This window comes from Cognatundibacterium curvum, from assembly GCF_014284235.1.
In the GTDB taxonomy this organism is placed as follows: Bacteria; Pseudomonadota; Gammaproteobacteria; order Burkholderiales; family Burkholderiaceae_D; genus Undibacterium; species Undibacterium curvum.
This window is the reverse complement of the sequence record NZ_JACOGD010000010.1, coordinates 57,672-113,926: the sequence shown is the minus strand read 5'-3', so window position 1 is coordinate 113,926 and position 56,255 is coordinate 57,672. Positions and strand designations below refer to the sequence as shown.

General features: G+C 53.6%; 60 protein-coding genes and 1 pseudogene (2 of these 61 cut by a window edge). 10 read left to right on the top strand and 51 right to left on the bottom strand.

Features of this window, described 5'->3' with window-relative positions:
- From H8K43_RS17205 to H8K43_RS17160, 10 genes and pseudogenes are all read right to left on the bottom strand, one after another.
- A pseudogene (locus H8K43_RS17205) lies at positions 1-139 on the bottom strand (VOC family protein) (it extends 323 nt beyond the left edge of the window).
- Positions 140-146: 7 nt separating this feature from the next.
- Positions 147-479: a nuclear transport factor 2 family protein gene (locus H8K43_RS17200; protein WP_186904991.1), complete on the bottom strand. Its 333-nt coding sequence runs from the start codon at positions 477-479 to the stop codon at positions 147-149.
- A 1-nt stretch (position 480) separates the two neighbouring features.
- Positions 481-903: a GNAT family N-acetyltransferase gene (locus tag H8K43_RS17195; RefSeq protein ID WP_186904990.1), complete on the bottom strand. Its 423-nt coding sequence runs from the start codon at positions 901-903 to the stop codon at positions 481-483.
- Between the two features lie 24 nt (positions 904-927).
- The gene (locus tag H8K43_RS17190; protein ID WP_186904989.1) at positions 928-1,677 is read right to left on the bottom strand and encodes a hypothetical protein; all 750 of its coding nucleotides are present in this window, start codon (positions 1,675-1,677) and stop codon (positions 928-930) included.
- A gap of 69 nt (positions 1,678-1,746) precedes the next feature.
- On the bottom strand, positions 1,747-2,970 hold the full coding sequence (locus H8K43_RS17185) for an ABC transporter permease (RefSeq protein WP_230404071.1): 1,224 nt from the start codon (positions 2,968-2,970) through the stop codon (positions 1,747-1,749).
- Positions 2,967-3,710 (bottom strand): ABC transporter ATP-binding protein, encoded by a 744-nt coding sequence (locus H8K43_RS17180; protein WP_186904988.1) that lies wholly within the window; start codon positions 3,708-3,710, stop codon positions 2,967-2,969. Before H8K43_RS17180 ends, H8K43_RS17185 begins: the two co-directional genes overlap by 4 nt.
- Positions 3,710-4,942: an efflux RND transporter periplasmic adaptor subunit gene (locus H8K43_RS17175; protein ID WP_186904987.1), complete on the bottom strand. Its 1,233-nt coding sequence runs from the start codon at positions 4,940-4,942 to the stop codon at positions 3,710-3,712. The genes H8K43_RS17180 and H8K43_RS17175 overlap by 1 nt, the downstream gene beginning before the upstream one ends.
- A gap of 80 nt (positions 4,943-5,022) precedes the next feature.
- Positions 5,023-6,567 (bottom strand): hypothetical protein, encoded by a 1,545-nt coding sequence (locus H8K43_RS17170; protein WP_186904986.1) that lies wholly within the window; start codon positions 6,565-6,567, stop codon positions 5,023-5,025.
- Complete coding sequence (locus H8K43_RS17165; RefSeq protein ID WP_186904985.1) at positions 6,564-7,316, bottom strand: ABC transporter ATP-binding protein; 753 nt, start codon at positions 7,314-7,316, stop codon at positions 6,564-6,566. The genes H8K43_RS17170 and H8K43_RS17165 overlap by 4 nt, the downstream gene beginning before the upstream one ends.
- A gap of 49 nt (positions 7,317-7,365) precedes the next feature.
- Positions 7,366-7,758: a VOC family protein gene (locus H8K43_RS17160; RefSeq protein ID WP_186904984.1), complete on the bottom strand. Its 393-nt coding sequence runs from the start codon at positions 7,756-7,758 to the stop codon at positions 7,366-7,368.
- Positions 7,759-8,156: 398 nt separating this feature from the next.
- On the opposite strand from H8K43_RS17160, the gene gshA reads away from it, so the two are divergent.
- Positions 8,157-9,749: a glutamate--cysteine ligase gene (gene gshA, locus H8K43_RS17155; protein WP_186904983.1), complete on the top strand. Its 1,593-nt coding sequence runs from the start codon at positions 8,157-8,159 to the stop codon at positions 9,747-9,749.
- Between the two features lie 111 nt (positions 9,750-9,860).
- On the opposite strand, the gene H8K43_RS17150 is transcribed toward gshA, so the two are convergent.
- The 4 genes from H8K43_RS17150 to H8K43_RS17135 all read right to left on the bottom strand — a co-directional run bounded on the left by H8K43_RS17150 (position 9,861) and on the right by H8K43_RS17135 (position 13,513).
- Positions 9,861-11,048, bottom strand: a complete 1,188-nt coding sequence (locus H8K43_RS17150; protein WP_186904982.1) for a serine hydrolase domain-containing protein — start codon at positions 11,046-11,048, stop codon at positions 9,861-9,863.
- A 284-nt stretch (positions 11,049-11,332) separates the two neighbouring features.
- Positions 11,333-12,130 (bottom strand): TIGR00266 family protein, encoded by a 798-nt coding sequence (locus H8K43_RS17145; RefSeq protein ID WP_186904981.1) that lies wholly within the window; start codon positions 12,128-12,130, stop codon positions 11,333-11,335.
- Between the two features lie 204 nt (positions 12,131-12,334).
- On the bottom strand, positions 12,335-12,889 hold the full coding sequence (locus H8K43_RS17140; protein WP_186904980.1) for a GNAT family N-acetyltransferase: 555 nt from the start codon (positions 12,887-12,889) through the stop codon (positions 12,335-12,337).
- Positions 12,890-12,949: 60 nt separating this feature from the next.
- Positions 12,950-13,513 carry a helix-turn-helix domain-containing protein gene (locus tag H8K43_RS17135; RefSeq protein ID WP_186904979.1) on the bottom strand — a complete coding sequence of 188 codons (564 nt, stop codon included), beginning with the start codon at positions 13,511-13,513 and terminating at the stop codon, positions 12,950-12,952.
- 151 nt (positions 13,514-13,664) lie between these two features.
- On the opposite strand from H8K43_RS17135, the gene H8K43_RS17130 reads away from it, so the two are divergent.
- Positions 13,665-14,723, top strand: coding sequence for a retroviral-like aspartic protease family protein (locus H8K43_RS17130; RefSeq protein WP_186904978.1), 1,059 nt, complete (start codon positions 13,665-13,667; stop codon positions 14,721-14,723).
- A gap of 62 nt (positions 14,724-14,785) precedes the next feature.
- Here H8K43_RS17130 and H8K43_RS17125 read toward each other — a convergent pair whose 3' ends face one another.
- The 4 genes from H8K43_RS17125 to H8K43_RS17110 are packed head-to-tail and all read right to left on the bottom strand — an operon-like array spanning position 14,786 to position 19,088.
- The gene (locus tag H8K43_RS17125; RefSeq protein WP_186904977.1) at positions 14,786-16,147 is read right to left on the bottom strand and encodes a hypothetical protein; all 1,362 of its coding nucleotides are present in this window, start codon (positions 16,145-16,147) and stop codon (positions 14,786-14,788) included.
- A gap of 1 nt (position 16,148) precedes the next feature.
- Positions 16,149-16,910 (bottom strand): outer membrane lipoprotein-sorting protein, encoded by a 762-nt coding sequence (locus H8K43_RS17120; RefSeq protein ID WP_186905017.1) that lies wholly within the window; start codon positions 16,908-16,910, stop codon positions 16,149-16,151.
- A gap of 55 nt (positions 16,911-16,965) precedes the next feature.
- Positions 16,966-18,396 carry an ABC transporter permease gene (locus H8K43_RS17115; protein WP_186904976.1) on the bottom strand — a complete coding sequence of 477 codons (1,431 nt, stop codon included), beginning with the start codon at positions 18,394-18,396 and terminating at the stop codon, positions 16,966-16,968.
- Positions 18,393-19,088 (bottom strand): ABC transporter ATP-binding protein, encoded by a 696-nt coding sequence (locus tag H8K43_RS17110; protein ID WP_162019201.1) that lies wholly within the window; start codon positions 19,086-19,088, stop codon positions 18,393-18,395. The genes H8K43_RS17115 and H8K43_RS17110 overlap by 4 nt, the downstream gene beginning before the upstream one ends.
- Before the next feature lie 322 nt (positions 19,089-19,410).
- On the opposite strand from H8K43_RS17110, the gene H8K43_RS17105 reads away from it, so the two are divergent.
- Together H8K43_RS17105 and H8K43_RS17100 are read left to right on the top strand one after the other, a co-directional pair.
- Positions 19,411-20,421 (top strand): M14 family zinc carboxypeptidase, encoded by a 1,011-nt coding sequence (locus H8K43_RS17105; RefSeq protein WP_162019202.1) that lies wholly within the window; start codon positions 19,411-19,413, stop codon positions 20,419-20,421.
- 16 nt (positions 20,422-20,437) lie between these two features.
- The gene (locus tag H8K43_RS17100) at positions 20,438-21,226 is read left to right on the top strand and encodes an alpha/beta fold hydrolase (RefSeq protein ID WP_186904975.1); all 789 of its coding nucleotides are present in this window, start codon (positions 20,438-20,440) and stop codon (positions 21,224-21,226) included.
- 22 nt (positions 21,227-21,248) lie between these two features.
- Here the strand turns inward: H8K43_RS17100 and H8K43_RS17095 are convergent, their stop codons facing one another.
- The 25 genes from H8K43_RS17095 to H8K43_RS16975 all read right to left on the bottom strand — a co-directional run bounded on the left by H8K43_RS17095 (position 21,249) and on the right by H8K43_RS16975 (position 46,797).
- Positions 21,249-22,160 carry a hydroxymethylglutaryl-CoA lyase gene (locus H8K43_RS17095; protein ID WP_186904974.1) on the bottom strand — a complete coding sequence of 304 codons (912 nt, stop codon included), beginning with the start codon at positions 22,158-22,160 and terminating at the stop codon, positions 21,249-21,251.
- 23 nt (positions 22,161-22,183) lie between these two features.
- Positions 22,184-22,930, bottom strand: a complete 747-nt coding sequence (locus H8K43_RS17090; RefSeq protein WP_186904973.1) for a pyridoxine 5'-phosphate synthase — start codon at positions 22,928-22,930, stop codon at positions 22,184-22,186.
- A gap of 303 nt (positions 22,931-23,233) precedes the next feature.
- On the bottom strand, positions 23,234-25,228 hold the full coding sequence (locus H8K43_RS17085; RefSeq protein ID WP_186904972.1) for an acetyl-CoA carboxylase biotin carboxylase subunit: 1,995 nt from the start codon (positions 25,226-25,228) through the stop codon (positions 23,234-23,236).
- Positions 25,229-25,255: 27 nt separating this feature from the next.
- A complete protein-coding gene (locus tag H8K43_RS17080; RefSeq protein ID WP_186904971.1) occupies positions 25,256-26,047 on the bottom strand; it encodes a hypothetical protein in 792 nt (263 codons plus the stop codon).
- A gap of 59 nt (positions 26,048-26,106) precedes the next feature.
- Positions 26,107-27,135, bottom strand: a complete 1,029-nt coding sequence (gene bioB / locus H8K43_RS17075) for a biotin synthase BioB (protein WP_162019208.1) — start codon at positions 27,133-27,135, stop codon at positions 26,107-26,109.
- Entirely contained in the window at positions 27,122-27,844 is a 723-nt protein-coding gene (bioD, locus tag H8K43_RS17070; protein WP_186904970.1) for a dethiobiotin synthase, read from the bottom strand. The genes bioB and bioD overlap by 14 nt, the downstream gene beginning before the upstream one ends.
- Positions 27,844-29,127 carry an 8-amino-7-oxononanoate synthase gene (gene bioF / locus H8K43_RS17065; RefSeq protein ID WP_186904969.1) on the bottom strand — a complete coding sequence of 428 codons (1,284 nt, stop codon included), beginning with the start codon at positions 29,125-29,127 and terminating at the stop codon, positions 27,844-27,846. Before bioF ends, bioD begins: the two co-directional genes overlap by 1 nt.
- Positions 29,120-30,460 carry an adenosylmethionine--8-amino-7-oxononanoate transaminase gene (bioA, locus tag H8K43_RS17060; protein WP_186904968.1) on the bottom strand — a complete coding sequence of 447 codons (1,341 nt, stop codon included), beginning with the start codon at positions 30,458-30,460 and terminating at the stop codon, positions 29,120-29,122. Before bioA ends, bioF begins: the two co-directional genes overlap by 8 nt.
- 178 nt (positions 30,461-30,638) lie before the next feature.
- Complete coding sequence (locus H8K43_RS17055; protein ID WP_186904967.1) at positions 30,639-31,418, bottom strand: enoyl-CoA hydratase/isomerase family protein; 780 nt, start codon at positions 31,416-31,418, stop codon at positions 30,639-30,641.
- Between the two features lie 104 nt (positions 31,419-31,522).
- On the bottom strand, positions 31,523-32,704 hold the full coding sequence (locus tag H8K43_RS17050; protein ID WP_186904966.1) for a dienelactone hydrolase family protein: 1,182 nt from the start codon (positions 32,702-32,704) through the stop codon (positions 31,523-31,525).
- 5 nt (positions 32,705-32,709) lie between these two features.
- Positions 32,710-32,916, bottom strand: a complete 207-nt coding sequence (locus tag H8K43_RS17045; RefSeq protein ID WP_186904965.1) for a hypothetical protein — start codon at positions 32,914-32,916, stop codon at positions 32,710-32,712.
- A 78-nt stretch (positions 32,917-32,994) separates the two neighbouring features.
- Positions 32,995-33,744: a hypothetical protein gene (locus tag H8K43_RS17040; RefSeq protein WP_186904964.1), complete on the bottom strand. Its 750-nt coding sequence runs from the start codon at positions 33,742-33,744 to the stop codon at positions 32,995-32,997.
- A 105-nt stretch (positions 33,745-33,849) separates the two neighbouring features.
- Complete coding sequence (locus tag H8K43_RS17035; RefSeq protein ID WP_186904963.1) at positions 33,850-34,743, bottom strand: alpha/beta hydrolase family protein; 894 nt, start codon at positions 34,741-34,743, stop codon at positions 33,850-33,852.
- Between the two features lie 4 nt (positions 34,744-34,747).
- Positions 34,748-36,370, bottom strand: coding sequence for a carboxyl transferase domain-containing protein (locus H8K43_RS17030; protein ID WP_186904962.1), 1,623 nt, complete (start codon positions 36,368-36,370; stop codon positions 34,748-34,750).
- 78 nt (positions 36,371-36,448) lie between these two features.
- Positions 36,449-36,841, bottom strand: a complete 393-nt coding sequence (locus H8K43_RS17025; RefSeq protein ID WP_186904961.1) for a YchJ family protein — start codon at positions 36,839-36,841, stop codon at positions 36,449-36,451.
- Positions 36,838-37,242 (bottom strand): rhodanese-like domain-containing protein, encoded by a 405-nt coding sequence (locus tag H8K43_RS17020; RefSeq protein ID WP_162019218.1) that lies wholly within the window; start codon positions 37,240-37,242, stop codon positions 36,838-36,840. The genes H8K43_RS17025 and H8K43_RS17020 overlap by 4 nt, the downstream gene beginning before the upstream one ends.
- Before the next feature lie 148 nt (positions 37,243-37,390).
- Complete coding sequence (locus H8K43_RS17015) at positions 37,391-37,996, bottom strand: 2-hydroxychromene-2-carboxylate isomerase (RefSeq protein WP_186904960.1); 606 nt, start codon at positions 37,994-37,996, stop codon at positions 37,391-37,393.
- 85 nt (positions 37,997-38,081) lie between these two features.
- Entirely contained in the window at positions 38,082-39,224 is a 1,143-nt protein-coding gene (locus H8K43_RS17010) for an acyl-CoA dehydrogenase family protein (RefSeq protein ID WP_162019220.1), read from the bottom strand.
- 147 nt (positions 39,225-39,371) lie between these two features.
- Complete coding sequence (locus H8K43_RS17005) at positions 39,372-40,043, bottom strand: SDR family oxidoreductase (protein ID WP_186904959.1); 672 nt, start codon at positions 40,041-40,043, stop codon at positions 39,372-39,374.
- Positions 40,044-40,507: 464 nt separating this feature from the next.
- Positions 40,508-41,704 (bottom strand): acetyl-CoA C-acetyltransferase, encoded by a 1,197-nt coding sequence (locus H8K43_RS17000; RefSeq protein WP_186904958.1) that lies wholly within the window; start codon positions 41,702-41,704, stop codon positions 40,508-40,510.
- Positions 41,705-41,729: 25 nt separating this feature from the next.
- Positions 41,730-43,520: a bifunctional isocitrate dehydrogenase kinase/phosphatase gene (aceK, locus tag H8K43_RS16995; RefSeq protein ID WP_186904957.1), complete on the bottom strand. Its 1,791-nt coding sequence runs from the start codon at positions 43,518-43,520 to the stop codon at positions 41,730-41,732.
- Between the two features lie 9 nt (positions 43,521-43,529).
- Complete coding sequence (locus H8K43_RS16990; protein ID WP_222611076.1) at positions 43,530-44,459, bottom strand: pyridoxal-phosphate dependent enzyme; 930 nt, start codon at positions 44,457-44,459, stop codon at positions 43,530-43,532.
- Positions 44,460-44,543: 84 nt separating this feature from the next.
- On the bottom strand, positions 44,544-45,728 hold the full coding sequence (locus H8K43_RS16985; protein ID WP_162019225.1) for an isovaleryl-CoA dehydrogenase: 1,185 nt from the start codon (positions 45,726-45,728) through the stop codon (positions 44,544-44,546).
- A gap of 104 nt (positions 45,729-45,832) precedes the next feature.
- Complete coding sequence (locus tag H8K43_RS16980; RefSeq protein ID WP_230404065.1) at positions 45,833-46,303, bottom strand: PaaI family thioesterase; 471 nt, start codon at positions 46,301-46,303, stop codon at positions 45,833-45,835.
- 86 nt (positions 46,304-46,389) lie between these two features.
- Positions 46,390-46,797, bottom strand: a complete 408-nt coding sequence (locus H8K43_RS16975) for a MerR family transcriptional regulator (protein WP_186904956.1) — start codon at positions 46,795-46,797, stop codon at positions 46,390-46,392.
- A 293-nt stretch (positions 46,798-47,090) separates the two neighbouring features.
- Between H8K43_RS16975 and H8K43_RS16970 the strand changes: the two genes are divergently transcribed.
- Together H8K43_RS16970 and H8K43_RS16965 are read left to right on the top strand one after the other, a co-directional pair.
- Positions 47,091-48,179 carry an MBL fold metallo-hydrolase gene (locus tag H8K43_RS16970; RefSeq protein ID WP_186904955.1) on the top strand — a complete coding sequence of 363 codons (1,089 nt, stop codon included), beginning with the start codon at positions 47,091-47,093 and terminating at the stop codon, positions 48,177-48,179.
- Between the two features lie 187 nt (positions 48,180-48,366).
- Positions 48,367-49,008 (top strand): hypothetical protein, encoded by a 642-nt coding sequence (locus H8K43_RS16965; RefSeq protein ID WP_186904954.1) that lies wholly within the window; start codon positions 48,367-48,369, stop codon positions 49,006-49,008.
- Between the two features lie 105 nt (positions 49,009-49,113).
- Here the strand turns inward: H8K43_RS16965 and H8K43_RS16960 are convergent, their stop codons facing one another.
- The 3 genes from H8K43_RS16960 to H8K43_RS16950 form a co-directional block, all read right to left on the bottom strand.
- A complete protein-coding gene (locus H8K43_RS16960) occupies positions 49,114-49,956 on the bottom strand; it encodes an alpha/beta hydrolase family protein (protein WP_186904953.1) in 843 nt (280 codons plus the stop codon).
- Positions 49,957-50,078: 122 nt separating this feature from the next.
- Positions 50,079-50,594 (bottom strand): DUF1269 domain-containing protein, encoded by a 516-nt coding sequence (locus tag H8K43_RS16955; RefSeq protein WP_222611075.1) that lies wholly within the window; start codon positions 50,592-50,594, stop codon positions 50,079-50,081.
- Positions 50,595-50,665: 71 nt separating this feature from the next.
- A complete protein-coding gene (locus H8K43_RS16950) occupies positions 50,666-51,319 on the bottom strand; it encodes a BON domain-containing protein (protein WP_186904952.1) in 654 nt (217 codons plus the stop codon).
- Between the two features lie 254 nt (positions 51,320-51,573).
- On the opposite strand from H8K43_RS16950, the gene H8K43_RS16945 reads away from it, so the two are divergent.
- The 4 genes from H8K43_RS16945 (at position 51,574) to H8K43_RS16930 (ending at position 53,665) form a co-directional block, all read left to right on the top strand.
- Positions 51,574-52,053 (top strand): hypothetical protein, encoded by a 480-nt coding sequence (locus H8K43_RS16945; RefSeq protein WP_186904951.1) that lies wholly within the window; start codon positions 51,574-51,576, stop codon positions 52,051-52,053.
- Complete coding sequence (locus H8K43_RS16940; protein WP_186904950.1) at positions 52,034-52,237, top strand: DUF4177 domain-containing protein; 204 nt, start codon at positions 52,034-52,036, stop codon at positions 52,235-52,237. The genes H8K43_RS16945 and H8K43_RS16940 overlap by 20 nt, the downstream gene beginning before the upstream one ends.
- 103 nt (positions 52,238-52,340) lie before the next feature.
- Positions 52,341-52,973 (top strand): LysE family translocator, encoded by a 633-nt coding sequence (locus H8K43_RS16935; RefSeq protein ID WP_186904949.1) that lies wholly within the window; start codon positions 52,341-52,343, stop codon positions 52,971-52,973.
- Positions 52,974-53,368: 395 nt separating this feature from the next.
- Positions 53,369-53,665: an HNH endonuclease signature motif containing protein gene (locus H8K43_RS16930; protein WP_162019234.1), complete on the top strand. Its 297-nt coding sequence runs from the start codon at positions 53,369-53,371 to the stop codon at positions 53,663-53,665.
- 79 nt (positions 53,666-53,744) lie between these two features.
- Here H8K43_RS16930 and H8K43_RS16925 read toward each other — a convergent pair whose 3' ends face one another.
- The 5 genes from H8K43_RS16925 to H8K43_RS16905 all read right to left on the bottom strand — a co-directional run.
- Positions 53,745-54,023 carry a hypothetical protein gene (locus tag H8K43_RS16925; protein WP_186904948.1) on the bottom strand — a complete coding sequence of 93 codons (279 nt, stop codon included), beginning with the start codon at positions 54,021-54,023 and terminating at the stop codon, positions 53,745-53,747.
- Positions 54,024-54,153: 130 nt separating this feature from the next.
- Positions 54,154-54,567 carry an SRPBCC domain-containing protein gene (locus tag H8K43_RS16920; RefSeq protein ID WP_186904947.1) on the bottom strand — a complete coding sequence of 138 codons (414 nt, stop codon included), beginning with the start codon at positions 54,565-54,567 and terminating at the stop codon, positions 54,154-54,156.
- Complete coding sequence (locus H8K43_RS16915; RefSeq protein WP_186904946.1) at positions 54,567-55,139, bottom strand: GNAT family N-acetyltransferase; 573 nt, start codon at positions 55,137-55,139, stop codon at positions 54,567-54,569. Before H8K43_RS16915 ends, H8K43_RS16920 begins: the two co-directional genes overlap by 1 nt.
- 36 nt (positions 55,140-55,175) lie before the next feature.
- On the bottom strand, positions 55,176-55,562 hold the full coding sequence (locus tag H8K43_RS16910) for a VOC family protein (RefSeq protein ID WP_186904945.1): 387 nt from the start codon (positions 55,560-55,562) through the stop codon (positions 55,176-55,178).
- Between the two features lie 208 nt (positions 55,563-55,770).
- Positions 55,771-56,255: the 3' end of an NAD-glutamate dehydrogenase gene (locus H8K43_RS16905; RefSeq protein WP_186904944.1), read on the bottom strand. The gene runs 4,273 nt beyond the window's last position; only the last 485 of its 4,758 coding nucleotides appear in the window; its start codon lies beyond the right edge, outside the window; the stop codon is at positions 55,771-55,773.

The following is a 56,255-nucleotide window of genomic DNA, read 5'->3' as shown; positions in this document are numbered from 1 at the left end:
CCAGCTTGTAAGAATCGCGCTCTGCCCGGTAGTGCTCAGACAATATGCGTAATCCCAGTATCTGATGGTAAAAATGTCTGGAGCGCGTATAGTCAGAACAGATCACAGCGACGTGGTGGATGCCGGATAACAGCTGCATAGTCATCCTAGTAAAACCAGACCCGGACTATTTTTTGTCCGATGACTTCATACACAGCCGCCGCCTCAATGATGTGCTCTGCCACACCATGCACACGCTCATGATCGATCACCTTTTGTCCTATCACCATGCGATTGACCAGCTCCGCATGCAAATCCGGTAAGTTGAAGCGCTTATCGGCATAGTGTTGCGCCAGTGCCGTGATGCCTGTGATCACAGGCTCGGCGGCTGGTGGACGGAATACCTCGATCTGTTCGTCATAACAGGCGACAAACGCCTGTAAGTCGCGGGCATTGTAGGCATCCAGTTGTGCCTGTACGATATGTTCTGCAGTGTTCATCTTATCTCGTGATTTTTCTGGCCATGCCTATCGATGCGGGTGCGGTTGCTGCGAAACCGAACTGTGCATACAGCTGGTGTGCCTTGCCATCTGCAATCAGGCTCACATAGCCACTGTCCGGTACGTGTTGCTCCAGCCAGGCTGTGATTTCCTGCATGATACGCTTACCTAAACCCTGCCCCTGAAATGCAGGTAATACCGCAATATCCACCACCTGAAAAAAGCAGCCACCATCACCGATCACGCGTCCCATCGCGATGGTTTGCTCAGCATCCTTGATCTGCACCGCAAACAGGCTGGCAGGCAAACCCAGGCTGGCGGCTGCGGTAGATTTAGGGCTCAGTCCTGCGCTCTGACGCAAATGCTGATATACCGCGATGTCCGGTATTTCATAGCGCATTTGGTAGGGAAAACCTGTCAACATAAGGGCTCCGTCACACGCTCTAAATCAGGATACAGCTTGCTTCACACGCTCAACACGGCTCAGCAAATCACGGTTCAGCTGACGTGCATGCGCTGGCATATGACGTGCGCTCAGCTCAATATCGGCGCAGATCTGTCTGGCCTGATCTGGACGCGACTGACGCAATGCCCATTCAGCCAGTTCCACTTTGGCATCCAGGCTGCCGAATTGTTGTGCCGCCAGCTGGAATTCGCGCTCTGCATCAGCCTGTCTGTCCAGCGCATCATAAATCTGTGCCAGTAATATCGCCTGACGCTCAGCTGCGTAAGATGGATTGTCGGCGCGCACGGCACTGGCCAGCTCCAGTGCACGTTCCGCATGACGACTCAGTAAATGGGCTTGGGCCGCTGCCAGGCGGATTTCAGGATCACGTGCAAACGGACCTTGCAGACAGGCGTCAAACTGTATTGCAGCATCCGCTACCGCACCACTGTCGAGCAAGGCATTGGCCAGCCGCATCTGATTTTGTGCGGTCGGTGTCAGCTCAAATGCACTGCGCGCTTCGCGCAATTCACGTTCAGGATCGAGACTGCGTGCGACTGCCTTGACGGTTTTATGCACATGATGCTGGATGCGGCTTTCCGGCAAATACACGGCAAAAAAGTAGACCGCACAGCCAAGTAAGGGAAACATGAACATGATGAACAGCCAGTACAATTCACGTCCGCTGCGTATCACATGCACAGCAAAATAAATAACGATCAGCAAATGCAGACCAACACCAAAATAAGGCATACGCAAATTCCAGGATAAATAATTAATTCTTAGCCGCAAACAACCCGCTCAGGCTGCAAGCATGCCGCTTTATTCGTAACGCAGACAATCCACCGGCAATAAACGGGAAGCGCGCCGGGCCGGATAAAAACCAAAAAAGATACCAACAAAACTGGAAAAGGCACAGGCGATGATGATAGCCTGCATGCCGATTTCCACCTCTATTTTACCGGTAGACGTGATCGCTGCCGCACCTGCACTCGCAAGTAAAACACCAATCAGACCACCGACCAGACAAATCACTACCGCCTCGGTCAGAAACTGCAGCAAGACATCGCGCGGTTTGGCACCGATCGCCATGCGGATACCAATTTCCCTGGTACGTTCAGTCACAGAAACCAGCATGATATTCATGATACCTATGCCGCCCACCACTAGCGAAATTGCGCCGATGGCGCCGAGTAAAGCCGCCAGCCCGGTTGAAATTTTGGCGCCGGCTTCTGCAATCGAAGCCAGATTCTCTATGCGGAAATCGTCTTCCTGTTCCGCCTTGATGCGGTGGCGGTCACGCAGCATTTCCTTGATATCGGTTTCCGCATCTTTCATGGCTTTATCCGACTTACCTTGGGCAATCACATAATGCACATTGCGTGGGAAAGGGCTGCGTATCAGGTTGGCGCGCGCCGCTGTAATCGGCACCAGCACCAGATCGCCGATATCGCCACCGTCAAATGAACGGCCTTCGCCCTGCAACACGCCAGTGACCTGGAAAGGCACATTATCGATACGCAGAAACTGACCGAGCGGATCGGCTTTATAAAAAAACTGATCGGCGACTTTTTTACCGATGATCACCGTCTTGGCAGCGGCACGTATATCGGAATCGCTGAAATAACTGCCGGTTTCTATTTTCCAGTTACGCACCTTGAACATTTCTGGCGTCACACCCAGCACAGAATTGTTGGAGTTATCGCTGCCGGAAGTAATCTGGAAAAAGCCCTGCAATGCGGCCGCCGCACCATTCAGGCTGGGCAGCTCATTGAGTGCTGCCGCATCCTCAAAGCTAAGCGAAGGTGCCGTTCCGGTACGCGCACGTACACCCTGGGTACGGTTAGCACCCGGCGAAATAATCAGCAAATTACTGCCCAGGATTTCCAGTTCTTTGGAAATGAATTTCTTCGCACTTTCACCGACCGCCAGCATCATCACCACCGAAGTAATACCGATGATAATCCCCAGCATGGTCAGCGCAGTGCGCAGCCGGTTGGCATTCATGGAACGGAATGCCTCGATAAATACCTGTAACACATTCATGGCTGACCCACCGTTTCTGTATGCGATGCAGCCAGCTGACGCAAGCCTTCAGCGGCAGGGCCATCGTATAACACACGACCATCTTTCAGACGCACCAGACGTTTGGCATAGGCAGCGATATCCGGCTCATGCGTCACCAACAGTATCGTGATACCACGCTCGCTATTCAATTGCTGCAAAGAGCGCATGATGTCTACGCTGGTCTGGGTATCCAGATTGCCGGTCGGCTCATCGGCCAGTATCAGCGGCGGATCAGCCACCAGCGCACGCGCGATTGCCACCCTTTGCTGCTGGCCACCCGATAACTGATTCGGCAAGCGCCGTGCAAAATCTTTCAGCCCGACGCGTTCGAGTTCACTGAGTGCTTTCTGATGGGCTTTGGCACGGCTGACCCCGGCATAAATCAGAGGCAAAGCCACATTTTCTGCCACGCTCATACGCTTAATCAGATTAAAACTCTGGAATACAAAGCCTATGGTGCGGTTGCGTATCGTCGCCAGTTCGGCGCGCGACAGGCTCAGGGTGTCGACCCCATTGAGCAAATAGGAACCGGCACTGGCCTGATCCAGACAACCGAGTATATTCATCAGCGTCGATTTTCCGGAACCGGATTGCCCCATCACTGCCACAAAATCGCCGCGCGGCACCTGCACATCGATGCCATGTAAAACCCGGGTTTCAACACCGCCCGAAAAATAACTTTTGGTGACGCCCTGCAGCGCAATCAGAGCCGTGCTCATCAATTGGCTCCGGCTTTATCCAGCGCACGCGTAATCACCTGATCACCGGCTTTGAGTTCACCGGACAGCACTTCGGTATAACGGAAATTCGATAAACCGATTTTGATGTCCACTGCCTGCGGCTGTTTTTTATCGTTGAGCCTATACACCTTAAAGCTGCGCGTCTGCTCTTTTTTGGAACGGAAAGCGATATCGTCTTCCGGTTCAGGTGGTGGCAACGCCGCGCCGGCACCCGCACTGGCATTGGCGCTGGCTGAAGCTTGCGCCGCCAGATTTTTCGCCTCGCGGGCCTGCTCTTCTTCGCTCGGTTTGTAGCGCAGGGCAGCCGTCGGTATGCGCAGCACATTTTGCTTCGCTCCCACCACTAACCTGACCTGCGCGGTCATGCCCGGCTTGAGTAATTCGTCTTTATTGTCGACATCCAGCACCACGTTATAGGTCACGACGTTTTGCTGTACATTGGCTGCCAGCCGGAACTGGCGCAGTTTGGCTTCGAATTCCCGGTCAGGATAGGCGTCTACCACAAAGCGTGCGGGCAGACCATCGCGCAGCGCGCCGACATCGGCTTCAGACACACTGGTATCGATTTGCATCTTAGTCAGATCACGCGCGATCTGGAACAGATTCGGGGTCTGAAAAGAAGCCGCCACCGTTTGTCCCATATCGATAGTACGTTTGATGATCACGCCATCGATAGGCGAGCGGATCACGCTGTTATTCAGATTGGCTTGCGCATTATCAAGCTGGGCACGTGCCACTTTGATGTTGGCTTCTGCCACTTCCAGCTCGCGGCGCGACTGATCCATCGCGATCCCGGAAATATAATTTTGCGCCACCAGCTTTTGATTGCGCTCCAGCGTGGCCTGCGCCAGCCTCCGCGATGCCTCGGCCGAGGCCAGGCTGGCTTCGGCCTGTTTGATCTGGGCGTTGAAAATAGTCGGGTCCAGCTTCAGCAAAATCTGGCCCTGCTTCACCCTGTCATTGAAATCGGCCTTGAGTTCGATCACGGTACCCGAGACCTGAGAACCCACATTAATCAGCGCGACCGGATTGAGCGTGCCGCTGGCGGTCACCGTCTGGCTCAGATTGCCTTTTTCGACCGCCGCAGTTTTAAACCTGGGCGCCTCTTCCTTAGGTTTGCTATCCTGCTTATGCAGTACAAACGCCGCAGTTCCGGCCACAGCAGCCAGCACGGCTACGATCAACACCCGCTTCTTGGTAAACACTCGCATACTTAGGCCTACATTTCTCAATAAGGACAGCACTACAGGAACCAGACTGGCACGCAATACCAGCCTGTGACAGCAGCAACTCAGCTTCGTTCAATCTTTAACAACCAGGCGACTGCCAGTGACAGTAGTCCGGTCAGCACACCAATCCAGCCCCAGCTGCCGGCGGCCAGAAATCCTAACACCATACCACCCCAGGAAAAGCTGCAAACCGCCTCGATAATCCCGGCACTGATTTGCCCCTGCCCACGGCGGTTAAACTGATTGCGGTTGCCGGGTTTGGATAGCCACAGATGGATACAGGCTACCGACACCATGCCGGCGCTGCAGCCGAGCAAAGTAATCAATCCGGCTTGCCACTGGCGCATGCTGAGCCACACAATCAGCGGCAACACCAGCAAAGCGACCGGCAGGCAGGCTGCAAGCAGCTTGGCTGTTTGCACATGACGCGCAGTGACCGGTGCTGAACGCAGCAAATCTGGAGCATCTTCAGCCGCAACAATCACCCAGATCAGTGAACCCGTCAGCGAGCAAGTCAGGAAAGTCATGGTTGCAGCCATTCCGGGTAGCAGGATGCCATTTTTTAAGAGCAAAAACACTGCTGGCAACAGATACAATAATTGCAGTGCGATCTGGGACAGCAACTGCGGATCCCGCAATAACAGCCGCCATTCTTTATGCATCACATTGCGGTATAAACCCTGACGGAAATGCAGCCTGGCGCTGAGCTCAGACACTGACCGCGCGCGGGCTGGTGCAGTCACCGATTGCTGTACACCGTGGATGAAAAAACGGCAGGTGTAGCGGCTGGTCAGCCAGAACAGCGCCAGCGCCACTGCACTGATAATCAGCGCTGGCTGCCAGGCGCCAAACAAGGCGCGTGCCGGTAACCAGACCAGGCTATGCTGATCGAACAGACCACCTTCCTGTATCCAGGGTTTGCAATACGCGATCACGCGTTGTTTGCTCTCTTCCGGAAACTGATTAAATAGCTGAAAACCGAGAAAAATCACGGCACCGGACAAGGCGCCCAGCATATGGGCCACCGTCTTGGTGCGGCGCGCACCCAGCCATTTCACCAGCGACAGTGTCAACACCATAGCCAGACAAGACGCGAGTACTGCCAGTGCCAGAATCGCCGGATATATCCCTAACCAGCGCCACTGACCAATGAGCAGACCGACATGCGCAAACGGCGATAAAAACAGCAGAAACAGAAAAGCCACGCCCAGCACGATACTGGCCAGTCTGACGGTAAAGATGCTTTGTGCAGGCATAGGTGAGCTCAGCAGCAAATCCAGATCCCCGCGCTCAAACAGCGCTTTCACACTGCGGTTCAACGCCATAGACAACATCATGCTGAACAGCACAACCAGCGCCATGCCGGCTGCCATCACCAGCATGGGATCAGGCTGATTATGCAGTGCAGGCAGACCACGCAAGACCATCCAGGCCATCGCATGCACCACCGCCAGCACCAGCAGACTCAGTAATTTGCCGCTCAGTGGCATGCCCCGCTTAGGCTTAGTCCCGGACTTATCGTCGCCCATATCAAAGAAGAACATGCGCCATTCATGCCGGAACAGCCACAGGCTGCTGCCCGGCTTACTCTGCCAGCGCGCACTCATGCCTGCAGCTCCGGACTGACGGAGGCCGTCAGTTGCAGGAATACATCCTCCAGCGTGCCGCTGCCATTATCGGTACGTGCACGCAGCTCATCCAGCGTGCCTTCTGCAATCAGTCTGCCATGCTGAATAATACCTATACGTTCCGCCAGCCTTTCTGCCACATCCAGAATATGGGTGGTCAGGATAACCGTACCGCCCTGAGCCACATGGCGCAGCAATACATCCTTGACCTGACGTGCCGCCGCCGCATCAAGCCCGGTTAAAGGTTCATCCAGGATAATCAGTTCGGGTTCATGAATCAGCGCACCGGCCAGTGCCAGCTTTTGCTTCATGCCTTTAGAAAAACCTTCGATCAGCTCATCAGCGTGCTGAGTCAGATCCAGCCAGCTCAGCAACTGCTGCGCACGGCTTTGCGCCTGCGCCGCCGACATGCCCCATAAACCCGCTACAAACTCCAGGTATTCAAAGGGTTTAAGCTTGTTGTACAACATCGCCTCATCCGGCAGATAAGCCAGCTTTTGCTTGGCTGCCGCAGGATCAGCGGCCAGCTCCTGACCCAGGATATGGATGCTGCCGCTATCCGGCGCCAGCAAGCCAGCCACCATGCGCAGCGTCGTGCTCTTGCCCGCCCCATTCGGCCCCAGCAAGGCATATAACTCACCGCGTCTGACTTGCAAATTAATATGATCGACCGCCGGGCGGCCAAAGTTTTTCACCAGATTTTTTAGTTCCAGCGCGATGTCTGACATGTTTTACTCCTTTTTATTTTTTTCTTAGCCGGACTTAGGCAAAACCTGCTCAAGGCTGAATTGCGGTACAGAGTTCCACCATCACCCCGTCAGGGCAACGCAAATATGACACGGTCTGGCCCCAGGGTTTGTCTTGTGGTGGCGCGAGTTCACTGGCACCCGCCTGCAAGGCATGGGTGTGGGCAGCGGCCACATCTTGCGTGACTAAGGCGATTTCAAATCCCAGCGGTTGTGGCGAGCTGTGTGCTGCGACATGGCCGCCTTTGATATTCATATCCCCCATCGCATGCGCCGCAAAAGCGAGTGCCGTCGCTCCCGTCTCCAGTTCACCGTACATGCCAGACTCATGCAAAAAGCGGGTCTGCAAGCCAAAGGCCTGTTCAAAAAAGCGCAGTGAAGCCGCTACATCCGGCACATAAATGATGGTGTAAGCAAATTGCATGGCAGACCTTTAGATTCAGAACGCAACAAACGACAGCCGCACTAGCTGGCAGCTGGCAGCGTGCGGGATAGAGCATATTACCAAAAAAGTAAGTTTGAGCCAGCTTTATAGACGCGCTTTGCCGCAAAAATTCAGCACCTGGCAACAGGCTTTGCGTAAGCTGCCGATGCGAAATGCAAATTTCGGCTATGCTTGCTCAAAAATGGCAGATGGACAAGGGCAAGCCCTGGCGTCATCGTCCTGACATCGCCACATGAGATAAATACCTGGCAGACACGATACCGCAGCATGCTGGCCTGAGGCCGCAGTAGCGCTCAGTCTGCTGAGGGTCAGAATTAAAAGCTTGCGCGCTGCCACCACTCAGGCAGCTCAGCAGCCAATCAAAAAAAGGGGAGCCTGTGAGCCAACTGTTACAACATCGCCTGGAATTACTCGGACAATCCACCCATAGGCCCTTGCTAAGCCAGGGCCTGCGCGGCATAGAGCGCGAAACCCTGCGCGTGGGCCAGGATGGGCAATTATCCCGCCGCGGGCATCCGCAGCAACTGGGCTCCACCCTGACCCATCCGCAAATCACCACCGATTATGCCGAAGCACTGATGGAATTCATCACCCCGGCAGAAACCGATATCGCAACGGCGCTGGAAAAACTGGATCAGATACACCGCTTTGTGCATGCCGAACTCGGTGATGAAATTTTGTGGAGCCAATCCATGCCTGGCGTGCTGCCAGATGAAAAAGACATCGATATCGCCTGGTATGGCCAGTCTCACATAGGCATGATCAAACATGTGTACCGGCGCGGTCTGGCACTGCGTTATGGTAAATCCATGCAATGCATCGCCGGTATCCATTACAACTATTCTTTGTCGGAACAACTCTGGCAGGTACTGGCCCAGGCGGAGCAAACCCGTGGCGATGCGATGCATATTCAGTCGGAACACTATGTTGCGCTGATACGTAACTTCCACCGCTACAGCTGGCTGCTGATGTATCTGTTCGGTGCCTCACCGGCACTGGCAACCGGCTTCCTGCGTGGCCGCGCCCATCAGCTGGAAAGTTTGTCAGAAGACACGCTGTATCTGCCGTATGCGACCAGCCTGCGCATGAGCGATCTGGGCTATCAGAATAATGCCCAGGATGGTCTGGTACCGCCGTATAACACCCTGCTTGATTACATGCGCAGCCTGTCGATGGCCGTGCGCAAACCCTATGCACCGTATGCGGCACTGGGCACGCGTCAGAACGGGGAATGGGTACAGATCAACACCAATGTGCTGCAAATAGAAAATGAGTTTTACGCCACCATACGGCCTAAACGCGTGATCCGTACCGGTGAACGCCCAATCGAAGCACTGTGCGCGCGCGGTGTGCAGTATGTGGAAGTACGCTGCATGGACGTCAATCCATTTGACCCCCTGGGCATCAACCTGGAAACAGCACGCTTCCTGGATGCCTTCCTGTTGTTTTGCGCACTTAATGACAGCCCGCTCACCAATGAAGCGGAAGGCGAAGAAAACACCGCTAACTTTGCCGCCACCGTGAAAGAAGGCCGTCGTCCGGGTCTGCAATTGCAGCGTCAGGGTCAGTCCATCAGCTTGCAAGACTGGGGCAAGGAATTACTGTCGCAAATCGCACCGGTTGCGGCCTTGCTCGATCAGCAGCGCGGCGGCAATGCCCATCAGGCCAGCCTGCAGCAACAACTGGCGCGCCTGGACAATCCGGATCTGACGCCATCGGCTCAGGTATTGCGCGCAATCGCAGCGGAAGGCAATTCGTTCCCACGCTTTGCATTGAAACAAAGCCAGCAACTCGCAGCGGATTTCCGCGCACGCCCACCGAGCGCAGCAGAACGCGCTTACTTCAGCAATCTGGCACAGGCTTCGATTGCTGAGCAGACGCAGATGGAGCAAGAGCAAACTGGCAGCTTTGATGAGTTCATCGAGGATTACCGCTCACGTACGTCGTCGCAGCTCTGCTGCGAGAATTGAGTGTAGTACCACAGCTCAGCCTAAGCCTAAGCCTAAGCAGAAGATGAGCCCCAAAAGTCAGACATCCACTTTTGGGGCGCTGATGTGCTGCTGATTTCTCCTTAGTTTTCCTTACTTGCCTGATGCATGTAAAGGCTGCGTCTGACTGACGGTATTTGCCTGCCCTTTTGTCTGCGCTTTTGCCTGCACAATCAAGTCCTCAATGTCCTCAGCCAGCGGAAATTTCAGCTCATAATTCGATAACAGGATGACGACATAGCCCGCGTCCTGATACATATCAAAATTCGCCCGCGCGCCCGTAAAATGTCCGCTATGCCCGACCACCCGCCCGGCGTCGCCGGAATGCAATTGGAAACCATAACCATAGTCATACTTAGACATGGTCATATTCCCTGGTGTATGGTTTTGCCATAAGACTTGCAGACTCTCTGGCTTCAGCAGGCTGCCGTTGTTCAGCGCTGCAGAAAAGCGCAGTAAATCATGTAGCGTGGAATAGCCGCAACCAAATGCACTGCCTCTGAGCAGACCTTCAAAACTGCTTTCCTGCCTGCGTCCTGAGTTTTTTTGGATATCCATATAACCCATTGCCAGATTGTCGACCGGGTCATCCAGCGCATAGCTGTCGGAATTTTGCATGCCTGCTGGCTGGTAGATATGCTGGCGCACATAGGAAAAATAATTTTCGCCACTCAGTTTTTCTATGATGGCACCGAGCAGCAGATAACCGGTATTGCTATACGAATAGCGTGTTCCGGGCGGAAAGGATGGCGTCAATCCTTCCAGCAGCGGCTTCATGTCCACCAATTCTTTATACATGGCGCGTGAGCTGTGACGCGCTTTGGCCCGGCTCAGAAATTCAGGCAAGCCGCTGGTATGGTTGAGCAACTGGCCTACCGTGATGCGTTTGCTGACTGCGGCTGGCAACCAGCTCGCATCGAGGAATTTGTCCAGCTTATCATCGTAACTAAGGCGTCCTGCTTCCACCAGCTGCGCGATCGCCACCGCCGTGAACATCTTACCGACTGAGGCGATATTGAATTTTGTATCCAGCTTATTCGGCACATGGTAGCGCTGGCTGGCTTCACCGCACACCGATTCAAATAACACCTGGCCATGCTTTGCAATCAGCACTGCACCGGAAAATTCATCGCGCTCACATTTCTTTTGCAGTAAAGCGCCGACCTCTTGCCTCAATTGCTGATCGGCTGCACTTAATGTGACCGTGTCCGCCGCCTGTACCATGCCAACAGTGAAGCTGGCCAGTCCTGAAAAAACCAAACAAGAGATGTGTTTGAACATCGTTGCCCTGCTCCATAGGTGAGTACCGTTTTTGAGTACCGTTTTTGAGTACCGTTTTTGCGTACCGTTTTTGCGTACCGTTTCTGAGTGAAAAATTCTGCGCCTAAACTGGCACATCATAGGATACGGGGATGTTAAAAGAAACAATATTCTGGCAAGAGCAATTCAGCCTGACACATCCATACACGGGTCTGTCGTGCATTGGTACTCGGTATGCAAAAAAAAATCCCGGCAGAGGGAGTGCCGGGACAGAAGGGAGAATTGCAGTATGCGATACGCAAAAATCAGCGGTCGTTTTCAAACAGGTTACCGAGTCCGCCTAACACCGAGCCCTGTTCACCACCTTTGCCACCGCCCATCTGCGAGGCCGCTACTATACGGTTCGCGAGGCGGGATAAAGGCAGCGATTGCAGCCAGACTTTACCGGGGCCGCGCAGCGTGGCAAAGAACAGACCCTCACCACCAAACAGCGCGGTTTTCACACCACCGACAAACTGGATATCGAAATCCACATCAGGTGTGAACGCCACCACACAGCCGGTATCGACACGCAGAGTCTGACCCGGTTGCAGAGTCTTTTCTATAATCGCACCACCGGCATGTACAAAAGCCAGACCATCGCCTTCCAGTTTTTGCAGCACAAATCCTTCGCCACCAAAGAAGCCTGCACCCAGACGCTTCTGGAAACCTATGCCCAGCGAGACGCCCTTAGCCGCGCACAGGAAAGCATCTTTCTGACACAAAAGCGTGCCACCTAACTGACCCAGATGCATAGGCAGGATCTTGCCCGGGAAGGAGGCACCAAATGCGACCCGGCGCTTGGACATGCCATCCTGATTAGTGAACACAGTGGTGAACATAGATTCACCCGTGACCAGACGTTTACCGGCGCCCATCAGCTTGCCGAATAAACCGCTTTGCGATGCCGATCCATCCCCGAAAATGGTTTCCATCTGTATGCCATCTTCCATGTAAAACATGGCACCGGCTTCCCCAACTGCGGCCTCGTGCGGATCGAGTTCGATTTCCACGAACTGCATATCGTCGCCGTAAATCCGATAATCCACTACATCCATCGTCATGCTAATCGTCCTTTCTGAGCAGTTATGGTGCAGAGCAAGCCTATCTCCTCTGCCACCCGGCCATAGCCTGCTGTCTACGCTGTATGCGCATGGCAGCAGGGCGGCTACATCGCTGCGCATTGTAGGCAAAAGCCACACACATCAGACACGGTAATCGACGCTGAAATTTACCGGAAGCAAACACGGCACGGTCGCTGCATCATTTCAGACCGCGAGCAATTTATAAAACAAAGTCGTGCTGCACAGACGGCCATCCGGCTTCAGCGCAAAATCCGGAATCTGTCCGGCCTGCGTCCAGCCAGCACGCGCATACAAACGTTCTGCATCACCACCGGTTTCGGTATCGAGCACGATACAAGTCTTGCCCAGTTCGCGCGCCCGCTGTTCTGCTGCGCTCAGCAAGGCTGCCGCAATCCCCTGACGACGCGCGCGCCGGTGTACCAGCATCTTGGACAAATCGGCCCGATGCGGCTGATTGTCAGGCATCGCAGTGACCAGCTGCACCGTGCCCAACACACGTTCACGCGTGTGCAGACCATCACGAGGTTCGGGTCCTTCCAAGGCAACCAGCAAATGCCGCTCACCCGCCGCCAACCCTTGCACCACACCTTGCCAGAATGCATGCGCACGCTGCAAACTCAGGCCAGCCATAAAGCTGACCGAAGCCCCGCCCTCTACGCAATCACATAAGATTTCACTCAATTCAGCGCAATACGCCTGCGCCTGCTGCGCATCCCAACTGCAGATTCTGTAGTTCATCCATTTTCTCCTTTGCTTTATTTTTCTTGAAATGCAATGCCAGACAGCGCTGTGCAAATGTCATGGCTTAATCAGCGCAACCAGATAATGCGCGCTGCACTGACCAGGGTTGTGATAAGTGATTGCCTCGTTGAGTGACATTGCCAGACAATCGCCAGCAAGCAGCAGATAACTGAGCGCCCCCACCTGTATGCGCATCTGACCGGATATCAGCCAGACCTGCTGCGCAATATCCAGTTCCTGATGCAGATTTTCATAGTGAACCGTCTGCCCGGCCGGGAATTCAACTTCAACCAGATGCAACGGTGATAGTCCGGGCGGAGATAACTGACGACGGGTATAACCCGACTCGGGGTCTGTCCACACAATTTGCTGCGCAGCCGACTGTAATGGAGAAGGAGGTGAAGTCACCGCCGGTTCTGCTTCAAACAAGGAACCCAGCGTCACACCTAATGCTAAGGCCAGCTTATCCAGAACCACGGCAGTAGGACTGGTCGCCGCCCGCTCTATCAGCGAAATCGTGGAACGGCTGACCCCACTGCGTTGCGCAAGACCATCCAACGACCAGCCGCGGGCATCACGCAGCGCGCTTATCCGGTGAGCAATGAGTTGATTAACATCCATAATTTCTACTATATAAGAATATACATCTACTATATTAGATATGGTAGGAACTACAAAATCAAATTGATGTGTATCTGCAATTCCGTACAAAAAAACCACGTTGGGTGCAGTCTAAGGCTAGAGTCGGGGATATCCATTTGAAATCCCATTTTTGAAGTATCGAAGCTCTTCAAACACTTTTAATTTTATTAATTTTAATAATTTTAATAAAACAGCTATATTTCACACCACCGTATTTTTTTTAATTCAACCGCCTGTGTATACCCAAAATATGAAGAGAACAATCAAGAATTCGCTTTTAATGATCTGCCTGCTTAGCCTGGAATTGCTGGCTACGAATCAGGTATCTGCACAGGAGGCTATGTGTGAATATGAGGTTTTATCAAGCCTGCCCGTTTCGTTTGGAAGTGGAAATCGCCTGCCAATCATTGAGGGCGAAATCAATCAAAAACCGGCAACACTGTTATTGGATACAGGTGCAAACCTGACCTATATCATGCCGGAGGCGGCAGAGAAATTTAATCTTTTTGTAGGAAAACCCAGCAGTACCATAAACGGCATAGGTGGATCAACCAGCCGTTCAGTGACCAAACTCAACAGTCTGGCAATAGGTAACATCCGCGTAGATAAGCCTTACCTGTTCGTATTAAATGGCATGGGTTTCACACCCTATTTTGATGCAATTGCCGGCGCAGATTACTTATTGCAATCAGACTTAGAAATCAACTTACAGCAAAAAGAAATTAAATTTTACCGTGCAAAGAATTGCACAACCTATCCTGCACCAGCATGGGCAACGACTGCTGTCCCGTTTTTGGAAGCGGACAAAAACGATGATAGGCCGCATTTTGTCATCACGATTAACAACGAAAAATTTGTCGCTATTATCGATACAGCGGCCGAACGTTCTATGTTAAGTACGGTTGCCGCAAAGCGTATCGGAATAGATCCTGCCTCCGGCACACTGACACAAGGAGGAACAGCCGTTGGCGCGGGCACAGGAAAAGAAAAGACTTGGACGACGACACTGGATGAAGTAAAAATTGGTGAACTGATTTTAAAAAATCAAAAGATCATGATCAGTCAGCTTCCTGTAAACGATAACGGAACCATAGAGATTTTACTGGGCAAAGATTTTTTAATGCATCACCGGGCATTGTTTTCTATGGGTAGCCGTCAGCTGTATATCGCCAAATTCCCGGCAACTTAGGTAAAAAAGCGGGAGAGCGCCCAAGCTGAGCGCCCTCCCGCCTTAGTCCGATACGCATAAACTCAAAAATACTGCCTGAGCAGCACGCGCCAGCCGGATTCGGTATTGATCGCGCCATACTGACTCAAGGCGCTGCCGCTGTTTTTTTGCCATTGCAGGGCGACGTCCAGTTTGCCCTGGTGATAGCGGGCTTCCAGCCACAGGCGTTTGCTCGCGTCTTGCTGGTCGCGGTTCAGCATGGCGCTGAGGTCGAGGTGAGAGATCAGTGCGTCCTGCCAGCTTGCATACAAAAACAATTGCTGCCGGGTCGGGCTTTGCTGTGCCAGTTGCGCGGCATTGCGGTACGCGGCGTACAGCGGCAAAGGCCCGCGTTGCAGCCTGTCCCAGCCATCCTGATCCACCGCACGTCCATTGATATGCAGCTCGGCAGTCAGGGTCAGTTTATTCTGTGTGGTATAGCTGACACCGGCTGCCCATTGATTATGCCAGGCTGTTTGTCCGCTTTGCTGTTCTGCGAACGGCCGCAACGCTGTGTTTTGCACGACCTGATCCAGCAGCGGGGTGCTGTGACCACCGGCCCATTCCAGATAGGTCACGGTCGCATCATTGACCAGACCGGAAATCGTGGCACCAAACTGCGCAGGCTGATGACGCTGCTGCATGATCAGGAATTGCGGCGAGAAGTCGGCGACTTTCTGACTCAGCACCAGCATATAGCGGTCGCTGTGATTAGTCGCCCCCACATCCGGATTCCAGCCAGACTGCGGGCTGGCATCGGCCAGGCGCGGTGCTGCAATCAGCGTGGCGGAGCCGCCATCCCATAATTGCTGGGCGCGCAGCATGATGCTGCCCTGGCGGTTTTCTTTCAGGCTGGCCGGATCAATCGAGACCAGTGAGCGCACCGCGCCCTCCTTGAAAAAATCGACCGGGTTATAGCCATAGGCCACGCCATTGCGCACATTGATGCGCCCCACATCCAACAGCTGGCTGTCTTGCGGCTTCCAGCTCAGATAGGCTTCTTTGAGCGTATTGACCGCGTGTTCGCCTTTGCTGTTGGCGGGCCAGTTGAGGTCCAGCCGGTCGGCCAGCAGCAAGCGCCATTGTTGGTGCAGGCTCAGATCCCATTGCAGATCAAACGAAAGCCGCTGCTCCTGCTGCTCACGGGTTTGACCACTGCTCTGGCGCAGTTGCTGCGCACCGGCACCCGCCTCAGCGTAAAAGCGCCAGGCACGCGGTGCTTCCGGCGCTTTGACCATGGTATCGGCCAGCTTGAGCGCATCCAGATCAGGATCTTCCACTGGCGCAGTTTGTGCCAGCGTCAGACCTGAGCTACACAGCAAAGCGGCCAGCAGAGCCAGGCGCAGCGCGCTGTTTGGATGTGTCAGCCTGGTGTGGCGGGCTGAACGCAACTGTGAGGCAGGCATCTTATTCCGGCTTAAAGCGTGGCAGATAATCGCGTTGCAGCCAGGTCTCAGGCACTTCGCGTTTTACCCAGTCGCTGTAACGCATGATGGTGACCCAGTCCGGTTCCAGACCATCGATGATCACGGTTTCAGTCGGCCGCTCGGCACCGAACACCGTCTGATAACGGCGGTAATACGCGGTCTTCAGCAGCTTGCCGCTTTCGGAATAAAAACGCGACTTAATCGGACGCATACTGGACTGGTCTACCCACATCACGATGCGGTGGTAGCTCGCACTGTCATTGGCGGCATTCAGTTCCAGTTTGATGCTGCGACGGTTCTGGCGCTCGCCATCCTGCGTGTCTTCTTCACTGGCACTGACCGCCTGATAATCCTTGGCAAAGTTCACCGTCACCACATCCCCATTCGACGCCTGCCCCAGCAAGCGCTGCTGCGGTGACAGCCGGATACTGGCTTTGCTGGACGGGTCAAAGAACCACATGTCCTTACCATTAAACAGGATCAGCTTATTCGCATCGCGTGCCGGTGCCAGATAGCGCACCAGGCTGCGGAACTGGCCACCTTTAGGATCGGCTTTGGAATAGATCGCCAGTGTGCTGGCGTCGGTCTCTTTGCCTTTGCGGTATTCGACCAGGGTATTGGTCAGACCGAAAGGAAAATCAGGATTGCGTATCGCATCACTGGCCGCCAGAATTTCCTGCGGCGTCGCCGCCATTGCCAGCTGACTGCAGACACTCAGACCAGCCAGCAAGGCCAGCGCCATGAAACGGCAGGCTTGGGCTGCTGACAAAACAGAGAATGTAGCCATAGAATTTTCCTCATACATGACGCAGAGCGTCGACAATTTCAAATTGTGCTGCACGGTTAGCCGGCCACCAGGCTGACAGCGTGGTCACGATTATCATGCTCAGCATACTGCCGATCAGCAGTGGTAAATCCTGCCCTACCCGCACCAGGATCAGATAGGCATAGGAATAGCCGGGCGGTGTCCAGGTCCAGCCGCTGTGGTTGATCAGGTAAGCTACCGCCAGCGCGCACAATGCGCCCAGGATAGCGCCTATCACACCGAGCACCAATGCCTCGCATAAGAATAAGCGGCGGATACCGGAGCGGCGCAAGCCGATAGCGCGCAGGGTGCCGATTTCAGCCGTGCGTTCCACCACTGCGGTACTCATGGTATTCCCTATCGTGAATAAGACGATCACACCGATCAGCATCGCGATAAAACTGAACATGGAATCCATGAACTGATTGGTCTGTCCATAGGTAGGATTCAGAGCTTCAAAATCGAGTACATCCAGCGTCTGATCAGGAAATTTTTCTTTGAGCAGCGCGGCAATACGCGCTCTGGCCTGCGGGATTTGCTGAGTCAGTTCCAGCTGCACCATCAGCGCGGTGACTTCGGGTTCACGCTTGCCATAAATCAGGCGCTGCGCCTGCTGCAAATGCATCGCCATATAGATATCATCGAGTGCCTTGATGCCCATATTATTGGCCTTGATCGCCTGCAGACTCGCGACATTCGGCGCACCGCCCGACGTGGCGGCCAGCATTTCAATACGGTTTTCTGTGACGACTGGCTGGCTGTCTTTTTCCAACGCCGAGAGGGCTGAAATATCGTCGGGTAAGCTGCTGCCTGCGCTCTCATTCGTGCTCTCATTCGCGCTTTGTTTCGGTACAGCTTTGGCTTCTTCCTTGCGCTGATCGCGGCAATGGCTGTCCTGCAGCAGACTGCAGAGCTTGAGCTTGCGCGCCACGCCCTGCCCGACCACTACCGAGTCAATGCTCTGTCCTTCCAGCGGCATCGGCAAGGCGTAACTTTTCACGCCATACTGATTCCAGCGCAGCATGGCATTGCGCTCTTCCGGCACGATACCGACTGCCATCACCGAGCGTGAAATACCGGCTGCGAAATTCCCGGCAATACCGCCCAGTTGCAGCGTCGGTGTCACTACCCTGAGCATAGGACGCAGTTCAGCATCATCGCGCAAAGCCTGGATCACCTGGCGGTAATCGCGTATGCCATAAGCGCTAGGATTATCGCTGCCATCTAAAAAATAGCCGCTGCGCTGAATCTGCAAATGGCCGGTGTATTGCACAAAGCCGGTCAGCGAACCATACATGATATTCGAGCGATAGCCGCCAAACAGCAGGATCGCGGTCAGGCCCACCACCATGGTCAGCACCGTGGTCAGCGAGCGGCGGCGGTTACGTAATAAATTGCGGATAGCCAGCATCAGGGTATTCATGCCTGTACCTCCTTCTGTGCGCTACCGACGATTTTGCCATCGCGGATAAACACCACATCATCGGCCTCGGCCTGAATCTGCGGATCATGGGATGAGAATACAAATGACACCTGACGTTCACGCTGCATGCGGCGCATCAGCGCAATCACTTCAGCACCGGTCTGGCTGTCCAGATTGGCGGTCGGCTCATCGGCCAGCACCAGCTCAGGCTGTATCGCCAGTGCGCGCGCTATCGCCACGCGCTGCCGCTGTCCACCCGATAACTGGCCCGGCAAATTATCGCGGCGGTTACTGAGACCGACGTCGTCCAGCAAAGCCAGCACGCGCTTCTTACGCTCTGCCGCAGGCACATTCGCGAGTATCAGTGGATATTCGATATTTTCATAGGCACTGAGCACAGGCAGCAAATTGAAGTTCTGAAAAATGAAGCCAATATGACGCGCACGAAAATCCGACAAATCATCATCCTTCATTTTTTGCACTTCCAGACCCGCAACCAGAATCTGACCGCTGTCCGGACGATCCAGACAACCAATCAGGTTCAGCAAGGTAGTTTTTCCACTGCCCGAGGGACCGGACAACACGGTAAAGCGATCAGGTGCTATATCGAGCGTAATATCACTCAGCGCTGGCACGTCCACCGCATCCATGTGATAAATCTTAGCGACCTCTTTCAAACGTACAGGAAACATAGATTTTTTCTCCAAAAAAGCAAACCAGTGCCAGCTGTCGAGCTATCCAGCCACCCAGCTACTCAGTCGCCAGCGCATCGTATACGGTTTAAGCAGATGAAACTTGTACATTTCCGACATCTTGCGTCATTTTGGCACGGACTGCCTTGCTCTCCCATGGTCTGCACCCGAACACACAACACAATGGATGTGCGACGACAGAAACGACAAAAAACCACAGGTATTCAGGTGCTGAAAAATATTTCCATCCTGCTCAGTGTCTTTCTTGCTTTATAAGGCCTCGTCCTCTAGGATGGCAGGGTCTTTTTTTCCAGCCACCGCCATGCCTGCATTGCCTGAGTTAAAAGAATTGGAACGTATTATCCAGCTGGGTCAGTCTCAGCTGGACGTGGCGGTGCTATGTGATGTGGATGTACAGCATAAGCGTTTTCCAGTGTACCGGCTGGCCTTGGGTAATCCTGATCCGGCCAAACCCGCAATCGGTTTTTTCGGCGGTATTCATGGACTGGAACGCATAGGTACTCAGGTCTTGCTGTCTTTTCTGCGTGGCTTACTGACGCGTCTGCAATGGGATAAAAGTCTGCAGCACATGCTGGACGACGTGCGGCTGGTGTTTATGCCGCTAATGAATCCGGGTGGTATGTGGCTGGCTACCCGCGCCAATCCTAACGGTGTCGATCTGATGCGCAATGCGCCGGTCGAAGCGCTCGATAAAGTGCCGTTTCTGCTCGGTGGTCATCGTTACAGCCGCCATCTGCCCTGGTATCGCGGGCCACTCGATGCACCGATGGAAATCGAGAATCAGGCACTGGTGCGCGCGGTCCGCGAAGAATTACTGGGCCGCCCCTTCAGTGTGGCGATAGACTGTCATTCCGGTTTCGGCCTGCGCGACCGGGTCTGGTTCCCCCATGCGCACAGCGTGCATCCGATACCGCATCTGGCCGATATCCTGGCACTGGAAGAGTTATTCCAGCAAACCCATCCGAATCACCGCTATCTGTTTGAACCACAAAGCCTGCAATATCAAACCCATGGCGATATCTGGGATTATCTGTATCTGGAAGCCCAACAACAGCCGGAACGCAGCTTTTTACCGCTAACGCTGGAAATGGGTTCCTGGTTGTGGGTCAAAAAAAATCCGCGCCAGCTATTCTCACGTCACGGCATGTTTAATCCTGTGGCAGAACACAGGCTGCACCGGGTACTGCGGCGGCATAACTCCTGGCTGGATTTTCTGATGCGCGCCACCTGCGGCTATCAGCAATGGCTGGCCAGCGGCCCTACCCGTCTGCGTCTGCAGGAACGGGCGGTACAACGCTGGTACCGGCCATGACAACACGGCAGGTCGTATGAGCTGGGTTTTATTACGCGGTCTGATGCGCGAACAGCGACATTGGGGTAGCTTCGTAGCGGCCTTGCAGCACGCCTATCCCGATCAGCGCATCCTGACGCTGGACTTTGCTGGCAATGGTGTCTTATCTGCGCAAAGCAGCGCCACCAGTGTGACTCAGATGGTGGAGCAATTGCGGGCGCAGTTAGGTACACAATCTGGACAACAGCAATCAGGCAAAATCCGGCTGATGGCGATTTCTTTAGGGGCGATGGTGGCAGTTGCCTGGGCTGAGCGCTATCCGGATGAAATTCAGGATCTGACGCTGATCAATACCAGCCTGGCGCCGCATAGTCCGTTTTATCAACGTCTGCGGCCACGCAATTATGCGGTACTGCTGTACACCATGTTGTGTGGCAGCTTACAACAACGTGAACAACTGATACTGCGTCTGACCAGTCAGCGCTTTAACGGCACTGCCGCAAAAGAGCAAGCAGCGGAAATCGTCGCGCACTGGGTCAGCCTGGCGCAGGCCCATCCGGTAAGCCGTCGCAATGTGCTGCGCCAGCTGTATGCGGCCATGCATTACCGCGCGCCGGATCAGGCGCCAGCTGTCGCTTTACGCATCCTGGCCGGTGCCAAAGATGCGCTGGTGAATCCGCAATGCTCCATCACGCTGGCCCACCGCTGGAATGCCGAATTGCGGCTGCATCCCGAGGCCGGACATGACCTGCCGCTGGATGATGCCGACTGGGTGATACGGCAAACTTTGGATTCAGTCGCTAAGCCGCTGAGCTCAGCGAGTTAGCTCAGCGACTTAGTCTGAACACTTAGCCCAGACGCTTAGCAGCTAGTGCATTACCGGCACGGCTGACCGCTTTACGGCCCAGGTGGGCAGAGATGAACTGACCCGCATCGACCACTGCATCCAGATCGATGCCGGTGTGTATGCCCAGGCCCTGCAGCATGAATAACACATCTTCGGTAGCGACATTGCCGGTTGCGCCTTTGGCGTAAGGGCAGCCACCGAGGCCCGCGACGCTGGAATGGAAAATCGAGACGCCGACTTCCAGGCTCGCATAGATATTGGCCAGCGCCTGACCATAGGTGTCGTGGAAGTGACCGGACAAACCAGTCAGCGGGAATTCCTGCGCCACGCTTTGCATCACGTGCTGCACCTGTCTGGCAGTACCGACGCCTATGGTGTCGGCGATGTCGATTTCGTCGCAACCCAGATCGCGCAAGCCACGCACCACATCCGCCACGCTGCTGACCGGCACTTCGCCCTGATACGGACAACCGAAAGAGCAGCTGATACTGCCACGCAGACGGATCTGATGCTGTTTGGCGGCAGCTGCGACTTCGCGGAAACGTTCTATCGATTCAGCGATGGAGCAGTTGATATTTTTTTGTGCGAACGCTTCCGAGGCCGAGCTGAAAATCACCACTTCATCCGCACCAGCCGCGAGTGCCGCTTCAAAGCCCTTCATATTCGGCGTCAGTACCGAATAAATCACACCGGGTTTGCGCGTGATCGCTGCCATCACTTCAGTTGAGGTTGCCATTTGTGGCACCCATTTGGGTGACACAAAAGACGCGGCTTCGATATTGGCAAAACCGGCGGCGGTCAGGCGGTTCACCAGTTCGATTTTGACTTCGGCCGGGATGCTTTCTTTTTCGTTTTGCAAACCATCGCGTGGTCCGACTTCAACGATTTTGACTTGTTGCGGTAACTGCGACATTTGTGTTCCCCCTGTGTTCCTCTTTAAGCAGCAGCCTGTGCTGCCTGCACGATAGCCAGATACTGACGTGTGACGCTGTCCATGCCTTGTTCCAGGCTTTCCACAATCACGGCATGACCGATAGAGACTTCGAGTATGCCCGGAATCTGTAAAAAACGGCCCAGGTTCTGCAGGTTCAGATCATGGCCCGCATTCACCCCCAGGCCCGCCTGCTGCGCGCGCTTCGCGGTGTCGGCAAACTGCGCCCAGATTGCATCATTCTCAGCACTGCCATAGGTTTCTGCATAGGGCTCGGTATATAGCTCAACACGGTCCGCACCCAGCTGACGCGCCAATGCCAGATCAGCGTCAGAAATACCTGCATCCACAAACAAGCTGCTGCGTATGCCGGCCGCCTGCAATTGCGCCAGTATCGGTGCCAGCAGCGCCGCATCGCGCTGCATATCCCAGCCGTGGTCAGATGTCAGCTGATCCGGCGCATCCGGCACCAGCGTGCATTGCGCAGGGCGATGGCGTAACACTACGTCCATGAATTCTTGCGCAGGATAACCTTCCACATTCAGTTCCGCACCGCGTTGCTGACACAGGCGACCTAAACTATCCACATCCGAGTAGCGCGCATGACGCTGATCCTGACGCGGATGCAAGGTAATCCCGGCCACACCGAGCTCAAGAAAGCGCGCAGAAAACGCATCCACATCCGGATAATTCCTGCCGCGCGAATTGCGCAGCAAAGCGATTTTATTGATATTGATAGAGAGTAGTGTCATTTCAATTCCTCATGGCGCCATGCATATGGCGAACTGTGGCTAGCAATCAGCATAGCTCATCATTGTATGTCTTTGTTTTGCAAGGCATCTACCGGCAACGTCATTCGAGGATGTGGCGTCAGATCAGACATGTTGAGCTTATCCAGTATATCAATGCTGCCCGCTACTCCCCTCTCCTACGAGCGGGAGAGGGGCCGGGGGTGAGGGCGGTGGCAAAGGCTGAACGGACATTTCATTCATTGCAGTTCATCAAGTACCCTCATCCATGCCCTTCTCCCGCATGCGGGAGAAGGGTTCCAAACCTTATTGCGCAAACGCCAGCAATTGCGCGCCTTCGCTGACCTGATCACCGACCGCATACAAAACTTCGTCGATCACGCCGTCATGCGGTGCTGAGATCGTGTGTTCCATTTTCATGGCTTCCATGATCAGCAAGGCATCGCCTTTTTTCACTTCCTGTTGCGGCTTGACCAGCACTGCCACGATCTTGCCCGGCATCGGTGCGGTCAGGCGGCCGCCTTCGGCTTCTGTTTCACCCGCATGGGCCAGCGCATCCTGATACTGCAGCACGCTATGCTGACCCTGGCTGAACACATGGAAGAATTCACCATCACGCACCACGGTGGCACGCACAGTTTGCTCACCCAGCGCCAGCACGATGTCATTGCCACTGGCTTGCACCAGACGCACTTCCGCTTCCTGCTGCGCGCTGCGTATGCGCCAGCCCTGCGCCAGATAAGTCACGCTGACACTGTGCGCCTGCTGTTCTTCCGTCCATTCCAGATTGCGCTGTAACTGACTGTTCATGCGCCAGCCATGGCTGCTCTGCCACGGATCGCTGCCAGTGCTTTGTTCGGAACGCAGCAAGGCCACAGCGGCGCACGCCAGCGTGCTCAGCGTAGCAGGCTGCAAAGCCGGGAATAAACTGGCCTGATTGCGCTCGATCAGACCGGTATCCAGGTCCGCGCCCGAAAACGCCTGCCCCGTCACCAGGCGCGATAAAAAGCCGATATTCGAATGCAGGCCAACGATCTGATACTGCGCCAATGCCTGCGCCATCCGCGCCAGTGCTTCCTGACGGTCTTTACCCCAGACGATCATTTTCGCGATCATAGGATCATAGAAAGGCGAAATGGTATCGCCTTCGCGTACACCGCTGTCGATACGGAAAGCCGCTGGTTCAGCAGCGCCGCCCAGCGTGAAACTGACTGCCTCTGGCGTGCGCAAGTGACGCAAAGTACCGATAGAAGGCAGGAAGCCTTTTTCCGGATTTTCAGCATACACACGCGCTTCGATGGCATGACCATGTATCCGCAATTCGGATTGTTGCAGCGGCAGTTTTTCACCGGCGGCGACACGCAACTGCCATTCCACCAGATCGGTACCGGTAATCATTTCTGTGACCGGATGTTCGACCTGCAGACGGGTATTCATTTCCATGAAGTAGAAAGAGCCATCCTGATTCGCGATGAACTCGACGGTACCCGCACCGACATAGCCGACTGCTTTGGCGGCGGCCACTGCGGCCTCGCCCATGGCTGCACGGCGCTCTGCGGTCATGCCGGGTGCCGGTGCTTCTTCCAGCACTTTCTGATGGCGGCGCTGTACCGAGCAATCGCGCTCAAACAGATACACGCAATTGCCATGGGTATCAGCGAACACCTGAATTTCGATATGACGCGGACGCTGCAGATATTTTTCTGCGAGTACCTTGTCGTCGCCAAAAGAATTGATCGCTTCGCGTTTACAGGATGCCAGACCGTCTTTGAAATCTTTGCTGCTTTCAATCACGCGCATGCCCTTGCCACCGCCACCGGCGCTGGCTTTCAGCAAGACCGGATAACCGATACGGTCGGCTTCAGTCTGCAAAAAGTCTGGGTCCTGATTGTCACCGTGATAGCCGGGTACCAGCGGTACATTGGCTTTTTCCATCAGTGATTTAGCTGCAGATTTACTGCCCATGGCTTCAATCGCAGAGGCTGGCGGACCAATGAATGCAATGCCATTACGGGCACAGGCTTCGGCGAACTCACTGTTCTCAGACAGAAAACCATATCCAGGATGAATCGCCTGGGCTCCAGTCTCCAATGCCACCGCGATGATTTTATCAGCGCGCAGATAGCTTTCCTTGGCCGCCGCCGGACCAATCAGCACCGCTTCATCACAGACCGCCACATGTCTGGCATTGGCGTCCGCTTCCGAATACACAGCGACGGTTTTGATACCCATGCGGCGTGCAGTCGCAGCGACACGGCAGGCGATTTCGCCACGGTTGGCGATCAGGATTTTGGTGAACATGGTTTGTCTCTCTCTTTAAAGTAGTTCTTATTCTGCAATAGCGACCGGCGCTTTTGACACCGTGACTACTGCATAACGAAGATTTCCATCCAGGTTAATTGGTGAATTTATATCCAGTAATTTTTTATTTGGTAAAACTTTTATCCAGCCATCCTGCTCTTTGAATTCCTGACTCATGCCATCCTGAGCTGTGATGCGTAATACACTACCCGGACTGACTTTCAGTTTCAGTAATTTCAAAAAACGAAAAGGCTTTTTCCTGTTCAGCATTCTCGATAAAGTGTCACCAACGCCATGTTCCTCAGGAAAAGCGCTGATACCGCCCCATAAAGACGCATAGTCTGCTGGCTGACGTGGATACTGTATCCTGATCTCGCTAACAAAACCCTGACATGGCATATCGTTATTGCATGCTTCGGGATGATCATTCCCATCACCCCTGCGTTTCGATTGAGAATTCACCTCAATCCCAAAATCTTTATATTTTTCCGGCTCATCCGGCAACACCACACAGTCATCCTCCAACATCGCCAGATCAATTTGCGTACGATCGTCTTCCAGCCAGATGCGCAAATCTTTCGGACGATGCGAAGCAGGTTTAGCTTCATACCTGAGACACCACAAATAATTGGTGCTCAAGGCAAGGACGGGCTGTATATATGGACGAAAACTATGCACTACCGAATATCGCATCCAGCTATTGGTATGCCCGGCAATTTCAACCAAAGAAGGGGTAGATTGTGCATAGACGGCTTGCTCCGTCACAGCAAACAATAATACAGCCGTTGCTGTGATGGTCTTCACCCATCGGTGTAGCATATCAGTCCCTTCCTCAGACATAGATAAGCCTGCTCTTCCTCAATAAGCACTGTTTCAAATCAGCTGCAGCTACCTGCTTTCGCTTCCACTTTGCCACGGGTTTTCAGGCCCAGTTTAGCCAGCAATACGCGGTCGTCTTCGGCTTCCGGATTTTCTGTCGTGAGTAATTTATCGCCGTAGAAAATCGAGTTGGCGCCAGCCAGGAAGCACATCGCCTGTACCGCTTCACCCATTTGACGACGACCGGCGGATAAGCGCACGCGGGCTTTCGGCATGGTGATGCGGGCAACTGCAATGGTACGTACAAATTCCAGCGGATCGAGCGGATCAAGACCGTGTAAAGGTGTGCCTTCTACCTGTACCAGATGATTGACCGGCACCGATTCCGGATAAGGATTCAGATTCGCCAATTGAGCGATCAGACCGGCGCGCTGACGGCGCGACTCACCCATGCCGACGATGCCGCCGCAGCAGACTTTGAGACCGGCGTTGCGCACATGACCCAGGGTATCCAGACGATCCTGATAGTCACGGGTGGAAATCACATTGTTGTAAAACTCAGGTGCGGTATCGAGATTATGGTTGTAGTAATCCAGACCCGCATCAGCCAGACGCTGCGCCTGTTCTTCTTTCAGCATACCGAGCGTGGCGCAGGTTTCCAAACCCATGGCTTTCACTTCGCGCACCATCGTTTCGACTTTTTCCATGTCGCGGTCTTTCGGTGAGCGCCATGCTGCGCCCATGCAGAAGCGGGTCGCGCCGTTTTCACGTGCGGCTTTGGCGGCATCCAGCACTTCGCGCACATCCAACATTTTTTTGGCTTCTACGCCGGTATCGTAACGTGCAGCCTGCGGGCAGTAACCGCAATCCTCTTCGCAACCACCAGTCTTAATCGATAACAGCGTCGCGAGTTCCACATCGCCATCCGGGAAATTAGCGCGATGCGCGGACTGCGCTTTGAACATCAGTTCATTGAAAGGCAGATCGAACAAGGCCAGCACATCGTCTACCGGCCAGGTTTCAGCTTCAATTTTTTTCACAGGTGGCTGAAAGCTCAGCGGCTGTTGCAGGGGTTCATTGGCTTGCATAAGTCTTCCTTGACTGAAGTGTGTTGAGGTCGAGACAGGCAGCAGCAGCGCTGCGCTGTTCCGTGGCCGTTCCGCGCAGACGCGGGATGTGGCCAAGTAAGGGAGCGGCGATGCGCTGGGCAATCGCGGCGATATTGTCTTGCAGGTAGAGCATGTCGGGATCGACGGTATTGGCAATCCAGCCAGCCAGTGTCAGACCTTGCGCACGGATCGCCTGTGCCGTCAGCAAGGCATGGTTGATGCAACCCAGACGCAGGCCAACCACTAAGATCACCGGCAAATTCAGCACTTGCGCAAGTTGCGCGGTATCGGTGTGTTCGTTGAGTGGCACGCAAAAACCGCCCACGCCTTCCACGATCACCACATCGGCCAGGCTGCGCGCCTGTTCACAGGCTGCCTGTATGCGCGGCAGTTCTATCGACACGTGTTCCAGCTTAGCCACGATATGCGGTGCGGCGGGTGTCTGCATCAGATAAGGGCAAACCAAGGCTTGCGGCGCCTGCACGCTGGATGCTGCCATCAGGGCGTCAACATCCTCGTTATGCCATGCTTCATCACGCCATTCCGCACCCGAAGCAATCGGTTTCAGACCCAGCGTGCTGGCACCGTGCTGGCTGAAAGCCTGCAATAAGGCGCTGCTACAAAAGGTCTTGCCGATTTCGGTATCGGTCCCGGTGATAAAAAAGTCGCGTTCACGCAGCGTCGTCATCAGGCCACCTCAGCAAAACACTGAGCCACATAGCTCATCTGATCCAGGCGATTGATGGCCTGGATCAGCTGTTGTACCTGCACTTCGCTGTGCGCAGCAGACAAGGTGACGCGCAAACGCGCGCTGCCTTGCGGCACAGTAGGCGGGCGTATCGCACCAACCCAGTAACCCTGATCCAGCAAATTACCGGCAATGCTGAGCATTGCTGCATTGGCGCCGATCACAACCGGCTGAATAGCGGTGATGGATGGCATCAATTGCCACATTTGCAGATTCAGGCCTTCACTGAACTGATGGATCAGCTTATTCAGATGGGTGCGTCTTTGCTGGCCCTCTTCACCGCTGATGATGTCTATGCTGGTCAGCAAAGCATGCGCCAGCGCCGGCGCGGCAGCGGTAGTGTAGATATAGGCACGTGCTTTCTGGATCAGCCATTCGATCACGGTTTCATGGGCGGCCACGAATGCACCGCCAACACCGGCAGCTTTACCCAGTGTGCCCATGTACACCAGATTCGGTGACTGCAGCGCAAAGTGCTCCAGCACACCGCGTCCGTGCTCACCCAGCACGCCAAAACCATGCGCATCATCGACGATCAGCCAGGCATCGTATTGTTCGCATAAGGCCAGCAGGCGCGGCAATTCAGCGATATTGCCATCCATGCTGAATACGCTGTCCGTTACCACCACCCGTTTTTGATGGCGGCAGTTTTGCAGCATGCTTTCTAATGCGGCATAGTCTTTGTGCGGAAACACCTGAGTATGCGCGCGTGACAGACGCACACCGTCGATCAGCGAGGCGTGATTCAGTTCTTCTGAAAATACGGCCGCATCTTTGCCCGACAAGGCAGTAACGACGGCCTGATTGGCCATATAGCCAGTGCAGAAATACAGTGCACGTGCCTGCGCAATACAGGGCGACATGAATTCTGCCAGCCGCTCTTCCAGCGCCATATGGGCGCGGCTGTGGCCACTGATCAGATGCGAGGCACCACTGCCAGCGCCATACAGCGAAGCACCTTTTTGCAAAGCTTGCACCACCAGCGGATGAGTTGCTAAACCCAGGTAATCATTGCTGCAAAATGCGACCAGATCGCGCTCTTCGGCGCGCAGGTTGGCACCGTGCACATGCTCTACCGTGCGGCGGCGACGTATCAAATGCTGCTTGTCCAGTTCTGCCAGCTCTTGTTGCAAGCCTTGCAGTAAAGGATGGCCTGCCGCTGCCAGCTGTAAATGCTGGCCGGACGTGCTGCTGTCGGCAGGGTGTTGGGAACGACTACTCATGCATAACCTTTTCAAATACGTTCATGGTTTTCTGTGCCAGCAAGGCGATTTCTTCATCGCTCAGAATATAGGGCGGCATCAGATACACACTGCGCCCTATCGGACGCATTAATAATTCTTCCTGCAGCGCGGCGCTGAAAAAGCGGCGCGAGAAGGTCGCAGCACGTGCAGCGTCAGGCTCTATCGCATCGAACGCGAAGATCATGCCTTGCTGCCTCACATGCGCGACCCGGCTGTCATTTTGCAGCGGCGCGAAAGCAGCCGCGATAGCCTGCGCACGCTCACGGTTGGCGCTCAATACCTGATCATCTGCAAAAATCTGCAAAGTCGCCAGCGCCGCACGACAAGCCAGCGGATTGCCGGTATACGAATGCGAATGCAGGAAACCACGGCGCACATCGGTATCATAAAAAGCCTGATACACCGCATCGGTACTCATCACCAGACTGAGTGGCAGATAACCACCACTGATGCCCTTAGACAGACACAGCAGATCAGGCCAGATGCCAGCCGATTCACAGGCAAAGAAAGTGCCGGTGCGGCCACAGCCGACTGCGATTTCATCCGCAATCAAATGCACCTGATACTGATCACACAAAGCGCGCAGACGCTGCAGATACACCGGATCATGCATTGCCATGCCCGTCGCACATTGCACCAGCGGTTCGATGATGACCGCCGCCACTTTGCCGCTGCGCTGCTGTAATACCCGCTCCAGATCGGCGGCAGCACGCAAGGCCACATCGGCTGCGCTTTCACCGGCTTGCGCCAGACGCGCATCGGGTGAGCTGACCACGTGTGCTCTTTGCAGCATAGGACCATAGGCATCGCGGAACAGGCTCACATCGGTGACGGCGAGTGCACCGACGGTTTCGCCGTGATAACTGCCCTGCACGCAAATGAATTCCTGCTTCTCCGTCTGGCTCTGATTACGCCAGGCATGAAAACTCATTTTTAAGGCGATTTCCACTGCCGAAGCGCCATCTGAGGCGTAGAAGCAATGACCAAGCTGATGCGCAGTAAGCGCCGCCAGTTGCTCAGATAATTCGATCACCGGCGCATGGGTGAAACCAGCCAGCATCGCATGCTCAAGCTGATCCAGCTGCTCTTTGAGTGCAGCATTGATACGTGGATTGGCATGGCCGAACAGATTGACCCACCAGGAGCTGATCGCATCCAGATAGCGCCGGCCTTCCATGTCATACAGCCAGATACCACGACCGTGACTGACCGGTATCAGCGGCACAGATTCATGATGTTGCATCTGAGTGCAGGGATGCCAGACATGTTGCAGGCTCCTGCTGACCCAGTTCGTTTGTGTTTCCAAAATCACTCCAGACTACGGATCAGACTGAGCTAAGCCGCCATCGCTGCGGCGGCATCCGGCTTAGCTCAATCCGGTTAACAAAGCGCGTATTTTATGCGACTTTTCACCAGCTTCCGGTGTTAGACCCCGCAATCCGGGCAGGATGGCGGGTTATTCTTAATTTTTTACTACTTAAAACTGCACTTCAGTTCAGCCAGGACGGTTTGCGTTTTTCCAGGAAAGAACGCACTCCTTCACGCCCCTCCTCAGAAGCGCGAATCTGGGCGATGCCTTCTACCGTAGCGGCAATCAGCTCCGCAGTGATTTCGCGCCCGGCCACATCCTGCACCAGACGCTTGGCCTGACGCACCGCATGCGGGCTGTTCGATACCAGCGCCTTCGTCAGTTCAGCGACCTTACTGTCCAGCGCTTCCGCGCTCACCAGCTCATGCACCAGGCCGCAGCGCTGCGCCTCGGCGGCGCTAAAGCGTTCTGCTGTGATGAAGTAACGGCGTGCCGCGCTTTCGCCCATTGCTTTGATCACATACGGAGAAATGGTGGCCGGTATCAAACCCAGCCTGACTTCGCTCAGACAAAAATTCGCGCTATCCACGCAGACCACGATATCACAGGCTGCCACCAGCCCCATGCCACCGGCATAGCAATCACCCTGCACCTTGGCCAGCACCGGCTTGCTGCAACGGTAAATCGCGGCCAGCATGGACGCCAGCTGGCCCGCATCCGCCAGGTTTTCAGCATGGGTATAGTCCGCCATTTTTTTCATCCAGTTCAGATCGGCACCGGCACAAAATGCCGGACCGTTGGCAGCCAACACCACCGCGCGTACCGTATCGTCCTTATCCAGTTGCTGAAACACCTGAGTGAGTTCGGCGATAGTGGTTTCGTTAAATGCATTACGCACATCGGGACGGTTCAGGGTCACAGTGGCGATCGCGTTATGGTGAGTCAGACTCAGGGTTTGCATACAGTACTTCCTTACGAATTATTGATCATCATCTTTTACTTGTTACTACAGCGTTTTTTGACGTTTTGGCTTATTCATACGTCTCTGAAAAAAACGGGAATAACTCAGTCCTGTTTCTCGCTGCTACTCATTTTTTTCCAGACCACCTTATCATCCACCGCGTAAGCCAGGCATTCCTTTTGTGCGCGCTTTTGACAAATTGCCAGTGCTTTTTCCAGCGCATCAGGCATGCCTCCGGCATAGCCGCCAAATTCACCTGCCGCATCTAACACAAAGGCACGCGGCACATCCAGCTCAAGAAACTTCACATAGCGCTCCCTAAGTTCAGCACTGCTGACGGGCAGGCTGGCAGGCTCATTGATATTTGCAAAACCTGAATCCTGAAAACTTCCCGGGGTGTGAGGAATCGCGATACCCTGCCGTCGCAAAAAGTCATCAACGACAGGACGCCAGGTCGAAAAACCACGCGAAAAATAGAAATGTCCGTTATCACCAAACGCTGGCATAGCCCGATATTCAGCAAGCTGACTGGCAGACGATAGCTTTTGGAACTCTGCAAACCATTGCTTCGGATAGACGGGACCAAAATATTTGTCGTTCTCCGTATAAATCCACAAACTGGGCACCTTTGCCGTTTTGCCATATAGCCCGAACAACTCTTTCAATAAATCCGGACGACATGGCTCATTTGGCTGAGTTTCTGGATTACCGCCACCACCGCCAGCAAAATTAATAGCAGCGATCAGGCCGGCGGGATTCTTCGCCGCGACCGTAATTGCCGTCATACCACCGTAAGATTGTCCAAGAACGACAATGCGCCCCGGATCGACATAGCTTTGCTGTTTTGCGTAGGCCATCACATCCAGCGTCGTAGTCGCAGCCACTTCATACGCAGCTAAATAATTTTTACCAGAACAAGTGCCTGAGTATTCAGGATCAGGTTCGGTACCCGAATCACCGTAACCAAGGCGGGTCGGTACCCACACAGCAAAACCACGGTTAACAAAATATTTCGTCGCTTGCAAAAAACGCTCGCGGCCAGGCTTAGAACGATCCTTATAACTACGTCCATGCATCAAAATCGCGATCGGAAACGGACCCTCACCATTCGGCTTAAACTGGGTCACTACCATCTCCTTAGTGATCACCTGATTAAATATGGTTTTGACGGTGACAGGAAGCTTAATCACCGATTCATTTAAAACCGCAGACAATGGTTCATCAGCCCGCGCAATCTCCGAACTTGTAGCAAGCATGAGCAGAATTAACAGTGCAGCGTGTTTCATATCGTTTATCTCTGGAACACTTCAAACTTCAATGCCGCAATCGGCGCATTCGATGCGTCCGACAAAGCAAAACCGCGCATCTTATGGGTACAGTCCGGATCAATCACACTATCGCCCAACATGCATGCTGATGTATGCACACCGAAAAGATTCAGCATCACACTGGCAACATAAGCTTCATGATTCATTTGTACAGCTTGCGCATTCAGCATGATCTGACCAATCCGATTTGCTTCATAAAACTCAACATTTCATTTTTTCTTCTTTATGGCCGCTCCGCAACTACCTCATCATGCCGGATTCGCTACCGGAAAATCCGGCAAGGCTATCGTTGGCTTCTTGTTCAGGCTGGCGCGGTAGGCCTCGGACATAAATTGTGACCATGCAATGAACTGCTGCATATATGCAGATCGTGCCGGATCTTTGTCCAACCGGTCTTTATGCCAGTCATTTTTCGGCCACTGCGTTACATTTTTTGATGGCAGCATTCCAAACAATTCCGGATTCACCCAAAACCGTACATTGACGCAATCACCAAACTGATATTTGTCATACATCGCTGCCAGCGTCGTCGTCGGCAAACCGATTTCCTGCTCTTCAAACCATAATGCAGTCGGATACCACCAGGACTGCGAATTGTGCTCAAACATTTTTATGTTATGCGTGACCAGCAAACATTCGGGAAAATCTATGTGACTATTGAAAGTATCTTTGAACACGGTATCGTTGCGCTTGCATGGTTCATGACTCCAGCGTCTGGTGGAGGTCGATGCTACCGAAGCACTAAGCTCCATTGCGGCGCGGAACTGCTTATCTTTCAGATTGACGAAATACCCTGTCCACACGTCTGCACCCTCTACATTTGAATTCTTGGAAACCATCCGGTACTTATGTTTTGCAGTCAGTATCCACACACCAGGTGGCAGCGGGAACTCGCGCGCACCTATTTGTACCTTGCCGTCTTCGACGCGATCACCTTGGTTTGCGAGCGCCAGATCAAATGCATAGGCACGCGTAACACCGAGCAGTGCAATCATCATCAACAGCAGGCTTTGACGGAGAATATAATTTCTAAAACTGTGCATAAGACACCTTATTTTGGCGTTATCAATTTTTGTAGGAAGGTCGCTTTTATTACATCACATCTACTGAGCGGGAAAACCATGCTCATCAAGGAAATGACTGACTAGCGGTTGCCAGATATCGATACCGGCGCTGAACAAACTATGTCCGTCACGACCAAAAGGCGGCAATACTTTCAGCTCTGCCTTGCCCCCTGCATTGATGAATGCGGCGTGCCACGCGCGGCCGTATTTCGGTGAAAAGTGTTGATCATTTTCGGTGTACAGCCACAACATAGGCGCTTTACCGGTACGACCGAAAGTCGCAAACATCTGGCCCAGTTTATCAGCTTCACAAGGTTCACCCGGACGTGTTTTAGGATCACCACCGGAGCCGCCTGCAAAATTAATTGCAGCGATCAGTCCGGGGGGATTTCTGGCGACGGTAGCGACCGTGCTGTAGCCACCGACCGATTGCCCGACCAGCAGCAAACGCTGCGCGTCCACGTAGGGCAGGCGCGCTGCATACGCAATCACGGCCAGAATTTCATCGCTGGCGGCTTGTGCGATTGATGCATAATTTTTAGCTTTGCAGGCCCCGGCATTCTCCGGATCCGGATCAGTCCCCAAGGCACCATAACCGATGCGGGTAGGAACGAAGACGGCAAAGCCACGCTGTACAAAATATCTGGCTTGCTGCGTCAGTTGGAAACGCGGTGGCTCAGCGCGGTTGGGCGCACGCCCATGATTCAGCAGGACAAACGGAAACGGCCCATCGCCATCCGGCTTAAATTGCGTGATGACGACCTTACCTGTGATGGCCTGGCCCGAGCGTTCATGAACGCTCACCACTATATCGGTCACTGATTCGTGGAACTCTGCTGCGTTAGCCAATGCCTTTTTTGCTGCATACGAGGGCGTGGTCATTACTGCTGTCGTCAGCAGCAGCAATGCCAGCCTGAGCACAAAGCGCCGCATCACCTTACATCCTGAATACACCAAACTTCACATCCGGTATCGGTGCATTCAGCGCGGCACTCAGACCCAGACCCAGTACCATGCGGGTATCGGCCGGATCGATTACGCCATCGTCCCACAAGCGGGCTGAGGCGTAATATGGATGGCCCTGATGTTCATATTGTTCTTTGATCGGTTGTTTGAAGGCGGCTTCTTCTTCGGCGCTCCAGCTGCCGCCTTTGCCTTCTATACCATCGCGTCTGACTGTTGCCAGCACGCTGGCTGCCTGTTCGCCACCCATCACCGAAATACGCGCATTCGGCCACATCCACATAAAGCGTGGCGAGTAAGCGCGGCCACACATACCGTAGTTACCGGCACCGAAACTGCCACCGATAATCACGGTGAATTTTGGTACATTGGCGGTCGCCACAGCGGTCACCATCTTGGCACCGTTTCTGGCAATACCTTCATTTTCATATTTACGGCCAACCATGAAGCCGGTGATATTTTGCAGGAAGACCAGCGGAATCTTACGCTGGCAGCACAACTCAATAAAGTGGCTACCTTTGAGTGCAGATTCAGAAAACAAAATACCATTGTTAGCGATAATCCCGACCGGCATGCCGTGGATATGCGCGAAGCCACACACCAGCGTGGTGCCGTAACGCGCTTTGAATTCATCAAATGCACTGCCATCGACGATACGCGCAATCACTTCACGTACATCGAAAGGCTTACGTGTGTCGACCGGGATCACGCCATACAATTCGCTGGCCGGATACTTCGGTTCCTGCGGCGCTTTCAGCACGACTTCAGCAGGTTTCTGGCGATTCAGATGGGAGACGATAGTGCGTGCCATCGATAAAGCATGGGTATCGTTCTGTGCCAGATGATCGACCACACCCGACAAGCGGGTATGCACATCGCCGCCACCGAGGTCTTCGGCACTCACTACTTCACCAGTCGCCGCTTTGACCAATGGCGGGCCACCAAGGAAAATCGTGCCCTGGTTTTTAACGATGATGGATTCATCGCTCATCGCCGGTACATAGGCACCACCTGCGGTACAGGAACCCATCACCACTGCAATTTGCGGTATGCCTTTGGCCGACATATTGGCCTGGTTGTAGAAGATACGTCCGAAATGATCACGGTCAGGGAATACATCATCCTGATTCGGCAAGTTGGCGCCGCCGCTGTCGACCAGATAAATGCAAGGCAGATTATTTTGCTCAGCGATTTCCTGTGCGCGTAAATGCTTTTTGACCGTCATCGGATAATAAGTGCCGCCCTTGACGGTCGCGTCATTACACACGATCACACATTCCTGACCAGCGACCCGGCCTATTCCGGTGATCACACCGGCCGATGGTGCTGCGTCATTGCCGTTTTTTTCCTTATACATGTCATACGCAGCGAGCTGCGAAAATTCCATGAACGGCGTACCCGGATCGAGCAGCATCTGTACCCGGTCACGCGGCAATAATTTGCCACGGGCTAAATGTTTGGCACGTGCTTCGTCTCCGCCACCCAGCGCAATACGCGCTATCTTTTGTTTCAGGTCATCCACCACCAGCTGCATCGCAGCGGCGTTGGCTTTGAATTCTTCAGAACGTGGATTCAGTTTGGACTCTAATGTCGTCATAATTTCTTTCCGTTTTTTCTCATTTTTTTGCAGAACGCAGCGCTGCCTGTCTCATCCGGCAACCATCGCGCTGCCTGCTTAATTTACGATGCCATCCACATACAACCATTTGCCGTCATATTTCACGAAACGGCTGATTTCATGCAGACGATGGGCTTTGCCGCCTATCTTATAGCGCGCTACAAATTCCACCGTCGCCTGCTCGCCATCGGTTTGATGGCGCTTGACTTCCAATCCCAGCCATTGAGTAGGATCATCATGCGTGATGCGTTCTGCCGGACAGGTACGCTCGTCCCAGGTAGCGCGCAAATAGGCTTCATCATTCAGCGTGTAAGCGCTGTAACGCGAGCGCATCAGGGCTTCGGCCGTTGGCGCAGGCTGCCCCTGGTGATACACAGCACAACATTGTTCATACGCTGCAGCCTGTCCGCAAGGACAGCCTGCCACGGTTTTCTTACTGTTACGACTCATACGATTTTTTTCACTTCCTTTTCCTGCACCGGCGCGCCTGCAGCTTTCCAGGCACCGAAACCACCTTCGATATGAGCCACGCGTTCCAGGCCCATATCCTGTAAGGTTTTGGTGGTCAGTGCGCTGCGCCAGCCGGCTGCACAGAACAGGATAAATTCTTTGTTATCTTCAAATACCGGACGAAAATAAGGAGAGTCCGGATCTACCCAGAATTCAATCATGCCACGTGGCGCATGAAACGCACCTGGTATCACGCCTTCACGTTCCAGCTCACGTACATCACGCACATCGATGAATTGCACACCAGCCTGATCCAGCTTAGTCAGTGCTTCTGCCACGCTATAGGTTTTGATCTGCGCAAATGCCTCATCGACCAGTTGCTTGTATCCTTTTTTTAACACGGCTATCTCCCGGAACTGACCCAAAACCGCCCCAGCAGTGTCATGGCTACTTGCCGCACAGCTTGTACTGTCTGCGTCGCCAAGCCTTGCTGGGGCAATTTTGTGTAAGTTCTGTCTGTTGGTTTCATAAAACTGCAAAAGGCCAAGCTTAAAAACCGCCTTCGGCCAGCCATTTTTCCACTTGCGGTAAGCGATCATTACCCCAGAAGGATTCGCCATCGACCCTGATCCAGGGTGCACCGAAGATGCCCTGCGCCACCGCCTGCTCGCATTGCTGCTTGAGCGCTTCTTTCCATTCATCCGCTGCACATACAGCCGCTACCGCACTGCCGTCCAATCCCAGATCATCGACAAAGGCGCTGAGCCAGGCGATGTCGTTGATGGCTGCCGGTCCGGTGAAATAGGCGCGGCTGACACCACGCACAAAATCACCGCAACGCTGCGGCGCGGTTTGTCGTAACCACAGACAAACGCGGGCCGTATTTTGAGTATTGATAGGGAAAGGATCGGGCAATACAAACGGTACTCCGGCATAGCGTGCCGAGCGCACAAAATCATGCCGGAAATAGTCAGACATCACCGGCGGACGCATGGTCAGCGGACTGGAGCCCGTTACCTTGAATACCGCACCCAGCAAGACTGGCTGCCAGACTACCTCACGTTCATAGCGTGCTGCCAATGCCTCTATAGACTGACTCGCGATATAGGCATAGGGAGATACAAAATCAAACCAGTATTCAACAGGAGCTTTCATGATGTTTCCTCATCCGTCAGTTAGTGGGCTACAGTGACATTTCATGCTGCAATCAGGTGTCGGGACTGGCTCTTCAAAATTCTGCTTACGCCAGCGCGCGGCTGATCAGAATTTTCTGGATTTCTGAAGTACCTTCGTAAATCTGACATACCCGCACATCGCGATAAATCCGCTCTACCGGGAAGTCGCTTACATAACCATAACCACCATGTATCTGTATCGCATCGGAGCAGACTTTTTCTGCCATTTCCGACGCAAATAACTTGGCCATGGCCGCTTCTTTCAGACAAGGCTTGCCCGCATCTTTCATGCTGGCGGCATGCCAGATCAGTTGTCGCGCGGCTTCGATCTGGGTCGCCATATCAGCCAGTTTAAACTGGACGGCCTGATGTTCGTATATCGATTTACCAAAGCTGCTGCGGTCTTTGGCATAGGCCAGCGCCGCTTCAAATGCGGCACGCGCCATACCGACCGATTGCGAGGCAATACCGATACGTCCGCCTTCCAGCCCGGACAAGGCGATCTTATAGCCCATGCCCTCTTCGCCGATCAGATTCGCAGCCGGAATGCGACAATTGTCGAACATAATCTGCGCGGTATCGGAAGAGTGTTGTCCCATCTTGTGTTCCAGCCCTGCCACGATGTAGCCAGGGGTAGCAGTCGGAACCCAGAATGCGCTGATGCCTTTTTTACCGGCGGCTTTGTCAGTGACGGCCATTACTATCGCTACATCCGCATGTTTGCCACTGGTGATGAATTGCTTGACGCCATTGAGTACATACACATCACCGTCAGCGCTGCTTTCGCGTCTTGCGGTAGTGCGCAAATCCGATGCATCGCTGCCTGCATGCGGTTCAGTCAGACAAAATGCGCCTAACATTTCGCCGCGTGCCAGCGGCACCAGCCATTGCTGTTTTTGCGCTTCATTCGCATACATCATGGCGATACTGCAGACCGGGCAGTTATTCACCGAGACCACGGTCGAGGTACCACCATCACCAGCAGCGATTTCTTCCAGCACCAGCGCCAGCGACAGGTAATCCATACCTGCACCGCCGAACTCTTCAGGTACTGCGACGCCATACGCACCCATTTGCGCCAGTTCCTTCAATTCTTCGGCAGGAAAATGGTGCTCTTTATCCCAACGCGCTGCGTTTGGTACTAAACGTTCCTGGGCAAAGCTGCGAATCGCATCGCGTATCATTTCGTGTTCTGGTGTCAGTAACATGTGAGTCTCTCTTCAATTTCTCGTTATTATAGGACTGACGCAAAACCGCCCCAGCGGCGTTATGGCTCCTTGTCGTACAGCGCGTACTGCCTTCGTCGCCATGCCTTGCCGGGACAATTTTGCGTCAGTCCTATTTTATTTCAATGCTTACCAGCACAGACTGGCGCCATCCTCTGCATTAAAAAATCCGCCATTGTGTTCTGCCTGCAAACCGGCCAGCAGCTTGCGTATGCGTTGTGCGCTGTCACTGATGTCCAGATCAGCGCCAGCACCACCCATATCGGTTTTCACCCAACCCGGATGCAATGCGACGCAAATTGCTTTACTGGTATGGAGCGACACATCTTTCAATACTGAATTCAAGGCAGCTTTGCTGGCACGATATAACCAACCCTGTGAAGCTGAACGGCTGGAGATCGAACCCATGCGTGAGGAAATCACCGCCAGCTTGCCATGCGCATTTTCCACCAGTGGTAAAACCATAGGCAAAATGCGCATCGCAGCTAATACATTGGTGTGCATCACTTCATCAAACTGGTTCTGTAAAGGCGCATTCAAGGCATTGGTGCGCGGACCATAGACCCCGGCATTCAAAATCGCGATGTCAATTTTTTCGTCATCCAGGCGCCAGCCCAGACCCGCACAATCATTGAGCTTATTCACATCCAGCGGCAAGGCTTCACAACCAGCTGCCTGCAATTGTGCCAACTGCTCAGGCTGACGCGCAGTCGCGATCACACGCCATCCGGCCGCCTTATATTGCAAGGCCAACTCGTGACCGATACCACGTGAAGCGCCGATGATTAATGCGACGGGCATGTTGCTTCCTTTAGTTCAAACGATGCGCATTGCGCACCTTGGTTTTTAATAGGACTTACGCAAAACCGCTCCAGCGGTGTTATGGCTCCTTGTCGTACTCTGCGTACTGCCTGCGTCGCCATGGTGTAGCCAGGGTTGCAGGCAGCATGTTGCCTGCTGGCGAAACGAACATCGCTTACCAGCGATGTTTCCCACAGCACCAAAGGGGTTTTAGCCTTGCCGGGACAATTTTGCGTAAGTCCTATTAAATCTGTTCTTATTTATCAAAATACCTGTAACGACTCTGGATTCCAGCCTGCGCTGGAATGACCTCAACTTGTTTTTTAATGCGCGAGTTCATTCAATTTCCGGGATGCAGAGCAAGGCGCAAAGCACAGCAATACGTCGGTATTGCGCGCATTTGCAACGCCGCTATGCGCCCGGACATTGAATGAACGCAGCGCAATAGCTTAGGCCTGCTTAAACTAAACCAGCTCGATGGCGATGGCAGTCCCCTCACCACCACCAATACACAGCGAAGCCACACCACGTGCTTTACCCTGCTTCTTCAATGCACCGATCAGTGTGATGATGATACGGGCACCGGACGCGCCGATAGGATGACCCAGTGCGCAGGCGCCGCCGTGTACATTCACTTTATCGTGAGGAATATTCAGCTCTTTCATCGCTGCCATAGGCACGGTGGCAAAGGCTTCATTGATTTCAAACAGATCGACCGTTTCTGTGGTCCAGCCAGTTTTTTTGTACAGCTTTTCTATCGCGCCTACCGGTGCGGTGGTGAACCAGCCTGGTTCCTGTGCATGGGAGGCATGTGCCAGAATTTTAGCGATCGGTGTCAGGCCCAGTTCTTTGGCTTTAGACGCGCGCATCAGTACCAGTGCAGCAGCACCGTCATTGATGGAAGACGAAGAGGCCGCCGTGATGGTGCCGTCTTTTTTGAATGCGGCTTTCAAGCCTGGAATTTTATCCAGTCGTGCTTTGAGCGGGCCTTCATCCTTATCAATCACCACATCGCCAGCACGGCCGGAGACGGTGACCGGTGCGATTTCCCAGGCAAAGGAGCCATCAGCAGTAGCAGCCTGCGCACGTTTCACGGATGCGATGGCAAATGCATCCTGATCTTCGCGGCTGAACTGATATTTGGCAGAGCAGTCTTCGGCGAAGGTGCCCATGGAACGGCCTCCGCCTTTTTCATCCCGGCTGTAGGCATCTTCCAGACCGTCAAGCATCATGTGGTCATACATCATGCCGTGACCGATGCGATAACCACCACGTGCTTTCGGGATCAGGTAAGGCGCATTGGTCATGGATTCCATACCACCGGCGATCAGCACTTCATTGCTGCCTGCGTTGATAGAATCGAAGGCCATCATGGTCGCTTTCATCGCGGAGCCGCACATCTTGGACAGCGTGACCGCACCTGTGGACATAGGCAAACCGGCTGCCAGCAAAGCCTGACGTGCAGGAGCCTGACCCTGACCAGCCATCAGGCAGTTACCGAACAAAACCTCTTCCACCAGCTCAGGTGCCACACCGGCGCGCTCAACCGCTGCCTTGATCGCGACTGCGCCAAGCTGGCTGGCGGTCAGCGTCGCGAAATCACTTTGGAAAGCGCCCATAGGGGTACGCGCTGCGCCAACGATAACGATAGGGTCGTTCATGATTATCTCCTGTTAAAAACTGAATTCAGACCACGGGCTGAGTTGCCGTCGTCTGGTGAAAAAAACGTATTTCCTGCGGATACGGAAACACATCGTCAACCTTGCCGGCCACGATGCGTAACTTACGGCCTTGCCAGTATTCCGCGGTCAGCAAGTCCGCATGGTGTTTCATAAAAAATTCCCTGACTCTGCGGTTACCCAGCAAAAAGGTCCCGAACTGTTCGGGGAAGACATCATTCTTGGCGATCGGGTACCAGGGCTCAGCCGCCATTTCATCTTCTTCATTACGTGGTGCCGGGATCTGACGGAAATTACAATCCGTGATGTATTCAATCTCGTCATAATCGTAGAACACCACACGCCCATGGCGGGTGACACCAAAGTTTTTGTACAGCATATCGCCCGGAAAAATATTGGCGGCCACCAGTTCTTTGATCGCATTGCCATATTCGCGCACACCATGCTCCATGGCTTCCAGATCACCACGCTGTTCGGCTTCGGTCAGCCAGATATTCAGCGGTGTCATGCGCCTTTCTATGTACAGGTGGCGTATTACCACTTCTTCCTCGCTGACTTCGAGTAAAGACGGTGCATACTGCGCGATCTCAGCCAGCAATTCCTCAGAAAAACGCGAGCGTGGAAAAGCCACATCGGAGTATTCCAGCGTGTCGGCCATGCGGCCTACGCGGTCATGGTTTTTCACCAGCAGGTATTTTTCTTTGATCAGTTCCTTGCTGGTTTCCTTAGGCGGTGGAAAGCTGTCTTTGATCAGCTTGAACACATATGGGAAGGATGGCAGCGCAAATACCAGCATCACCAGTCCACGGATACCGGGCGCCGCCGCGATCTGGTCGGACGAATATTTGAGGTGATGCAGGAAGTCGCGGTAGAACAAATTCTTGCCATGTTTTTGCAAACCCAGCATAGTGTAAATCTCACTGCGCGGCTTGCGCGGCAAGATGCTGCGTATGAATTGCACATAGGCCGATGGCACTTCCATATCGACCATGAAGTAAGCGCGGGTGAATGAAAACAAAACCGTGATCTGCATATTGTCGAACAACACGGTATCCAACACCAGCTGCCCCTTGGTCTTGTGCATGATGGGAATCACGAAAGGATATTCGCGGTTACCGTTAATGCCTTTACCGATAATGTAGGCAGATTTATTGCGGTAAAACAGATTGGCGAGCACCTGAATCTGGTGATTCGGCTCCAGTTTTTCTTTACCAAAATTGTCTTTGAGACGCGCTTCCACCAGCGCCACATCGCGATCCAGATCTTCAAAGCTCGCGTTGAGCCGGAAGTTAGTCACGATGCGTTTGATGGTGAAGCGCAGGCCATCGGTAGCCGGATAGTAGACCCGGTAAGTCGGCGGTGTGTCTTCGCGCTCTATGTATTCGGTCGAGGTGGCGGGCCGAACGAAAATAAAATCATTATGGAAATAGGTGCGATGTAAGAGCTTGGTACAGACGGTATTGAAGAAGGTTTCCGCCAGTTCCGGGCGCAAATGATCGATCAGCAAACCCATGTAATGCAGTTTGACTTCGCGCCAGACTTCATCACTCAGATCTTCCTGTGAATATTCATCTTCCAGCACCTGCACACACTCACGCACACGCTGATCGTAAAACTGTATGCGTTCAGTGGCGGCGATCTGTGCAGTTTTCCAATCCCCTTTTTCAAAATGCGTTTTTGCTGCCTGACTGCTGGCGCGGAATAAGCGGTAATGCTTGTCAAAGCCGTCAAGTATGGTTCTGGCAATATCGAATGCAATCTGCGACGACAGCAATTTTGGGAAATGGGTATGGGGCATGGCGCTCACTCAGGTCAGGTTAAACTGGCTTTTCCAAGTACTGAGTTTAACCAGATCTGCAGCAATCCCGCCACAAACCACCATTAAAGGACGCTGAAATTCACGTATTTGTGGAAGATTCTGATACGCCACCGCCAGCGTGGCACCGCAAGCGGGCTCGACGATGCTACGCATATCATTTGCGAATTGCAGACAGGCATCCACCGCCTGCGCATCGCTGACCACTACGCTACGGATATCATGCTGCTGCGCCAGCGCCAGCGCATGCGCCGACACCTGACGCGCACCCAGTGTGGTTGCGATGGAAGTAATCGCTGGCAAAGTCACGCACTGCCCCGCCGCCAGCGCTGCGTGATAAGACGCAGCGCCTTCGGTTTCCACTGCGAGCACAGGAATATGCGCCAACCCATTACGCTGTAAGCCCTGTACCACACCACTGAGTAAGCCACCACCACCGACTGAGCACAGCACCACATCAAAATCCAGCTGGCCAGCGACTTCATCGATCAGCGTCGCATTGCCATCCCAGATATCCGGATGATCAAACGGCGGAATGTACACATAGCCGGGTTGTTCACACAGACGCAGTGCGGCCTGATTGGTTTCATCCCAAACCTGTCCTTCCACCAGCAGCGTGGCACCGATAGCCTGTATCGCCTGACGCACACTGTCAGCAGTGGTAAGCGGCACCAGTATCGTAGTTGGAATACCGAGAGCCACGCCAGCCACCGCCGCCGCAAATCCGGCATTGCCACCGGAAGGACAAATCAGCTGGCGCGCACCTTGAGCTGCGTCGCGCTGACACATCAGTCCGATACCGCGCAGCTTGAATGAACCGGAAGGCTGGCAGTTTTCCATTTTCAGCCAGACTGACTGGCCCAGCATGGCCGACAAACGGCGGTGCTGCAGCAAGGGAGTATTGATATGCAGATGAGACATGGTCAGCAAATCCAGAGATGGAGATATTTTCTACAGCAACGCGCGCCGCTTAATCATTGCGGCGACGCGCTGCTGACAACGCGATCAGCGGGTTTCTGCAAACAGTTCGCGGCCAATCAGCATACGGCGAATTTCGCTGGTACCGGCACCGATCTCGTACAATTTTGCATCACGCCACAAACGGCCAACCGGGTATTCGTTGATATAGCCATTGCCGCCCAGGATCTGAATTGCTTCACCAGCCATCCAGGTCGCTTTTTCAGCGCTGTACAAAATCGCACCTGCCGCGTCTTTACGCAATGCGCGCACAGCTTCCGGTGTGGTGGCGCGGTCACAAGCCTGACCAACAGCGTAGACATAGGCCTTACATGCCATCATGGTGGAATACATATCAGCGATCTTACCCTGCATCAGCTGGAATTCACCGATGGCCTGACCAAACTGTTTGCGGTCATGAATGTAAGGCACGACCACATCCATACAGGCCTGCATAATGCCGAGAGGGCCACCGGACAATACGGTGCGCTCAAAATCCAGACCCGACATCAGCACATTGACGCCTTTACCGACGCCGCCGAGTACATTCTCCAGCGGTACTTCACAGTTATCGAATACCAGTTCGCCAGTATGCGAACCACGCATGCCGAGCTTGTCCAGCTTCTGCGCAATCGAGAAACCTTTATAGCCTTTTTCAATCAGGAAGGCGGTCATGCCGCGTGGGCCAGCTTCCAGATCAGTTTTTGCGTAGACCACCAGCACATCGGCATCCGGACCATTGGTAATCCACATTTTGGTGCCGTTCAACACATAGTGATCACCCTTCAGATCAGCGCGCAGTTTCATGCTGACTACGTCGGAACCGGCATTTGGTTCTGACATGGCGAGTGCACCGATGTGTTCACCGGAAATCAGTTTTGGCAGGTATTTTTGCTTTTGCGCTTCATTGCCATTGCGTTTGATCTGGTTCACGCACAGATTGGAATGCGCGCCGTAAGACAAACCGACGGATGCGGAGGCGCGTGAAATTTCTTCCATCGCGATGATATGCGCCAGATAGCCCATATTGGCGCCACCGTATTCTTCGCTGACGGTGACACCGAGGATGCCGAGCTCACCCATTTTTTGCCACAGATCCATAGGGAACTGATCGGAGCGGTCGATTTCCGCTGCGCGCGGTGCGATTTCTGCAGCGGCAAACTGTTGTACGGCTTCACGCAGGGCGGCGATGTCTTCGCCATGATCAAAAGTCAAACCAGGTAAATGGAGCATGTCATCCTCACTTTATTCATACATTTTTAGAATTTACACAAACTGTCACGGCAATGCTGTTGCGACCGCTGAGCCGCGATCCTGCAAGCTATCTTGTGGACAGCTTATTTCCTGCTGATGACAAATAAGGTCTGCTGCATCACTGCGCATAACTTTTCTTTGCCATCCTGTACTGCAAACACGTCTGCACTGGCGACCACCAGCGATTTACCGTTTTTGATCACTCTGCCGCGCGCGATCAGAGTGTCACCGATGCCGGGCGCCAGGATGTTGATCTTGTATTCGGCAGTCAGGCATTCACTGTGCGGCATCAACAAGGTATTCGCGGCAAAGCCGCCTGCCACATCGGCCAGCGTACCAATCACGCCGCCATGAAAATAGCCATGCTGCTGGGTCACTCTGTCGCTGTAAGGCAGGCTGATTTCGCAGCTGCCGGGCGCCATCGCTGTGACTTTCGCCTGCCAGGCCATCAGTGCGCCCTGACGGTTAAAGGCTTCCAGCAGCTGCAAGGCAAGCTGCGCTTCCAGTTCGCCGGAAGCTGGCTGTTCTGCTGTCGGGATGCTGTCCATACTCATGCCAACTCCATATCAGACGCTGCAAAAGTGAAAATCATACGACTAATTGACGTTTACGTAAACGTCAATTAGCCAGAAGTTGCTGCTCAGGGGTTTTCTGTTTCTTCCTGCAACCTGGCCAGCCCCAGCAAACCACGGCTTTTTTCCTCGTGGGCGCTGATCTCAGCCAGCATCACTTCGATGTCTTCACGCTGTTGTTCCAGTGCCGCACGGTGCCGTGCCAGCACTTCCAGGAAGCTGTGTAACTGGGCCTCGGTATCTTTGGGCGAGCGGTACATATCGACCAGACTCTTGATGTCTGACAGGCTCAGGCCCAGGCGTTTACCACGCAGGGTAAGCTTGAGATGGGTACGTTCTCTTGCCGTATAGACACGATTTCGACCGCTGGGACCTTCGCGGGTCGGGCTTAACAAGCCCTGATCTTCGTAAAATCGGATGGCACGCGGCGTGATGTCGAATTCACGGGCCAGTTCGGTAATCGTATAAGTAGCCATAGTTTTCTAAAACAAGAAATCCGTTGTCGCAGAGAGGATGCCACACTGGGCCGTAACAACTTTGCTTAAGTTGTGTACTCTGATTACAATCTGCAGTTAACGTAAACGTCAATTCAATAAAAAAGCATTGTAGGCTATTCTGAGCAACTTGTTGATCTGCATTGCAACCACAACAAAATGCCATTCTGACCTCAATACAAGGCAAGCAGCCAGCTTCGCCGCAGATGACGCCATCTGTAGTCCGGCTGCGTGCCTGTCTGCAATCACCCTGAGCTTATCCTGAGACCGCCGCTATGAATGCATTGGAACAAGAACTGTCCTACCCTTACGCTGATACCTTGCCGGAATCCGGCAAAACCATGGAAATCCTGCCGGGCGTACTGTGGGTCAGAATGGGGCTGCCGTTTGCCCTGAATCATATCAATCTGTGGCTGCTGGAAGACACCCTGATGACCGATCAGGGGCCGGTACATGGCTGGACCATAGTCGATTGCGGCATCGCCAGCGATGTGACGCGCGATACCTGGGAAGTGTTGTTTGGCGATCTGCATAATCATTTGCGCGGACTGCCGGTGATACGCGTGATCGTGACCCACTGCCACCCTGATCATGTGGGCCTCGCCGACTGGCTGTGCAGCCGCTGGAAAGCGCCGCTGTGGATGACAGCGGGTGAATATGCGTTTGCACGCATGATGTCAGCCGCGCTGCCGGGGGCAGATGGCACCGCCATGTTCCCGCATTTCCGCCGTCATGGCTTGCTGGACCCGGCGATGGAAGAACAGATACAGGAAAGAAAAGGCCATTACACGCGGCTGGTGCCTACCGTACCGGCCAGCTACCACCGCCTGCAGGAAGGCGTGCCGCTGATGATCCATGGCCGCGCCTGGCAAGTCATCGCAGGTTACGGCCACTCGCCTGAGCATGCCTCGCTGTACAGTGCTGAGCTGAATTTACTGATTTCGGGCGATATGCTGCTGCCGCGTATTTCCACCAATGTCTCGGTGTTTGCGATAGAACCGGAAGCCAATCCGGTACAACAGTATCTGGATTCCCTGCAAAAATACAGCGACCTGCCACAAGATGTGCTGATCCTGCCTTCGCATGGCAAGCCTTTCCGTGGTGCACACACACGCATACGGCAATTGCAGGAACATCATGCAGCGCGGCTGGCTGAAGTACTGGCCGCCTGCGCCACGCCGCAATCGGCTTGCGATATTGTGCCGCTGATGTTCCGCCGTCCGCTCGATGCGCATCAGCTGACCTTTGCGATCGGCGAAGCACTCGCGCATCTGCACCAGCTATGGTTCGCCGGGCAGTTACAACGCAGCCTGGGTGACGATGGGGTGTATCGCTTTAAAACTATCAGAAAACATTGTAATTAGGTAACAGAATTACCATATTTTTATTTTCAAATATAAAACAACGCTCTTTAGAATCACTTTGCTTTCTATATTATCAATTTACATATTAACGGATATATTTTTGGCCAATTAATAGCAAATTTTACAATTTAGAAGATTTCGAGTTAAACATGAAGGAATTAAATTTTAATAAAATTGCAATAATTAAATGAAACTATATAACTATTTTTTACCTTTATTTTTTGGGCTGTATTCGATTACTTCAGTTGCTGAAGTTTCCGTATCCGGAAATACAATCACTGTACAAGGTAAGTTGCTGAATGCGGATGCAGATAACTTAGTGGAACTCATGAACTCAAACTCCATCAGCACTGTTGTTTTCAAAAACAGCGCAGGTGGAGAATGGCGTGCTGGTATGAGAATTGGGAATTTTCTTGCTGCGAGAAACATCACCACTCTAGTGGAAGGAGTTTGTGCTTCAGCATGCGCACTTAGTTTTTTAGGCGGCGAAAAAAGACAGTTCTCCAGAGCTGGGCAAGCCCCTATTCTATTTTTTCATGTGCCTTACTCAGCCTCAGAGCAAACCACGATTGAAAATCTAAAACCAGCTTTTTTTTCATGGATTGAGTCGAGAACAAAACGCAAGATCGATCCAATATTTGCAAACGGAATTGACAGCAGCTTATCGGTACGAGGAGGAGTTTTCTTTTTCTCCTCTAAGGATCCTATCGTCAAATCACAGGGAGGCGTGACTCAAATCTGCAAGGGTAACGAATTCAGAATTCCCTTAGACTGTGAAAAAATGGAAGAGATCAGTGCCCTTAGTATGGGTATCGTGGATTCGGATTGAGTTTTCTAAATTCAGATATTGCCAGATGTAACCATACAAAAAAATCCAACATCTGTTTCGTAACAAGCGCACATTTCTTTGTATCAGCCTCAACATTCCTCCGTATTATTTGCTTTGCAAACGCAAACCCGGGCTGGCTGGTGGCGGGCTGCATGTGGCATCGGACTGCAGGAAGGCGCGTACCGTCTGCATGATCAGCTTCTCAGAAGAACGTGAAGCACCGTGTCCGGCAAAATGCTGATGGGTCGCGCCATCAATCACACCCAGCCATTTACAGCCGGGTGGCATCAGACTGTAAGGCGTGGTGCGGCTTTCCCAGGATAAGCCACCGAGTTCAAAATCACGGGTACCGGTCAACAGTAAGACTGGCTGACGGATATCAGCCCAGGCCTGTTCAGGAAAAATAATGCCCGGCCCTTGCGGCGACAACGCGATATAGCGGTCAAAACTTTTCTGTGCGTGTATCTGCATCAGATTGTCGGCACCGGCTTCCATCATCGTGATTGCTGCACCCATAGAATGGCCGATCAGCACCGTCGCCTTGCCACTGCAATGCGGCTGTGCCCATAAGCGAGCTGCGTTGATTTCCATTTGCCGCGCGCGATAGGCCGCGCTGTCGGTCACCATACTGCTCAGTGCTGACTGCAGATTGCCGGCACGCAGACGCTTGCGCAAGACTTCGGTGCCGCTGTCGTGATGATCTGGAACCACCGCCAGCCAACCCTGCTCGGCCAATCCTTGCGCCAGATAGGTATAGCCTTGTTCTGAGCCACCGGCGCCATGCGAAATCACTGCCACACCCTGACAATGAGCACTGACTGGGTACACCATCGCGTTCAGCAATTGACCGTCGGCGCGCTCCAGCCGGATGCGGTTAGCTGCTTTGGCTTCAGGCAATGTCAGGCTGAGCAGCATGAGTACAGTTAATGGCATTAAGCTAGGCTTCATGTCCGGCTCCGGTATCGTTAGAAACCGCATCATGCCATTTGCGCGCTCATCGTATGATTACAGCAGGCCGGAAATTTGTAGCAAGATGTAATTTAGCGGATGCAAGATCATGCAGATCAGCTTCAGATTTGCAGATAATCGGATACCATCCTGATGTTCGCCAGTTCTGCCTTCACCCTGGCCACATCCTGCTCAGTGCCGTGCGCGATCAAAATGTACTGATCCGCTTTCAAAGCAGTTTCATACATGATCTGCTTTTCTTTAGGCACACCGATCACCGTCATGGCGGCACTCAGGGCTGACAAGCCACCGACGATCACTGCACCTTCCAGTACTGATGCGATCATCGCCACTATCGGTCCTGCCATTGCCACCAGACCAATACCCGGAAACATAAATACCGCAGGTGCAATCAGCAAGCCCCAGATACCGCCCCAGAATGCGCCTGTCGCTCCCCAGGATTTGATTTTATCCCCCATGGTATAGAAACCGATGGGATGCTCTTCGCTGTGATAACCCTTACCGATCAACGATAATTTGGTCACATCGATTCCTGCCACACTCAATTTACCTATCGCCACTTCGGCATCTGCACGGGTGCCAAAGACATAAATCGTCGCTTCCTGTATATGCATCATCTGCGCTCCAAAAGTTAAGCCTGGCAGCGTCTATGCTGACACTACCCTGCAGTCAGCCGCTATGTGTGTATTTATCCAATCTGTAAATGATCGACCACGGTCTGAACTCCCGGCGCGCGCCATGCAATCCGCTTGGCCATCGACCGTTCAAAATCATTGTGCACAGTGCCGGACAAGGTGATGCAATCGCCTTCCTGTATGACATCGATATGCGGATGCATATCGCCACCGCTACGTCGCAATGCTGCTTCGATATCTGTTTTTAAAGCCAGTGGCGAGCGTGGTTTCCGGGTCAGATGAATCAGATCCGTCAGTCCGGTTACGCCAAACAGAGAAGAAAGCGCCTTTACTGCTGCACGTTTTTCAAAGTCCCATTGCACCTCACCGGAAATGGTAATCCAGCCATTTTCCACCATGATTTTCAGGCGCTCGTCCGGCACCAGGCTGTTCCACGACAGCACGCTCTGTGCGAGGCGCGCGATGTCGGCATCACTACGCACACTGGATTGCGGTAAATTCACCGTCAGCTGCACCGTCAAAGCCTTCACACCAAATACACCGAGCGCGGTTCTTTCCGCTATCCATTTTTGTATATAGCTGGGCACCTGACCACTCAGTGTTACCACCCCATCTTTGACAAATACCTGTATCGCATCCTCATCCAGTGATGGCTCCCATTTCAGTTCCGCCATTAAATCGGACTGTATCTGTACATCGCTACGCATTTTGCTCTCCTTCGCCGGAATTGATGAGCCTATGGTGCGCCTTTTGATGCAGGCATACCGTTCGCTAACGAACATCACGCCGCTGACTAAGATTTAAAAAAACGCATAAAAAAGTGGGAAATGTGGGCTGACGCACAGTGAGGTATCTCGTGCTCCACTACATTCACTCTGCGCACAGTTGCGCTCAATTGAGGTGCCGCACAGCATGCGGCGCAACACTTCATCAGGTCTGGTAAGGACAAAGGAGAAACACGATGCATGCGGCAGAATATCAAGCAAACAGCAGCGCCAGCACACAAGCGGTTCGGCAGGTTTCTGATACAGATGAGGATTATCAGATTCGTAAAGCAGCTGTGGTGTCCTTACTGGCGAAAGACTTAACGGAAGAACTGGTCGGCATCATGCAATACATCCTGCATTTTTATACCGAAAACAAAGCGTACTCTCCCGCTGCAGAACAATGTGAAGCGCAAATCACACAATTGCTACTCAAAAAACAGTGCGAACTAATGGAAGAAATCGGCAATTCAGCGGCACCGCGAACTACGCCAGTCAACCTCGAAGATAGCGCTCTGCATAGTGGGCAATTGAAAGCGAAGCTGGCAGCGGACAGCAAACAAATAGACAACTATCTGCGTTCCAAAGCGGAGGATGCGATGCAGGCGGAACTGCCTTTCCAAGCGCCGGAAACATCCGTCTCTGCGGGAGCTCAGCATGCGAAAGTGGGAATATAAATCGGTCACTTCCTGCTATCTGAATGGTACGGGTAATCTGTCAGAACTCGCCGAGTCACTCGAACAGCAACTGAACGACTATGGACGACAGGGCTGGGAACTGATTCATATCGCCGGATTACACAATCACTTTGCCAAATCACCGGTACTGGTGTTCAAGCGTCCGCTGGCAGAAACCGCGTAAACACAGCGCTTGCTGCCAGCTGTATTGGCCGGGATAGCGCGCTATTGTTACGCATTTGTCGGAGCAATACTGGCATACTCAGGATTTTTGCACCGGAGTTCTGATGTTAGCCATATTGCTCACCCTCGCCACCCTGCACTGGATAGTCTTAGTCACACCCGGCGCTAACTTTTTACTGGTCGGCCAGTTAGCCGCCAGCGGTCAGCGTTCACAGGCACTGGCCGCCGCAGCTGGCATCACTTGCGTCACGCTGACCTGGGCCACACTCGCAGTGCTGGGCATAGGCATCGTGTTTCACGCCCATCCCGCATTACGTCAGCTGGTGCAAATCGCGGGCGGCCTGTATCTGCTGTATCTGGCCAGCAAACTCTGGCAAAGCAAGGGCCAGAGTCAAACCGCAGCACTGCAACACATCAGCCTGACAGCTGCATTCCGTATGGGTTTCCTGACGAATATTCTGAATCCAAAAACAGCACTGTTCTTCGGCAGCGTGTTCGCTACCGTGCTGCCGGCGCAACCCGACTGGAGCATGACGCTCAGTGCTGTGTTACTGGTGTATGCCAATGCGGTGATCTGGCATGTGTTTCTGGCGCTGGCTTTTTCACATCCGGCCATACAAAGCCGCTATGACCGCCAGCGACAAAGCCTGAGCCGCTTTTCCAGCCTGATGGTCGGCCTGTTCGGCACCCGCATGCTCTGGACTACGCTGCAGGAATTGCGTGGCAAATGGCTGTAGTGCGCTGGGCTGTGGCCTGAAAACCCAGCCTGCGCCAAGCCTGTGTTGTAAAAACATCATATCGTTTACAAGCAGTTCAGCTGAGCCCTGGTATCGGGGCAAACGATTTCCAGCTTAGTAACATCAGCGATGTCCTCATGGATATTGGTCTACAAGCCATTTTTGCCTCAAAACCTGCGCCAGTATTCAGTCTTCATTTTTTCGTTTTTCAAATTTCTTATTGATGAACGGTGGAACTGTCTGGCCAGAGTAACTTCGTTTCCAAAAAAAATTGCATCTAGGAAAAATTAGAGCTACATTTCTATACAACTTGTGGGCGACAGCAGCGTCACACAACAGGCTGAACTCATACTAACTGCTGACTCCATACCACCATGGATACAGGGAGACTGTCTATGCTGTTTGACGAAGCGATGAAGCTGCATATCTGGAACAAAGCCAGCACGGTTGATCATGTCGATGCCAGCATGTGGCGCCGCGATCAGTGTGGCGCCTGGATCAAATACACCGAATTTGGCAATCGCTTTTCAGACTACGGATGGGAAATCGACTACATCCTGCCACTAGCCGAAGGTGGCGTCCATGAAGAAAAAAATCTGCGCCCGCTGCAATGGGAAAACCAGCTATCCAAACGCGAAGGCCGTCTGACCTGCGTATTACGCGCCATTGGTCCGGAGAATATGCGAATCTGAATCATAGGCTCAACAGCAGCCTTCGCTGCTTGTCGGGCAGGCAGGCTGTTTGGCGCTGCCGAGTGCGCACTGGCTCAGCTCAGTTCAGCACAAAATCCGCACCCAGCCACAGACCAGCCAGGATCAGTGCCAGTCCTGCTGCGCTGAGGATATGACGTACTGCAGCACGCGGCATCTGCACTGCACCCAACAACATGATGAGTGACAAACCAGCCATGCCCATTAAAGGGCCAGGGTGTAGCACGCCGCCATTATTCCAATCCAAAATCTGAGCCAGCAAGGCACAGATTGTGATCAATGCAGCTGCACAAAACAGCAGGCGGGGTGAGGCAAAACGATGCATAGCTGAAGTATTCATGCTGATTCCTGATCTTCTACACGATGGACTTGCAAACTATAGCGCTTTATTTTTTACTTTACAAACATGCATGTAAATAATTTGCAACATTCACTACTCAGACCAAGCCTGAATTCCGGTTCACATTGACTCAGGCTGCCGCTTCCACATAACGCGCAAAATTGTCGAGTATCGCCTGCCAGCCTTGCTGTTGTTGTTCACGCGGATACACGTTCTCAGGTTCAAACGTGACAGTGACCAGCACACTGCTGTCTGCCTGCGTGACAAAATCGACTTGCGCCTGGCGCTCACCGAAGCAGTAGGCGAGCCGCTTGCAAGGCACGACCTCTGTGTAGACGCCCGCGAAATCAAAACCATGGCTGCCATCCTTCGCTTCCATGCGTGAAGAAAAGGTACCACCTACCCGCAAATCCACCTGCGCTGCAGTGGTATGCCAATCTGCTGATGCCGCATTCCATTGCATGATGTCCTGCGGTGTGGTGTAAGCCTGCCAGACTTGTTCTGGTGTGGCTTTGATGGTGACACTAACGCTGATATTGCTCATCACTTTGACTCCTTCAATGAAAAATTGGCAGGGACCGGCACCAGCGAGCGCTGCATAAAACACCAGTGCGCCTGCCATTCCTGCGGCACTTCTGTGCCCACATAGGGCGCGCAAGACTGAAATCCATAACGTCGATAAAGCCGCTGGGCGGGCTGCATAAATACGGCGCTGTCCAGACACAAACGGGGGTAGCCAAATATGCGGGCGTCAGCAAGCAAGGTCTCCATCAAGGCATCTGCCAGACCCAGCCCACGGTAAGCGGGACGCAAATAAATGCGTTTGAGTTCTGCCAGCTGCGTGCTCAGACCACGCAGCCCGCCCATTCCTGCAATTTGTCCATCCACCTGCAGCAAATAGAAAATCCCTTGCGGTGGCGACTGGCTACAGACCGCTGCCAGCGCCGCGGGCAGGTAATCATGCAACGGCAACTGCGATGACGCGGGCGAACTGATGGACAAATCCTTGACCAGTTCCAGCTGACTGAAGACCCAACCCAGATATTCCTCATGCAAGGCCGTCAGCTGCCGCTGATGGCGCTGTAGATCGGCAATCAGGAACTGCGGCGCTGTCATCAGCGTGGCCTCCGGCACAGGCACGAATGTGCCGCTTCATTGTCCCGCCGGTGGCTGCCACAGCTCCACCTTATTGCCTTCCGGATCGATCACCCAGCCAAATTCGCCATACTCCGAGGACTCGGTCTTTTCCAGCACCTGACAGCCCTCTTCACGCAAGCTTGCCAGCAATGCAGCCAGATTAGCGACGCGGTAATTGATCATGAAATTGGCGCGACCCGGCGCAAATTGCGCGTTTTGTTCAGCACCAATCGACCACACGGTGGTGCCGCCCACAGGCTGACCGGCCTCATCCGCCCAGCTGAATGCTGCGCCGCCCCAAGGCTGCACATCGATGCCCAGATGGCGCTGATACCAGGCGCGCAAAGCGGCTGCGTCTTTGGCCTGAAAAAAGATACCGCCTATTCCTGTCACACGTTGCATGATCGCTCCTTGGAAAATGGTGAGGCTATTATAAAGATGCAGTTGCAGCGTCTGTGCCGGGCTGCATCGCTCAGGTACAAAAAACAACAGCCCGCTCAGAGTTAGCTGAGCGGGCTGTCTGCCATCATGTTGCTGCCGTGCCTGTTATACCTGGCGTGCCCGCTTCAAGAAACAAAGCAGACACACCAGACACATGCACATTCACTACTTAGGCCAGATGACGCAATTCACGCATCGCGACTGAGACCGGTGCCAGATCGGCGGCCTGGGCGCTGATGGTGGACAGCAGCGTATTCAGACGTTCAATGGCGTTCAGATGGCGCTGGCGCCAGTCGGCCAGTGCTTCCTGACGTGACAACAGGCCGCGTGTGATCTGACTCGCAATCGAATACACATCATCACGCGCACTGCCACGCGCCTGAGTCTGCCACAGCGTATCCGTCGGCAGACGGTTGATCTGATTGCGCCAGCCACTCAGACCCAGCTCATCATCCACTCCGAAATACGCACGTGCGGTGGTTTCAATGTCATTGCCGGTGCTGCCAGCCAGATCGACCAGATCGAGTGCCGGGAAGATGAATTCCAGCGCGGTCAGGTCTTGCGCCAGTTTCGCTTCCACGCCAGCCTGTGTCAGTGCATCGGCCTCATGCTGCCAGGCCGCACGCGCATTGGCAGGCAGCCAGTTTTCCAGCT

What these genes read in the sequence shown, in the direction of transcription:
- H8K43_RS17200 (WP_186904991.1), bottom strand. Translation starts at nt 479, where the DNA reads ATGAACACTGCAGAACATATCGTACAGGCACAACTGGATGCCTACAAT.
- H8K43_RS17195 (WP_186904990.1), bottom strand. Translation starts at nt 903, where the DNA reads ATGTTGACAGGTTTTCCCTACCAAATGCGCTATGAAATACCGGACATC.
- H8K43_RS17190 (WP_186904989.1), bottom strand. Translation starts at nt 1,677, where the DNA reads ATGCCTTATTTTGGTGTTGGTCTGCATTTGCTGATCGTTATTTATTTT.
- H8K43_RS17185 (WP_230404071.1), bottom strand. Translation starts at nt 2,970, where the DNA reads ATGAATGTGTTACAGGTATTTATCGAGGCATTCCGTTCCATGAATGCC.
- H8K43_RS17180 (WP_186904988.1), bottom strand. Translation starts at nt 3,710, where the DNA reads ATGAGCACGGCTCTGATTGCGCTGCAGGGCGTCACCAAAAGTTATTTT.
- H8K43_RS17175 (WP_186904987.1), bottom strand. Translation starts at nt 4,942, where the DNA reads ATGCGAGTGTTTACCAAGAAGCGGGTGTTGATCGTAGCCGTGCTGGCT.
- H8K43_RS17170 (WP_186904986.1), bottom strand. Translation starts at nt 6,567, where the DNA reads ATGAGTGCGCGCTGGCAGAGTAAGCCGGGCAGCAGCCTGTGGCTGTTC.
- H8K43_RS17165 (WP_186904985.1), bottom strand. Translation starts at nt 7,316, where the DNA reads ATGTCAGACATCGCGCTGGAACTAAAAAATCTGGTGAAAAACTTTGGC.
- H8K43_RS17160 (WP_186904984.1), bottom strand. Translation starts at nt 7,758, where the DNA reads ATGCAATTTGCTTACACCATCATTTATGTGCCGGATGTAGCGGCTTCA.
- H8K43_RS17150 (WP_186904982.1), bottom strand. Translation starts at nt 11,048, where the DNA reads ATGTTCAAACACATCTCTTGTTTGGTTTTTTCAGGACTGGCCAGCTTC.
- H8K43_RS17145 (WP_186904981.1), bottom strand. Translation starts at nt 12,130, where the DNA reads ATGACGATGGATGTAGTGGATTATCGGATTTACGGCGACGATATGCAG.
- H8K43_RS17140 (WP_186904980.1), bottom strand. Translation starts at nt 12,889, where the DNA reads ATGAACTACAGAATCTGCAGTTGGGATGCGCAGCAGGCGCAGGCGTAT.
- H8K43_RS17135 (WP_186904979.1), bottom strand. Translation starts at nt 13,513, where the DNA reads ATGGATGTTAATCAACTCATTGCTCACCGGATAAGCGCGCTGCGTGAT.
- H8K43_RS17125 (WP_186904977.1), bottom strand. Translation starts at nt 16,147, where the DNA reads ATGCCTGCCTCACAGTTGCGTTCAGCCCGCCACACCAGGCTGACACAT.
- H8K43_RS17120 (WP_186905017.1), bottom strand. Translation starts at nt 16,910, where the DNA reads ATGGCGCTGGCCTTGCTGGCTGGTCTGAGTGTCTGCAGTCAGCTGGCA.
- H8K43_RS17115 (WP_186904976.1), bottom strand. Translation starts at nt 18,396, where the DNA reads ATGAATACCCTGATGCTGGCTATCCGCAATTTATTACGTAACCGCCGC.
- H8K43_RS17110 (WP_162019201.1), bottom strand. Translation starts at nt 19,088, where the DNA reads ATGTTTCCTGTACGTTTGAAAGAGGTCGCTAAGATTTATCACATGGAT.
- H8K43_RS17105 (WP_162019202.1), top strand. Translation starts at nt 19,411, where the DNA reads ATGCCTGCATTGCCTGAGTTAAAAGAATTGGAACGTATTATCCAGCTG.
- H8K43_RS17100 (WP_186904975.1), top strand. Translation starts at nt 20,438, where the DNA reads ATGAGCTGGGTTTTATTACGCGGTCTGATGCGCGAACAGCGACATTGG.
- H8K43_RS17095 (WP_186904974.1), bottom strand. Translation starts at nt 22,160, where the DNA reads ATGTCGCAGTTACCGCAACAAGTCAAAATCGTTGAAGTCGGACCACGC.
- H8K43_RS17090 (WP_186904973.1), bottom strand. Translation starts at nt 22,930, where the DNA reads ATGACACTACTCTCTATCAATATCAATAAAATCGCTTTGCTGCGCAAT.
- H8K43_RS17085 (WP_186904972.1), bottom strand. Translation starts at nt 25,228, where the DNA reads ATGTTCACCAAAATCCTGATCGCCAACCGTGGCGAAATCGCCTGCCGT.
- H8K43_RS17080 (WP_186904971.1), bottom strand. Translation starts at nt 26,047, where the DNA reads ATGCTACACCGATGGGTGAAGACCATCACAGCAACGGCTGTATTATTG.
- bioB (WP_162019208.1), bottom strand. Translation starts at nt 27,135, where the DNA reads ATGCAAGCCAATGAACCCCTGCAACAGCCGCTGAGCTTTCAGCCACCT.
- bioD (WP_186904970.1), bottom strand. Translation starts at nt 27,844, where the DNA reads ATGACGACGCTGCGTGAACGCGACTTTTTTATCACCGGGACCGATACC.
- bioF (WP_186904969.1), bottom strand. Translation starts at nt 29,127, where the DNA reads ATGAGTAGTCGTTCCCAACACCCTGCCGACAGCAGCACGTCCGGCCAG.
- H8K43_RS17055 (WP_186904967.1), bottom strand. Translation starts at nt 31,418, where the DNA reads ATGCAAACCCTGAGTCTGACTCACCATAACGCGATCGCCACTGTGACC.
- H8K43_RS17050 (WP_186904966.1), bottom strand. Translation starts at nt 32,704, where the DNA reads ATGAAACACGCTGCACTGTTAATTCTGCTCATGCTTGCTACAAGTTCG.
- H8K43_RS17045 (WP_186904965.1), bottom strand. Translation starts at nt 32,916, where the DNA reads ATGCTGAATGCGCAAGCTGTACAAATGAATCATGAAGCTTATGTTGCC.
- H8K43_RS17040 (WP_186904964.1), bottom strand. Translation starts at nt 33,744, where the DNA reads ATGATGATTGCACTGCTCGGTGTTACGCGTGCCTATGCATTTGATCTG.
- H8K43_RS17035 (WP_186904963.1), bottom strand. Translation starts at nt 34,743, where the DNA reads ATGCGGCGCTTTGTGCTCAGGCTGGCATTGCTGCTGCTGACGACAGCA.
- H8K43_RS17030 (WP_186904962.1), bottom strand. Translation starts at nt 36,370, where the DNA reads ATGACGACATTAGAGTCCAAACTGAATCCACGTTCTGAAGAATTCAAA.
- H8K43_RS17025 (WP_186904961.1), bottom strand. Translation starts at nt 36,841, where the DNA reads ATGAGTCGTAACAGTAAGAAAACCGTGGCAGGCTGTCCTTGCGGACAG.
- H8K43_RS17015 (WP_186904960.1), bottom strand. Translation starts at nt 37,996, where the DNA reads ATGAAAGCTCCTGTTGAATACTGGTTTGATTTTGTATCTCCCTATGCC.
- H8K43_RS17010 (WP_162019220.1), bottom strand. Translation starts at nt 39,224, where the DNA reads ATGTTACTGACACCAGAACACGAAATGATACGCGATGCGATTCGCAGC.
- H8K43_RS17005 (WP_186904959.1), bottom strand. Translation starts at nt 40,043, where the DNA reads ATGCCCGTCGCATTAATCATCGGCGCTTCACGTGGTATCGGTCACGAG.
- H8K43_RS17000 (WP_186904958.1), bottom strand. Translation starts at nt 41,704, where the DNA reads ATGAACGACCCTATCGTTATCGTTGGCGCAGCGCGTACCCCTATGGGC.
- aceK (WP_186904957.1), bottom strand. Translation starts at nt 43,520, where the DNA reads ATGCCCCATACCCATTTCCCAAAATTGCTGTCGTCGCAGATTGCATTC.
- H8K43_RS16990 (WP_222611076.1), bottom strand. Translation starts at nt 44,459, where the DNA reads ATGTCTCATCTGCATATCAATACTCCCTTGCTGCAGCACCGCCGTTTG.
- H8K43_RS16985 (WP_162019225.1), bottom strand. Translation starts at nt 45,728, where the DNA reads ATGCTCCATTTACCTGGTTTGACTTTTGATCATGGCGAAGACATCGCC.
- H8K43_RS16980 (WP_230404065.1), bottom strand. Translation starts at nt 46,303, where the DNA reads ATGAGTATGGACAGCATCCCGACAGCAGAACAGCCAGCTTCCGGCGAA.
- H8K43_RS16975 (WP_186904956.1), bottom strand. Translation starts at nt 46,797, where the DNA reads ATGGCTACTTATACGATTACCGAACTGGCCCGTGAATTCGACATCACG.
- H8K43_RS16970 (WP_186904955.1), top strand. Translation starts at nt 47,091, where the DNA reads ATGAATGCATTGGAACAAGAACTGTCCTACCCTTACGCTGATACCTTG.
- H8K43_RS16965 (WP_186904954.1), top strand. Translation starts at nt 48,367, where the DNA reads ATGAAACTATATAACTATTTTTTACCTTTATTTTTTGGGCTGTATTCG.
- H8K43_RS16960 (WP_186904953.1), bottom strand. Translation starts at nt 49,956, where the DNA reads ATGAAGCCTAGCTTAATGCCATTAACTGTACTCATGCTGCTCAGCCTG.
- H8K43_RS16955 (WP_222611075.1), bottom strand. Translation starts at nt 50,594, where the DNA reads ATGATGCATATACAGGAAGCGACGATTTATGTCTTTGGCACCCGTGCA.
- H8K43_RS16950 (WP_186904952.1), bottom strand. Translation starts at nt 51,319, where the DNA reads ATGCGTAGCGATGTACAGATACAGTCCGATTTAATGGCGGAACTGAAA.
- H8K43_RS16945 (WP_186904951.1), top strand. Translation starts at nt 51,574, where the DNA reads ATGCATGCGGCAGAATATCAAGCAAACAGCAGCGCCAGCACACAAGCG.
- H8K43_RS16940 (WP_186904950.1), top strand. Translation starts at nt 52,034, where the DNA reads ATGCGAAAGTGGGAATATAAATCGGTCACTTCCTGCTATCTGAATGGT.
- H8K43_RS16935 (WP_186904949.1), top strand. Translation starts at nt 52,341, where the DNA reads ATGTTAGCCATATTGCTCACCCTCGCCACCCTGCACTGGATAGTCTTA.
- H8K43_RS16930 (WP_162019234.1), top strand. Translation starts at nt 53,369, where the DNA reads ATGCTGTTTGACGAAGCGATGAAGCTGCATATCTGGAACAAAGCCAGC.
- H8K43_RS16925 (WP_186904948.1), bottom strand. Translation starts at nt 54,023, where the DNA reads ATGAATACTTCAGCTATGCATCGTTTTGCCTCACCCCGCCTGCTGTTT.
- H8K43_RS16920 (WP_186904947.1), bottom strand. Translation starts at nt 54,567, where the DNA reads ATGAGCAATATCAGCGTTAGTGTCACCATCAAAGCCACACCAGAACAA.
- H8K43_RS16915 (WP_186904946.1), bottom strand. Translation starts at nt 55,139, where the DNA reads ATGACAGCGCCGCAGTTCCTGATTGCCGATCTACAGCGCCATCAGCGG.
- H8K43_RS16910 (WP_186904945.1), bottom strand. Translation starts at nt 55,562, where the DNA reads ATGCAACGTGTGACAGGAATAGGCGGTATCTTTTTTCAGGCCAAAGAC.